A 57671-nucleotide genomic window follows, 5' to 3' on the forward strand; every position below is an offset into this window, starting at 1 on the left:
AACGAACCCAGGTCGCCGCCTTGACGGCTGGATGGGCAGCTGGAGTTGGCTTTGGCGATTTCTGCGAAATCGGCGCCGCCTTCGATTTGGGCCTTGAGTTCGTTGCACTTGTCTTCAGTGGAAACGAGGATGTGACGGGCGGTGGCTTTGGCCATGGGGAGTAACTCCTTGAGTAAAAAGGGTGAGCGTACCGGATTCAGGCGGTTATTTCCTGGCAAAGTTCCCGGTATTTGATCGGCCGGTCTCAGGGCAGCACGATATAGTCGTTGCGCTGCAGGATTGCCCGGTGTGGTGCCTGGACGAGGTGCAGATAGCGCCCGTCGACCAGATCGATGGGCAGGCAGTCATCGATATCCAGCACGCCGTCGGTGTGACCCTGGGACCAATGCCCCAGCATCTGTTGCTTGCCCATGCGGGTGGCTTCCTGTTTGTTGCGCGCGACCACCAGCAGGTAATGATGGGCCTCGCCAAAGGTGTTCGCTTCGTACCCACCAAGGTTGATGAAGTACAAGTGATGGGCGCCGGCCTGGGGCGCCAGGTGGCTGAGTTCGACCTTCCAGCCGTCGATGCCATCCACGGCCATCCAGGAATCGATATGCACGCCCTTGGGGCTGCCAAACCAACCGTCGCGCAATTGCGGGTAAGTGGCTTCCAGCGTATCCGCAGCGGCGAACACCACATCGTGAACTTCGATTTTCGCCCTGGGGTGCTTGCCCCCGAGCATCACGATAAACAGCATTGCGGGTCTTTCCTCGCGACTTGGCAAAGGGCAACCATACTTCGATTGAACCCTTTTGTCCGACCAATGCCACACTGTTAACCCGCGAACTCATCAGGAGGTTGTCATGCGTACTATTGATCTGGCCGGCGTTCCCGTCCCTGTCATCGGCCAGGGAACCTGGCGCATGGGCGAAAACCCGGACCAGCACCGCGCCGAAGTCGCGGCGTTGCAACTGGGGATCGACGAGGGCATGACCCTGATCGATACCGCCGAAATGTACGGCGAGGGCGGCGCCGAAACAGTGGTTGGCGAAGCTATTCGCGGTAAACGTGACCAGTTGTTCCTCGTGAGCAAAGTCTACCCGCACAATGCCAGCCACAAGGGTGTGCCGCGGGCCTGCGAAGCCAGCCTCCAGCGGCTGGGCACTGACTACATCGACCTGTACTTGCTGCACTGGCGTGGCCAATACCCGCTTGAAGAAACCGTTGAAGCCTTCGAGCGTCTGCGCGAAGCCGGCAAGATCGGTCGTTGGGGTGTCTCCAACTTCGACGTGGCAGACCTGCAGGAGCTTGCCTCCCCAGCCTGTGCAACCAATCAGGTGCTCTACAACATCGAAGAGCGCGGCATCGAGTTCGATCTGCTGCCCTGGTGGCAACAACATCACTTGCCCTTGATGGCGTACTGCCCGATCGCGCAAGGCGGTGAGTTACTGTCCAGCGCGACGCTCAAGCAGATCGCCCATCGTCATGAGGTCACACCGGCGCAGGTCGCTCTGGCCTGGGTGTTGCGCCAAGAGGGCGTGATCGCCATTCCCAAGGCTGTGTCGCCGGAGCACGTGCGACTGAACGCAGCCGCCGCCAAACTGGTGCTCGATGAGCATGATCTAGACGCCATCGACCGCGTCTTCGGCGCGCCCAAGCGCAAGCATCCGCTGGCGATGGTCTAAACCGCTGGCAGAAACGGCGCCGTCCGTGGCGCCCGTTCCTGCGTGGGGCCGGGTTAACCGGCTACCGGGCTGCGCCAGTCATCCGACCCGGACGTGCCGGACACTTCGTGGGTCCATACGATCTTGCGATAGGTGAAGTACACGTCCTCCAAGTGTGTGAAGTGGGCATTGCTCGGGTCCTGGCAGTTGGGCATGCGTGATTGGATGTCCACGATGGTTGCCCCTTCCAGTTCGATGGTGAAGTAGTGCTCCTGTGCTCCGGCAGATGTGCTGCGCATCCATTCCAGGCGGCACGTGACCTGCTCACCGCTGGTCAAGGCGCTGAACAGGAGTGGTGATGACTTATCGAAGACCTTACTGATCATCAGCGGTTTGTGAACCCTCTGGCCGGTTGGTTGACCGGACTGTGGGTCCCGCGGAACGACTACTTGGTGGGAAAAGGCCTGGACCAGGATCTGGTCTGCATGGCCCTGCTGGTAAGTGTTGCCTACAGAGTCCTGAGTAAATGTGCCTGCCGTAATCAAACCCTGTTTGACGCCGGTGATAGAGAGATACGCGGGTGTTGGCATGACGGGTTTCCTTGCCTGATTGAAAGGTCGTTCACACCGGCGACTGCGCCGGTTGGAGAAATGCCTATAACAAGAAACGTGCCTGAAAGTGTGGGAACCAATAAGTACTTGGTGTCCGTTGAGTGTCTGCGCGGCATGTAGAAAGTTATTGAGGGTTTGGAGGCGGTTTGTCGGGTATTAATTGCGCATAAGTGCGCATTTAATTGCTCATGCCGATAGGGCGCCTGGCAATTGATTTTCGCTGATATTCGATTCGATAGGCTGGTTTTATTGCGCAATATCCGGCATATGCCTTAGTTTACGTCGCCCGTAGGACAAGTCTTAAGTATGTGGTTATTGCTTGCTGAATGTTATTGGCATGGCTAAGGTTTGCGAACTTCGTGGCGAGTCGAGCGAAGCCAAGATGACATTCTAGTGCGAATTTTAAGTTTGCTTAGTTTGTTGTTCGTACCTTGATTAATTGCGTGCGGTCCTAAATGGGATACTCGGATAAACTCTGCGTTCATTATCTTGAACTTGCCAAACTACCCTGTTCGCAAACAAGTTTTGCTGGCGGTGATATACGGTATTCGAGTGAGTATGAAGCCCTGGAGTCTGAACTGGGAAAGATGCAGTCCATTCATGGCGCTGGCCAGTCGGACTACCGAACCTTCTTTGGCCATGGTATTTCTCCTTTTTTTGGCTCGTGAGCCTATTCAAGTACCGCTTCAAGATCGAAGAGGCACAGCCTGCGGTGGGTGTCTTCCTTGCGCTCGCGCACGGCATGGTTTTGCGGCATCAGGTCGCAGCAGCGATGCAAGAGTTGGGTGACTTGAAACGCCAGCTCCGGTTCCCAGCGCTCCAGGCCCGAGCGTTGCAGCTCGACATCCAAATGTTCGAGCAGGATCTTCGCCAGTTCATGCTTGCCCGCGTGGACACATAAACGCGCCTGGGCCAGGCGCCAGTAAAAGCGTGCTCGATCACTGCGGGCGGCGTGCAAGCCTTGCTTGAGTTGTTGCACGGCGGCCTTGAGTCCCTCTTTGCCCAGCCGAGGCAATACATCCTGCAAAGCGATCTCCCAGGGCTCGGCATCGGCCACCACACCGGGCACTTCAGGCGCTTGCAGGTGATGGGAAACATGCAGTGCGATCCAGTCGCGAGTACTGCTGTTGGCAAAAGGAGCGCCATCGTGAAAACGAAACGCGGGTAAGTCCGGCAAGCGTTGCAGCAACAGGGCAAAGCTCACTTCCAGTTCGGTCATGGCGTGCTTCGCCTGCTGAGCCTCCAGGCATTGCCAGATCATGTGCAGCCCGTCGAACCAGAACATGGCACCTGAGAAGCAAGCCTCAAGTTCAACCAGCAGATCGGCGTGATGCCCTTGGCAAAACCGCTCCTGATAGCGTTTGAGCGTGTCGCAGGGCGGCGCGTACAGCGCGGTGACGCGCTCATTGTTGGCGTCCGGATAGCGGACGATGGCCAGCCATGCCAGCGTTCGGCTCAGGTGCAAGGCCCGCAAGTCGGTAGCGTTGTGGCGCAACCACCAGGTACACAACGGACGGGCTTGTTCTTGCAAGGCACGCAACAATTTATGCGCGTCCTTTTCGTTGTTGACCGTCAGCTCGGTTTTCAACAACGGGGTGGTGGCCTGTTTGACGTGTGCAATCACGGCACTCACCCCTGTGACGGCGGGATGACCCTGCGCCGCAAGCTCCATCCGCTGGTCCAGTTGCCTGCGAATCGGTAGCAAGAGCGGCGCGCCCTCGCCCAAATGGGCAGTCCAGAGCTCATCAAGGCGCGAGAGTTGTTCCAGCAACGCTCGGAATAACGGCTGCTGGTCCTGAAGCGAAAGGCTTTGAACAAGCAGTGTCTCAAGGCGCAAGACCAACCAGCCGAACGCCGCGCTGCGGGTGCGCAGCTTTTGCGGGTGCACCGTGGACCAATGATGCTCACAGAGATGACGCAGCAACCCGAGCCCTGCCAGCAGACCGGCAAAGGATTCGCGCTGGTACAGCGCCCACGTCAGCCAGACAGCCAAGCGCAGATCTTTGGACTGCTCACGCAGCAGGCATTCGCTGATGTTCAGAGTCTTTTGCCAGAGCGACAGCGTATCCGTCGACATCAAGGGTTGCTGGCGTTGGCGGCTTCCCTGGCTATTCTCGGCGCGGGAGGGCTGTGGGCCTACAGCTATTCGGTCAACCACCAACGCTTGATGCAACTGGCTCAACTGAGCAAACCACAGCCGTCCGCCGTGCCAGGGTTGGACGTTACCCTGGCGCGGCTGCCGCTGTTAGATGCTCGCTTGGCCGCTACTCAGGTATTTCCCGCGTTGGCGGACGCTCGATTGGTCGAGCGCGGTGGGTTGTATCAAGGGGAGTTGAGTCGGCCGCTGCTGGTGAGTGCCTATGAAGATTCACTGCGTGAGCAGTTGCTGCCTCTGGTCTCCTCGATGCTGGAAGAACAGGTGCGAGCCAGTCTTGGCGACCGCGAGGAACTGCTGGATAGCCTGCGGGCATACCTGATGCTCAGTCTGCGTGAGCGTCGCGATAACGGTTGGCTGGCGCAGCGTGTAGCCGGTCATTGGTCGGTGCGTTATGCCGGTGATGCTGCGACGCAGAATCGGTTGAATGAACACCTTGCAAGATTACTGGGGCTGTCGTTCGAGACGTCCTCGGACGTTGAACTGGTTGCCGAGGCTCGCCAGGAGTTGCGTGGTGAATCCTTGGCAGGCGTGGTCTACCGGGTGCTGCGTGACCAGGCGAGAAGTCTTGAGCCTCTTCGCCTGGCCGAGGGGCGGGGGTTTGTCACTGCCGAGCAGCCCATACCCGGCTTCTACACCAAACGGTATGTGCAGTATTTTGAAAGGCAAGGCCCGCGCCTGGTTAACTCCATCGCTCAGGATAATTGGGTCATCGGGGAGGGCGCAGATCTGAGTGCACTGGATTTGCGGCGTTTGATGCTGGAGCTGGAGCAGCGCTATTTCAGTGAGTACGCTGATACGTGGAGTGAGGCCCTTGGCCAAGTCCGTCTGCAGGAAAGTAACAGCCTGAGGCAGCATGCGGACGGGCTTGCCAGCCTGGCGTCAGCGCAGTCGCCGTTGGTGCAACTGTTGCAACAGGTTCGGGAAAATACGCGCTTGCTCTTGGCCACTGATCGCCTTGAGGCCGTTACCCAACAGGTCTTGGATGTGGAGACTTCCGCTTCCAGTGTGTTGCTCAGCCAACTGCAGGGGCAGGCTGCACCTGACTCTGCCCGACGCGCGCTGCAGCGTCGTTTCGAACCTCTACATCAATTGCTGGATGCGGAACAAAACCCCGGCGTTGAGCTGACGCAGGCTTTACGGCTGCTCGATGGATGGCATCTGCAACTGGCGGCCCTGAACCGCGAAGGCGTGCCGGAGCAGGCGGTATTCACGATGGTCAGGCAGCGTATGGAAGGGCAACAGCCGTTGTTGGGTAGCCTGCGTGATGCTGCTGCGCGCTTGCCGCTGCCGCTCAAAGGCTGGTTTGAAGGCATTGCCGATGACAGCTGGCGACTACTGCTCGACGATGCCTATGTGTATATCAATCAGCGCTACCAAAGTGAGGTCTATGGCTTTTACGCCAAGGCGATCCAGCATCGGTATCCGTTCGATGCCACTGCCACCAGTGATGTCGCCCTAGGCGATTTCCAGGCGTTTTTCAAACCCCAGGGCGCCATGGCGAGCTTTTATGAAAGCTACCTGCGCTCCTTTGTCAGTGCCGAGGGCAGTCGCTATCGCCTACGGGGACTCGATGGCCGTAGCCTGGGGCTGTCGCGCTCACTGTTGGACCAACTGACCAGAGCCCAGATGATCCGCCAGGGCTTCTTCACTGAAGATCAGGGGGACTGGGCGGTGCGGTTCACGCTGGCTCCCTATAGCCTTGATCAGGCAGTCAGCCGTGCCGTCTTGAGCATTGGGGATCAACACCTTGAATACCGTCATGGTCCGATTGTGCCTATGGCGTTCCAGTGGCCGGGCGAGACGGATAATGGCCGTAGCAGCCTGGTACTGGAGAGGGGTGTGCAGCGCCCGTTGGGGATTGAAAAAAACGCGGGCCCCTGGTCGTTGTTTCGATTTTTCGAGCTGATGCAAAGTGAGCCAGCGATTGGTCAGGGCGCACAGCTGATCAAGGCCGAACTCGATGGCATGCGCGCCAACTTCCTGCTCAGCAGTCAGCGCAGCCTCGGTCCGTTCCAAATGGCGAACTGGCGCACATTCCGCTTGCCGGAGCAACTGTGAACCAGGCACATACCGCGGGATACAGTGCTGGGCGAACGGCCCGGGGCAAGGCGCGTTTGCGCAACGAGGACGCGTTTCTCGACTGCCCCCAGCGGGGGTGTTGGGCAGTAGCCGACGGTATGGGTGGTCATCAGGCTGGGGATGTGGCCAGCCGCTGGGTAATCAGCAGCCTGGCTTCGTTACCTGATCAGGGTAGCTTTGACGAACGGGTCGAGGCCGTGAGGCGGTGTTTGCGATCGCTCGACAGTGAAATGGGGCAAGCAATAAATCAAGCCGCCGAGGGCATCATGGGCAGCACCGTGGTGGTGCTACTGCGCGAGGGCAATCGCGCCGCGTGCATTTGGGTCGGGGATAGCCGTTGCTATCTGTGGCGGGGGCAGCGGTTGTACCAACTGTCGCGGGACCACTCGCTGTGGCAGCACCTGATGGACAAGCAGCAGTTGAGCCTGGAGCAGGCCCAGGCCCATCCGGATGCCAAGGCGTTGACCCGTGCCATTGGCGGCCGACAGCCACTGAGCCTGGCAGTGCTGGAACTCAGTATCCAGCCGGGGGATGTATTTTTGTTGTGCAGCGATGGTTTGTATCAGGGACTCAGCCACGGCGAACTGGGCAGTGCCCTGAGTGTGGGGACACCCTTGCAGGTCGTGGATCGCTTATTTACCAACGTGATGCGAGGGGCCGCGCGGGATGACCTGACGGCCGTGGTGGTTCAGCCATGAGTGCAGTCACCGGCCCACCGAACCTGCTTGCAGGACGCTATCACCTCGAACGCGAATTGGGCACAGGCGGGATGGGCGTGGTTTACCGCGCCCGTGATCTGCTGCACGAGGCGTTCGGCGAGCCCAACGCATGGGTGGCGCTGAAGCTGCTGGGCGATACGCTCGCCGAATCCCCCGACGGCCATGTATTGCTGTACAGCGAGTTCGCCCTGACCCGAAGCCTGCGCCACGATCATGTGGTCAGAACGTTTTCCTTCGAGGTTGACACCCCGCGCCAGGTTGCATTCTTCACCATGGAGTTGCTCACCGGTATGACCCTGGACCGGCTGCTCAAGGAGTGCCCTGATGGATTGCCTTGGAGGGAGCTGAAACCCATCGCAATGCAACTCTTGGATGCGCTGGCGTATGCCCACCAGCAGGGCGTTCTGCATGGCGATGTGAAGCCCGCCAATATCATGGTGGGCGAGCAGGGTGTGCAGTTGTTTGATTTTGGTTTGGGGCATGGCGAGGCACAGCAGGCCGCAGGTTTGCCTGGCTTGAGTCGCAGCCGCTTAAACGCCTGGACGCCGGCGTATGCGGCACCGGAATTGCTGGCGGGCGGGCGCCTGTCTGCCAAGGCCGATCTGTATGGCGCGGCCTGTGTGATCTATGAACTCGCCCAGGGAAACCGCCCCGGCAAGGGGCAGTTGAATAAGCCATTGCCGAGGCCACGACAACTGCCCCGCCAGTGCTGGTCCGCGTTGCGTTCTGCGTTGGAGGTGGACCCTGAACGACGCACCCTTTCGGCCGAAGAATTGTGCGAAGCGATAAATGGACGGCGACGCCACTGGTTTTTTTAGTGGGCGTATCAGCCGTTCAAATCGTGCAGTTGGCAGTATTCGACCCAACTCAGTCCGGCCATCTGCGCCACTTCCTTGTGCACTTCCAGGCGCAGGGCCTCGAAGTCCTCGGAGGAGTCGGTGGTCAGTTTGAGCGTCAACTCCCATGCAAAGAGACCCTGGCGTTCGGCTTCTGCCTCAAACGCTTCATGCAGCCGTTCGGCGCGGTACTGTGCCAAGGTTTCGCCCTTGGCCTGGGCGGCCAGCGGGTTCAGGGTGTTCAGTTCTGCGGCCACATCGGGGTGTTCGTTCAAGAATCGGTCCAGCGCGAGCTGGTGGTTATCGCCATGTGGTGACAAGGGTGTGCTCCAAATCAGATGGAATCAGGCTTCAGTTTTTGGCCCGAGACGAGCCATATGCGCATTAAGCGCAGACAACAGGTATTGAAGCAGATTCCAGGATCGGCTCAGGTCACAACATTCAACAATTAAAAAAAACCGGCGTTGCCTGCTATTCATTGCTGAAATTTCCGCCCTGAACATGGCAAAAGGCTTTCGCTCCCGGTGTCAGGACGTGTAGCGTTAGCCCCGGTATTTTGGGCACTGCCTTCCATGGGCAGAGGGCGATGGGCAGAGGGTGGGTCATGGCGCAAACGCTGTTCAAACTGTTCTTCACCCAGCGTCTGGCTGCCTTGGCCAGTACCGAGTCGTTGCGTGCGATCCGCGAAGGGCTGCTGTGGATCCTGCCGTGCCTGCTGGTGTCAGCGGGTTTTCTGATCCTGTCCGAATGTGCGCGGGTACTGGGGTTCGATCCGCAGGTGGTAGCGCTCCTCGCAGGGTTGCACAACCAGATCAGTTCAGTGATTCCGCTGCTGGTGGCGGCTTCCATCGGTTACATGCTGGCGATCCAGTACCGCCTGCCGCAGCTACCGGTGGCGTTTCTGTGCCTGGCCCATGTAGTGGTCGCGACCTTTATCCTGCGCGAATACCCCCGCGCGTCTGCCACGTTCGTCCTGTTTATCGCCATTGCCTCACCGCTGCTGAATGTGCCGGCCATGGCCTGGCTGTACCGCTACCGCTGGACCCGCCTGGTTAATGAAGACCTGGTAGGGCACAACCTGCGGGGTACGATCAATATGGTGGTGCCCGGTGCCATCACCGCTCTGGCGCTGGTGGTGGCGCTGTCTTTGTTGCTGCAGATTCCTTATGTGGCGCAGTTGCAGGGGCCCCAGGTGATTGAAGCCCTGGAGTCGCCCTATGGCAGCGGTTTGTTTGTCACGTTGATGAACTCGCTGTTGTGGTTTTTCGGGATCCACGGCGTGTACGCCATGCAACCGCTGTTCGACGTACTGGATCAGGCGGTGGTGCTCAACGGCGCCGCGCTGGCAGCAGGTGAGCCGATTAAATATGTACTCAACAGCGGCCTATTGGGCAGTTTTGCCTTTATCGGCGGCTCGGGCGGTGCATTGTGCTTGCTGGTGGCAATCCTGCTGTTTTCCAAGAGTCAGTCGATGCGCCTGCTGGCCGTGGCGAGCTTGCCGCTCTCGCTGTTCAACGTCAGTGAAGTCCTGCTGTTCGGCCTGCCGATCATCCTTAACCCACGCCTGTTCATTCCGTTTCTGGTAGTCCCTGCCCTGAACGCAATGGTGGCGTTGACCGTGGTGGAGTTGGGGTGGGTATCTCCGGCGGTGGCCAGCGTGCCGTTCACTTCCCCGGTATTGCTCAATGCCTACCTGAGCACCCACGGCGATCTGGCGGCAGTCGCGCTGCAAGTAACGCTATTAGCCCTGGGTACCCTGGTGTACGCGCCGTATGTACGTGCAATCCATCGCCAGGCCGCTGAAGGTGGCACGGTGTACTTGAAATCCCTCGACATGACCTTCCGAGGCCTCGAAGAGAAAGGCCGGCTGCGCGAGCTGGACCCGGTGCTGGCGTCCCACAGGACCTTCGCGCGCCAAGCCAATGAACTGAGCCACATCCAACAGATCAGCGACTACGAGTTCTACCTTGAATTCCAGCCGCAGGTCTCGACACGCACCGGCCTGTGTACTGGCTGCGAAGCGCTGATGCGCGCCCGCGATGCCCAGGGCACCGTGCATTCGCCGTGGGAATTCCTGCAATGGTTGGCGCAGGCGCGGCTGATGCCGGACGTGGACGTGTGGGTGGCGTCCCAGGCGATTCGTCAGTATCAGAAGTGGCAAAAGCTCGGTTTTGCGCTGCCCATGACCATCAATATTTCCAGCGCGACCCTGACCGACGCGGCCTATGGCGAACGCCTCGTGGAAATCCTCGCTCAGGCCCATGGACAGGTGTCGGTGGAAATCACCGAAGACGCGCTGATCAGCGACATCCCGGCCACGCGCCAGACCATCCGCAAATTGCAGGACATCGGCGCCAAGGTCTATATCGATGACTTCGGCACCGGGTTTTCGGCCCTGAGCTATCTGCACCAATTCCCGGTGGACTTCATCAAGATCGATCGCAGTTTCGTGGTGGCCCAACACGATCCCAAAGGCGCCCAAGTGCTGACCGGCATGCTGCGTTTCTGCGAAGCGCTGAACCTGGGCGTGGTGGTGGAGGGCGTGGAGACCGCCGAGCAGTTGGCCTTCCTGAACACCGGCCCTGAGTTGATTATCCAGGGCTGGTATTTCAGCAAGGCACTGCCGGGCGATCAGTTGGAAGGCTTTGTGCGCGAGCGTGAAGCCTTGGCGCAAGCCTAGTAGCCGCGCTGAGTCTGTTCGATGTCTTCGATCAGGCTGTCGATGCCCTCCAGGCGCGCGCGGTTATCGTGGTCCCAAGGATGAAAGCCGGGTTTGAAGTAGTGCAGCCAAGGCCGCAGCATCCGTGGGAAAACTCCCTTGGGCCCATACAGAAACTTCAGCATGCGCCAGAAGCCTTTGAGGTGCCCGCCGGCCTTACGGTCTGCGATCAAGAGGCGTACGTGGAAATCCAGTACGACCAGCCAGAAGAACACCGTGGTGGTCAGCATGGCGCCGGTGCGCAGCAGATAGCGCTTGGGGCCGGGCTTGATCACCGTATTCCACACGTCGAAGGCCACAGCCTTGTGTTCGGTTTCCTCCAGAGCGTGCCAGTACCACATCTGCTGGTAGCCCTTGAGTGAGTCGCCAAAGCGGGACGGATCGCTGAGCAGGATTTCCGCAAGCATCGCTGTGTAGTGCTCAAGGGCAATGGTGATTGCTAGGTTGAAGGCGGGCGGAAAGTGTTTTTTCTGCAGGTCCAGGACGAACTTGAGACGACGGTCCAGGGTGTGTGCCGGCAGCCCTGCCGCTTGCATCAGGTCGTTATAGGCCACGTGTTCGCGGCTGTGCATCGCCTCTTGGCCGATAAAACCCTGGATCTCTTTTTTCAGCGCAGGGTCCTCCACGCGCTGGCGGTAATGGCGCACGCTGTCCATGAAAAACAGCTCGCCCTGGGGAAACAGCAGGGACAGGGCATTGAAAAAATGCGTGATGAACGGGCCCTGTTCGTGCCAGTTGGTGATGCGCTCGGCGGGCAGGACAAAACGGACGTCGCGGCGGATAGGCAGCATAGTGCGTGCTCCTGTTCAGAGACGGGGTTCGTCATTGGTTTCAAATACTGGCCTGCGTTGCTTGGGCGCCATGCGTTTGCTGGCGAACACCACCAACGCTTGATAGGCCGCGGGCAGGCAACGGGCGAGCAGGTCGAGGAAATACGCATCGCGGCCGATCAGCACGCGGCGTTTGTTTTTGCGGATGCCTTGCAGGATCACTTTGGCGGCCTGGTCGGCATCGGTGATGAAGAGTTTTTCGAAATCGGCGCGGGCTTGCTGTTCGCTGTGGATCAGGAAGCCGGTCATGTTCGCGTCGATGCGGCTGCTGCGGCAGATGTCGGTCCGAATGCCACCGGGGTGAACGCAGGTGGCCGACACGCCGCAGCGTTGCAGATCCAGTTCCTGGCGCAGTGCTTCTGTGAAGCCGCGCACGGCGAATTTAGTGGCGTTGTAGCCGCTCATTCCCGGTTGGGCAAACAGGCCAAACACGCTGGAGGTGTTGATTACATGACCTTCGCCGCTGGCTTTGAGATAGGGCAGGAACGCCTTGGTGCCGTGGACTACTCCCCAGAAGTTGATGCCGACAATCCATTCCAGGTCGGCATAGTCCACGCCCTCCACGGTGCTGGAGAGGGCCACCCCGGCATTGTTGAACACTAGGTTGACCTGGCCGTGCTCAGCCATGCAGCGCGCGGCCCATTCTTCCATGGCCTGGCGATCGGACACGTCCAGCACCTGGGTGGTGATCATCACGGGTGACAGGGTGGAGGTCTTGATCAGCGTCAGGGTTTGCTCCAGGCCTGAGGCGTTTTTGTCCGCCAGTGCCAGATGGCAACCTTCCCGCGCGAGTGCCAGAGCCAACGCGCGACCCATGCCGGATGCCGCGCCAGTGATGGCCGCCACGCGACCGTTGAATGACTTCATGACAGGCTGCCTTCTGCGGTGGAATGGGCGGCCGCCGCGGGACGGGCGGGCGTATTGAGCGGTAACCGATCGACTTCATAGTCCTTGAGCGCAAACTGTCGCGTGACCTGCTTGAAGCGCCACGTGGAGCCGGGCCACAGGGTGGTGTTTTTGCCGGTGCGCGGGTCGAGGTACCAGCTCTGGCAACCGCCGGTGTTCCAGATGGTGCGCTTGAGTTGGTCCTGCAGTTGGCGGTTGTACGCTTGTTCCACCGCTGGCTTGACGTCCACTGTGGCGATGCGCTGGCGCTGCATCTGCTTGAGTGCGTCGAGGATGTAGGTCACCTGCGCCTCGATCATCAGAATCATCGAGTTATGCCCCAGACCGGTATTGGGCCCGACGATCAAAAACAGGTTGGGATAACCCGGTACCGTCGTGCCCTTGTAGGCATGGGCGCCGTCGTGCCAGGCGTCCATCAGGTCCACACCGTCGCGCCCGATGATGCAGTCGCGGGGCACGGGGTCGGTAGCTTGGAAGCCGGTGCCGAAGATCAGGCAATCGGCCGGGTGCTTGATGCCGTCGGCGGTGATCACGCCGTCGGCTTCGATGCGCAGCACGCGGTCGGTGACCACCTCGACATTGCTGCGCGACAGCGCCGGGTAGTAGTCATTGGAGATCAGCACGCGCTTGCAGCCGATGGTGTAGTCCGGCGTCAGGGTCTTGCGCAGGGACGGGCGGGCCACTTGCTTGTGCAGATGGCGTTGGGCGATTTTCTGCACCATCTTCATCAGCCTCGGGTGCAGGGCAAAGCCCACTACGCGACCTTCCAGCGCCCAGTAAAAGGCGCCGCGCACCAGGCGCTGGGTGAAAGGCAGGTGCTTGAACAGCCAGCGTTCGAGGGGCGAAATTGCCCGGTCAGGCTTGGGCATGATCCACGGTGGCGTGCGCTGGAACAGGTCCAGGTGGGCCACCTGCGGCGCAATCTGCGGCACGAACTGGATGGCACTGGCGCCGGTGCCGATCACCGCCACGCGTTTGCCTTTCAAGGAATAGTCATGGTCCCACTGCTGGGAGTGGAAGCGCTTGCCCTTGAAGTTCTCCAGGCCTGGAATCTCCGGCAGCGCCGGGCGCGACAGGCCGCCCATACCCGATACCAGCACCCGTGCGCTCACGTGCCGGCCATCGCTGAAGCTCAATTGCCAGCGTTGCTGCTGCTCATCGAATACTGCGCGTTCAAGGCCCTTGTTGAAACGCAGGTAAGGCGCCAGGCCGAAGCGCACAGCGCATTGCTCCAAGTAGGCGCGTATTTCCGCTTGGCGCGCGAACTGTCGCGTCCAGTTCGGGTTGGGCGCAAAGGAAAACGAATACACATGGGACTGCACATCGCAGGCGCAGCCTGGGTAGTGGTTGTCCCGCCAAGTACCGCCGAGGGTCTCGGCCTGTTCGGCGATAAAGAAGTCGGTGAATCCGGCCTCTTTGAGTTTGATGGCCATGCACAGGCCGGCGAAGCCTGAACCGATGATGGCGATGTCGATGGATTCACTGTGGGCATTCATAGGCTGTCCTTGATGGGCATCGGATGTGCTCCTGTTTTTGTTTTGTCTTTTAGATAAAACACCATTGCAAAGGAAAATTGAATTAATTATTTTAAAAAAGATTTTAAATAATCTACCTGAAAATATCGCCTACGCTAGGACCATGTTTGGTATGCACCACTTGTCCGACGGACGAGCACGGTCCGCATGAGGTCAAAGTCCAGGGGGCGGGCGATGGCTGAGGCCTTGACCAATTCCGGTCGGGTCGCCAGCAGCAGGGAAGCAGAGGACCGAGCTATGGCTGTGGAGTGGGTTGCCGCTGCGGCGGGCGCAAGTGCGGTGTTGTGGGGCTTCAGCGCCTGGATGACACGGCGCATTGAAGCCGCTGTCCCCATCAATGGGCGCTTGGTGGAGGTCGATGGCGAGCGCTTTCATTATGTAGAAGAGGGCAAAGGCCCACCCCTGGTGATGATTCACGGGCTGATGGGCAGCAGTCGCAACCTGACCTATGCCTTGTCCGGCCAGTTGCGTGAGCATTTTCGGGTGATCACCCTCGACCGTTCCGGGTCGGGTTATTCCACGCGTCATAAAGGCACGGCAGCGGACCTGCCGGCCCAGGCGCGGCAGGTCGTAGCGTTTATGCGAGCACTGGGCCTGGAAAAGCCCCTGGTGTTGGGGCATTCCCTGGGCGGAGCGATATCCCTGGCCCTGGCCCTCGACCACCCCGAGGCCGTATCCGGCCTGGTGCTGGTGGCGCCGCTGACCCATCCCCAACCCACCTTGCCGTTGGTGTTCTGGTCGCTGGCGGTGCGACCGGCCTGGTTACGGCGCTGGGTCGCCCATACCCTCACCGTGCCCATTGGCCTGTTGACCCGGCGTTCGGTGGTCAAGGGCGTATTCGCCCCGGACACCGCTCCCGAAGATTTCGCCACCCAGGGCGGCGGGCTTCTGGGCATGCGCCCCGACAACTTTTATGCAGCCTCCAGCGAGATCGCACAGGTCAACGACTTCCTGCCGGACATGGTCAAGCGCTACTCGCAACTGACGCTGCCCATCGGCCTGATCTATGGCGCGCGAGACAAGGTGCTGGACTTTCGCAAACACGGCCAGGCCCTCGCCGACAAAGTGCCAGGCCTCAAGCTGCAAGTGGTGGAGGGACGCGGCCATATGCTGCCAATCACCGCAACGGCGCGAGTGGTTGAAGCGGTGTTGCAGGTGGCCAAGCGCGCGCGTCCGGCGCAAACGGCCACAGTCCTGCATCCGCCCTTTGCCCTGGCGAACAAATAATCGTGGTCCTCATTGCGGGTTCGAACGGCGCAAATGCTTGCCCTAGAGACCTGACCAAACGGCTGAAAAAGAGACTGCTCGGTCACGTAAAAAAGGCTTCGAAAAAGTAGTTGACGACCTAACGATTCCGCGTTATTTATTTAAAAAAATATTTCAATGTTTGTTTTGAAATGATTTTTGAAATGCCTAAGAGCGAATAAAAATGAAAAAAACGTCTTTTATCGCATGGTTGATTTCCCGGAGCCTTCTGCGCTCCCTGAACCTGTTTTCCACCTCCCTGCCAAGGAGGCTGCCATGAACCAGACTCTGGCAGCGCCAAGCGTGTGGACCGATGGCAAGCGCCACCTGTGGTGGTTGGGCATCATGCCGTTGGCCACCCCCCTGTTGTCCGGCTCCCTTGCCATTTTCACCGGCGTCCAGCAGTTATGGTGGGTCGGCGTGCTGGTGATCTTCGGGCTGATCCCACTGATTGACGGCCTGCTCGGCGAAGACGTGAGCAACCCGCCCGAGTCGGCGGTCAGCCATCTGGAAACCCAACGCTACTACCGCTGGATCGTCTACACCGGCGTGCTGTTCGTCATCTCGTCAGTGATCATTACCGGCTGGCTGGCTGCCGGCGGCATCGAATGGATCATCCAAGGTGGTCTGTTGCACGCCACCGCTCACCTTGATCCTTCCAACTGGCTGGTCCACGCCGCCAGTTACATCACCGATCGCACGCAACTGCATGGCGCACCGAGCTGGTTCACCTACTTGGGCATGGCCATGTCGACCGGCGCCGCCACCGGCATTGCCATCAACACTGCCCATGAACTGGGGCACAAACCCAACGCCTTGGAAGTGTTCCTGGCCAAGGTCACATTGGCACCGACCTTCTACGGGCACTTCTACACCGAGCACAACCGTGGTCACCATGTGCGTGTCGCCACGCCAGAAGACCCCGCCAGCTCGCGCCTGGGCGAAAGTTTCTGGGCCTTCCTGCCGCGCTCGGTGTGGTTCAGTGCGCACTCCGCGTGGAACCTGGAGCGTGAACGCTTGCGCAAACTCGGCCTGCCGGCCTGGCACTGGAAGAACGGTGTACTCAGTGCCTGGATGTACAGCTTAGTGCTGTGGGGCGCGATGATTGCCTGGCTGGGGGCGGCGGTGATTCCCTTCTTGATTATCCAGGGCATCTACGGGTTCTCGTTGCTGGAAGTCGTGAACTATGTCGAACACTACGGCCTGAAACGCCAGAAGTTACCCAATGGTCGTTATGAACGCTGCTCGCCTCGGCACTCCTGGAACAGTAATCGGATTGTCACCAATATCTTTCTGTTCCAGCTGCAGCGGCACTCCGACCACCACGCCAACCCCACGCGCAGTTATCAGTCGCTGCGCCACTTTGATGAATCGCCGCAACTGCCCTATGGGTACGCGAGCATGATTGTCTGGGCCTATGTACCTTACTTATGGCGCCGGCGCATGGACCATCGGGTGCTTAATCATTACGCCGGGGATATCAGCCTGACCAATCTTCAGCCCTCACAACGTTTGAAGTATCTGGAGAAGTACAGCAACAGCGCCAAGCCGTTCTGACATGAAGTAATACCCAGTTGTGTACTCGGGGCCTTAAATGCCGCGCAGGATTTTATCGCCCCGAGGAAGTGGTTTGACCCGAACAACAATAATTAAAGGGAAGGACGTACACCATGCAATCACCTGCCAAGTTCACTACCCATATTCTATTGGCTGCACTGGGCCTGATCGTTTATCACCAGGCCCAGGCCGCCCGTATCGAACCGGCCGGCAGTGCGTTCACCGCCCAAGGCCCCATCAGTTTTTCCAAGGGGGCGCTGATCAGCGCCGACTGCACCATTAAGGTCGCGGGCAAAGTCGCGGCCGATGGTTCATCCGTGAATGTCGACAAAGTTGAGTTCGATGGCGGCCTCAAGTGCAGCCGGGTCGAAGCCACCAACTTGCCGTGGGTGCTGGTGGCCAAAGACACCAAAAGCGGTTCCATGTCGAATATCAGCGTGGATGTGCACGCCTTCGGACTGGGCGGCAAGTGCGGGCCTTCTACCGCTGATGGCACGTGGGACAACGCCACCGGAAAGTTGGAAGCGGCCAATGTACCCATTGGCGAAGACTGCAAGATCAAGACGGTGTCGATCAAGATGCCGCCCACCTTCAAAGTTGTTGAATAACGCCGTCCACGTTTAGAGCGGTAATTGAATTGAGATTTGGCTGGAAAGGGAAGTTCTGCAGTTTCACCGTGACCTCTCGTTCATGGCCATTACCCCCTGGCGAATGACTCGCCATTACATGTGAGGAAAAACAATGAAAAGTTTGAAAACCCTCGTTTGTGCAACTTCTTTTGCTCTGTGCTTTGGTGCCGTTTCGATGGCAAACGCCGCGACCATTGCACCTGCTGGTGCCGCTTTTACCACCTCGGGCTCTATCACTGTCAAGTCGCCGGCGTCCCTGAATATCCCGGTCACTTGCAACATTATCTTCACCGGTACCGTGGCGAGTGGTGGTGCTGGAGCTTCGATTACCGGCGCTACGGTCAGCGGTTCCAACCCGCTATGCGGCGTTCCGGTGTTGAGCAACCTGCCATGGCCGCTGACGGTCGCTGGTACTGGGCCTGACGCGTTCACCGGCACTGTTTCGGGTGTGAAATTCAAAATCGCCTCTGACTGCAGCGCTACGCCGGTGACCATCGCGGTCAACTGGAAGAACTCCACCAACACGCTGGGTATTTCTACGCCTCAAACCGTGGGCTCTTGCACAATTACCGCCCTTACCGCTGTTCCAAGTCCAGCGTTCACCGTTAGCCCATAAGTACCCTGAGTACTTGACGTGATGATCACGCGTTGAAACTGGCAAGTGCCTCGTAAGAGGCACTTGTTTGAAAAAGTTTGCAAGGGTGGAATACAACAATAAGGAGTGGCGCATGAGTATTAAGAGAACAGCCGCACGCAGTCTATTGGGCTTTAGCATTTCATCTGATCAGTGGCGCTACGCATAGGCGAAGTGACTCGCCAGACCCTGTGAGGAATAACAATGAAAAGCTTGAAAACGTTCGGTTGTGTAACTCTCTTTGCTCTTTGCGGTGGGGCCATATCGACGGCCAGTGCGGCCACTATTGCCCCTGCCGGTAGCGCATTTACCACGGCGGGCACTATTACTATAAAGTCTCCCCTTAGTCTTAATGTACCAGTGACTTGCAACTTCGCGATGGCCGGTTCGGTTGCATCTGATGGATCAGTTGCAGCGATTACCAGTGCCGTGTTCAGCGGTTCAAACCCCATATGCTCAATTCCTGTCGCGAGTAATTTTGTGTGGCGTTTGAAGCTGACAGGTAGCGGTCCCGACGTGTTCCCCGGAACGCTTGGTGCGTTGAAGTTAAAGGTTGCATCGGACTGCAGCAGTTCTCCAGTGAACATCAGTGTTATCTGGAAAAACTCTACTAACACCCTGAGCATCACAAGCCCTCAAACCGTGGGTGCTTGCACGATCACAGGTCTCACTGCTTCACCCAGTCCGGCGTTTACTGTTTCTCCGTAAATGGCCTGGGTGCTGGATGGGACGGTCATGAATTGCAGTGAGCAAGTGCCTGGCAAGAGGCACTTGTTGAAGTAAACCGGGTTCGGAAAAACCGATGTCGGTGCTTAACAACTATAAGGAGTCGGGCATGAATAATAAGAAAGCACACGCACGCACGTTAATAAACCTGGCCGTTATCGGCGGCCTGATGGTTATAACCGGCAGTGCGCAAGCCGGTGGGTTCTCTACTCCGACGTTCGGGGCGGAAGGCTGGGGCCGCGCGTTCGGTGGTGGTTCGATGTTTAAGGATGATCCGTCATCGGCTTACAACAACCCGGCGGCGATGGCGTTCATTGATCACAATATCTCGCAGTTCAACGTTGACTACGCGCGTATCAATATTCACTACAAAGGTACCGCCAAAGACTACGCAGGCAATCCGACCTCCACCACGACTGTTAACCCCGATACCTTTGAGTTCAATTCCGTGCCCCGCGATGGTGATGGAGGGCAGGGCGGTTTTACCGCCTGGGTGCCGACCGGATTCATGGTCATGCCGATCGGTGACCGTTTCGCTTTCGGTCTCAGCCAAGTGGTGCCCATGGGCGCACGTACCACCTGGGACAATGACTGGAAGGGCCGGGATTTTGCGGTTGACACGCGCATCGAAACCGTCGGGTTGACGGGGTCGCTTTCGTTCAAGGTCAACGATGAGTTTTCCATCGGCGGTGGCGCGATTGTTCAGCACACCAAAGGCTTCGTCAGCCAGAACGTTGACCTCTATGCCGCCGCTGCACTTGCTCCGAATTCGATCCCATTCCCGGCGGGCATTGGCTACTCGCTCATGCGAGTCAAAGTCGACAATACCTCGGTGGGCTGGTTTGCCGGCCTGGCCTGGAAGCCAACCCCACAAGACACTCTGGGTTTGAACTACCACGCCAAGATCAAGAACAAGCTTGAAGGCAAATACAACATCTACGCTGACGAAGGCTCCCAGGGCCTGATCGACGCCGGGTTGCCGGGCATTTTGTATCCAGGTCTCAACCTTCAAATGAACGGTAAAGCCTCCACCCAATTGGACGTTCCTGCCAGCGCAGCGATTGATTGGGTTCACCAGTTCAATGATCGTTTTACCCTCGGTGCCAGTGTCTTGTGGACCCAATGGTCGTCATTCAAAAACCTGACCCTGAAGTCTGAGGGGTCGACCATCGTTGCCATCCCTTACAACTACAAGGACGCCTGGATGGTGTCTCTCGGCGGCGACTATAAGCTCACCGATGATTTCACGTTGCGCGCCGGTGTTGCGACGGACCAGACACCTACCCGTAACTCCACCCGCGACCCGCGTATCCCGGATGGCGACCGGATCTTCACCTCGCTGGGCTTCGGTTACAAAATCAGAGCGATTCCAGGCCTGGGCATCGACGGCTCCTACTCCCACCAGTTCGTGGAAAAAGCCAAGTTGAAAACCCAGAACCAGGATCGTCTCGGGGGGGCAACCCTGGACGGCAAGGCCGAAGCCTATGGCGATGTCGTGAGCCTGGGGGTCACTTACAACTTCTGATCCTGTGTTACGCCGTGCCGGTGCGAAGCCCGCAGTCAGCGCATCTTTCTGCAGGTTTTTCACCGGTAATGCAATGAAGGGGTCGCCCACGCGACCCGTTCCGATTTCGTCCAATTCGCGTTGATTCGGCTGACAGGTTCAGTCGCTATTTTTTCGCTCAAGCATTAAATAAAAATTTCAAAACAAAATTTGAAATTAGCTTTCCAAGTTTGTAGTGTGGCTTTACGCCGCAGGTCAATTCGACCTTGCGCACGTAAACCACGCCCTGAATCGAGTAGAGGTATCCCCATGGTTATCTGGTTATTGGTGGGTTTCGCAGCCGCGATTGCCCTGGCGTATCGACAAGCTGCCGCGACCCTGTGGTTAGGGGCCGGCTTGATCTGGTTGGCACTGGGTTACGTGTTCAACGTGGTGGCAGGTTTTGGGGCCAGCGTCGCGGCGCTGCTGGTGATAGCGCCCGCGTTGCTGATGACGATCAAACCCCTGCGTCGCACCTTGCTCACCAGCAAGGCCCTTGGCCTCTTTCGCACGATCATGCCGGCAATGTCCGACACCGAGCGTGCGGCTATCGAGTCCGGTACCGTGTGGTGGGACGCCGAGTTGTTCAGCGGCAAACCCGATTGGCAGCGCCTGTTGCAAGCCGCGCCGGCCAGCCTCAGCGCCGAGGAGCAAGCCTTCCTCGACAATGAAGTGGAAACCTTGTGCGACATCGCCAACGACTGGGAAACCACCCAGGTCTGGCAGGACATGTCCCCCGAAGGCTGGCAGTACACCAAGGATGCCGGTTTCCTCGGCATGATCATTCCCAAGCAGTACGGCGGCAAAGGCTTCTCCCACTATGCCCATTCGCAAGTGGTGATGAAGCTGTCGACGCGCTGCTCGGCGGCGGCGATTTCGGTGATGGTGCCCAACTCCCTCGGCCCGGCCGAGCTGTTGTTGCACTACGGCACCGACGCCCAACGTAATTACTACCTGCCGCGCCTGGCTCGGGGTGAAGACATCCCGTGCTTTGCCCTGACCAGCCCGTATGCGGGCTCGGATGCCGGGGCCATTCCAGACCTGGGTATTGTCTGCAAGGGCATGCACGAGGGCGAAGAAGTGCTGGGTTTCAAAGTGACCTGGGACAAGCGCTATATCACCCTCGGCCCCATCGCCACCGTGCTCGGCCTGGCGTTTCGCGCTGAAGACCCGGACGGCTTGCTGGGCCCGAAAGGTTCGCTCGGCATCACCTGCGCACTGATCCCCACGTCCCACCCCGGCGTAAACAGCGGTCGCCGCCATTGGCCACTTAACGCCGTATTCCAGAACGGCCCAACCACCGGCAAGGACGTCTTCATCCCGTTGGAATGGGTGATCGGCGGCCGTGAGCAAGTCGGTAATGGCTGGCGCATGCTGATGGAGTGCCTAGCAGCAGGCCGTGCCATTTCGTTGCCGTCGGCCAACGTCGGCCTGGCCAAGGTTGCGGTGCGTGGCACTACGGCTTATGCCGCGATGCGCAAGCAGTTCGGCCTGCCCATCGGCAAGTTCGAAGGGGTGCAGGCACCTCTGGCGCGCATGGCCGGGCATTTGTATGCCTGCGATGCGGTGCGCAAGGTATCGGTAGCGTCCCTGGATGCCGGCGAGAAACCTTCGGTGATCTCCGCCATTGCGAAGTACCACGTCACCGAGCGTGCGCGAATCATCGTCAACGACGGCATGGACATCGTCGCCGGCAAGGGCATTTGCATGGGCCCGAATAACTTCCTGGCCCGTGCGTATCAGCAAAGCCCCATCGCCATCACGGTGGAAGGCGCGAATATCATGACGCGCTGCCTCATCATCTTTGGCCAGGGCCTGATCCGTTGCCATCCCTATGTGTTCCGTGAGATGGAAGCGGCGCGCAACCCGGACCGGCGTAAGGCGCTGGAAGACTTTGACAGCGCGATGTTCGGCCATGTGAGTTTCGTGCTGGCCAACACCGTACGTGCGGCGGTGCATTCGCTGACAGGCGGCCGTCTGATTTCCGCACCTGCCAAGACCGACCCCGCGCTGGCGTCCTACTACCGCCAGGCCAATCGTCTGTCGGTGGTGCTGGCGCTGATCTCGGACATTTCCATGGGTGTGCTGGGCGGTGCCCTCAAGCGCAAGGAAAGTATCACCGGGCGTCTGGGGGATATTCTGTCGCAGCTGTACATTTTGTCCTGCGTGCTCAAGCGTTTCGAGGATGACGGCCGGCCTCAGTCAGACCTGCCGCTGGTGCACTGGTCGGCTCAGGATGCGCTAGTGCGTGCTCATGAAGCCCTTGCCGAAGTGCTGGAAAACTACCCCTCCAAAGCCGCCGCCGCCGTGGTGCGCGGCCTGACGTTCCCGTTCGGCATTCCGCTGCGCAAACCGTCGGATCGCCTACTGGCCCAGGTGGCCGATGTGGTGCAGACACCGGGCGAGACCCGTGACCGGTTGTTGGCCAATTCCTACATTCCACGTCCGGAAATCGACAAGTTGGCGTATGGCGAGTTGGGCTTCCGTCTGCTGCCACAAGTGGAGCTGATCGACGCCCGGCTCAAGCCTGCCATCAAGCAAGGCGTGCTCGAACCGATGCCTATTTCCGCCACGGCTTTCACCACCTGGCGCGTCAAGGCCAGGGCGCTGGACTTGATCAGCGACGACGAAGACGCCTTGCTCGCGCGCTATGTGGAATACGCCGACCACGGTATCCAGGTGGATGACTTCCCGCAGGACTTTGGTTTGCTGGAGGCATTGCAGCAGCGCAAGCAGGCGTTGGAACCGGCCACCAAGCGGCGCAGCAGCCAAAGCGAAAACGCCTCGGTCAACTAGGACAAACGCGGCCAGTGTGGGAGGGCGCTTGCACCCGATAGCAATCCATCAGTCACCGACTCATTGGCTGAACCACCGCTATCGGGGGCATGCCCCTCCCACATGAACCGGGTTTACAAGGTCAGAATGTGTTGTGAGTGAATGCTGATATGAGTGACAGCTACCTATCGTTCGTCAATTCCCCCTGGGGCCGTCGCCTGGCCCAGGCAGTGGGCTTGCCCCAGCCCGTGCCGTTGCAACGCCATCGCAGCGGTCAGCCGGGCCTGGCTAACCCGGTGATTGTCGCCGGGGCAGGGCGCCTGGCCTCCCAGGTGCACCAGGTCTTCAGCGCCACCGACACGGTCGCGGCTACCCCGGCAACGCTCAAGGCGCCGTCCACGGTCAAGGCCCAGGGCGCGGTGTATGACGCCAGCGCGGTGGTCGACCTTAAACAGTTGGATGAGCTGTACGTATTCTTCCACGCCAACGCCAAGCGCCTGGGCCAACACGCACGGGTGGTGGTGCTCGGCACTGCACCGGAGCATTGCGCGGACTTGCCCCACGCCGTCGCCCAACGCGCCCTCGAAGGTCTGGTGCGTTCGCTGGCCAAGGAGCTGCGTCGGGCGATCACCGTCCAGTTGCTTTATGTTGCGCCAGGCGCCGAAGACGGGTTGGACAGCAGCCTGCGTTTCTTCCTGTCGCGGCGTTCGGCCTATGTGTCGGGGCAAGTGGTGCGATTGGAAAAACCGGTAGATGGCAACCCTAGTGTCAACTGGGACAAGCCTTTCGCTGGCCGACGTGCGCTGGTCACTGGCGCTTCCCGTGGCATCGGCTTGGCCATCGCCCAGGTCTTGGCACGTGAAGGTGCGCACGTGGTGTGTGTGGACGTGCCCCAGGCCCAGCAATCGTTGGAACAGGCCGCCGCCAGCGTCGATGGTTCAGCGTTGCCCTTGGACATCACCGCGCCGGATGCAGCCTCGTCGTTGCTGGCCCACGTCAGCCAATACGGCGCGTTCGATGTGGTGGTGCACAACGCCGGCATCACCCGCGACAAGACCATCGCAAAAATGCCCGAAGCGGCCTGGCGCGATGTGCTGGCGGTCAACCTCGAAGCACCGTTGCACCTGAGCACCGCATTGATGGAAAACCAGGGGCTTAATCCCGGTGGGCGCATTGTGTGTGTGTCATCGATTTCCGGTATTGCCGGCAACCTCGGCCAAAGCAACTACGCCACCTCCAAGGCTGGCGTGATCGGCCTGGTGCAAGGCCTCGCGACACGCGCCGCCACGCAGCAGGTGACGGTGAATGCCGTGGCGCCGGGGTTTATCGAGACCCAGATGACAGCAAAGATCCCCCTGATGATTCGCGAAGCAGGGCGGCGCATGAACTCTATGAGCCAGGGCGGGCAGCCCATCGATGTGGCCGAGACCATCGCCTGGTTGGCGCATCCCGCGTCGGGTGGCGTCAATGGCCAAGTCGTTCGTGTGTGCGGCCAAAGTCTGCTGGGAGCCTGAGCCATGGACTACGTGACCCAGATTATCGACCCGCCGCCCTCGCGCACCCAGTTGTTGCTGGATGGCGTGCGCGCCCTGCGTAAGCCCAAGTTCGACGGCGCGCCGGTACTGCCCAAGGAGCGGCTGGTGCGCTCGGCGGTGGGGTTATCCGCCGCTGGCATCGCCGCCTATGGCCGTGCCTGCGGGTTCCGGCGCGAGCAGGGTGTGCCGCTGTCCTATCCCCATGTGCTGGCGTTCCCGCTGCACTTGATGCTGTTGACCCGGCCAAGCTTCCCGTACCCGGCCAGCGGCATGGTGCACTTGGCCAATCGCATTCGTCAGCACCAGCGCCTGCACGAAGGTCAGGCCTTGCGCCTGGAGGTGTATGCCGAGCGCTGGGTCGCCCACCCCAAGGGCCAGGCGCTGAGCATCGCCACACGCGCTTACAGCGCCGGCACCCTGGCGTGGGAAAGCGACAGCCTCTACCTGCGCCGCGACGTAAAAGACCCGATTGGCGAGCCCTGGGGCGACGCGTTGCCATTGCAGGAACACGGCCTGCTGCGCACCCAGCGCTGGGTTTTACCCGCCGACCTGGGCCGGCGCTTCGCCAAGGTTTCGGGGGATTTCAACCCAATCCACACCTCGGTGATCGGCGCAAAACTCTTCGGTTTCCGCCGCGCCATCGCCCACGGCATGTGGACGCTTGGCCGCGCCTTGGCCGCCCAGCAACCGCCCGGTGGATTGGATCAGGCCGAAGCCCATTGCGACTTCAAGTTGCCGATCTTTTTGCCCGGCCAAGTTGCCCTGTGGCAACACCCTGTGACCGGCCCGCGTCGCGAATTCGAAGTGCGCAATTTCGCCGGCGACAAACCCCATATGCGCGGGCTATTTGTCTGGAATGAGAGCCATACATGAGTGACTACAGCTTCAATCCGGCCCCGACCCGCCGCGTGGCGATTATCGGCGGCAACCGTATCCCTTTTGCCCGTTCCAACACGGTGTATGCCCACGACAGCAACCAGGATTTGCTGGTAGCGGCGCTGCAAGGCTTGGTCGACCGTTACAACCTGCACGGCCAGCGCCTGGGCGAGTTTGCTGCCGGCGCGGTGATCAAGCATTCGCGGGATTTCAACCTCGCACGTGAGTCCCTGCTATCAACCACCTTGTCCCCCGAGACCCCGGCCTACGATCTGCAACAAGCCTGCGGCACGGGCCTGGAAGCGGCATTGCTGGTGGCGAATAAAATCGCCCTGGGCCAGATCGAAGTAGGCATTGCCGGTGGCGCCGATACCACCTCCGACGCGCCCATCGGCATCAACGAATCCTTGCGCCATACCTTGCTCGCAGCCAACCGCGCCAAGGGCTTGGGCGACAAGCTCAAGGCTCTGCTGAGGGCGCGGCCGTCGATGTTTTTCAAACCGCTGCTGCCACGCAACGGCGAGCCGCGCACCGGTTTGTCCATGGGCGAGCACTGCGAAGAAATGGCCAAGCGCTGGCAGATCAAGCGCCTGGCCCAAGATGAGCTGACCCTCACTAGTCACCAACGCCTGGATGCCGCGTACAAACGCGGTTTCTTCGAGGACCTGATCAGCCCCCACCGCGGCCTGACCCGTGACAACAATCTGCGGGCCGACGCCAGCCTGGAAAAACTCGCCGGTCTATCTCCAGCCTACGACCGCCAGAACGGCACGCTCACCGCGGGCAACTCCACGCCCCTGACCGATGGCGCCTCGGTGGTGCTGCTGGCCAGCGAAGAGTGGGCGGCCGCCAACGGCTGGCCGGTGCTGGCTTACCTACGCACCGGCGAAACCGCCGCGGTGAATTTTGTCGACGGCACCGAAGGTCTGCTGATGGCCCCGGCCTATGCCGTGCCGCGCATGCTCAAGCGCGAAGGCCTGAGCTTTGCCGACTTCGATTTTTTCGAAATCCATGAAGCCTTTGCCGCTCAGGTGTTGTGCACCCTCAAGGCCTGGGAAGACGCCGATTATTGCCGCGAACGCCTGGGACTCGACGCGCCGCTGGGCGTCATCGACCGCGCCAAAATGAACGTCAACGGCGGTTCCCTCGGCTGCGGTCATCCGTTTGCCGCCACCGGTGGCCGGCAATTGGCGGCGTTGGCCAAGGCCATCCACGAGCGCGGCGGCGGGCGCGGGTTGATCTCGATCTGTGCAGCGGGCGGGCTGGGCATTACCGCCATTGTCGAAAAGTAGCGCTACCCAAAATAACAATAAGGAGACTGCCATGAACGCTATCAGCCAGGAACACACCGAACGCGTGTGGTTGAACGCTTATCTGCCCGGCGTCCCGGCAGACATTGATGCCGCGATTGAGGAATACCCATCGCTGCGGGAAGTATTCCTGGAGCACCTGGAAAAATTCCGTGAGCGCGTGGCTTACGTCAGCATCGGCACCGAAATGACTTACGCCGACTGGCAGGTCCAAGGCATTGCGTTTGCCGCCTGGCTCCAGGGCCAGGGCGTACAGCCGGGCGACCGTGTGGCGCTGATGATGCCCAATTGCTTGCAGTACCCGATCTGCCTGCTCGGCACCATCCTGGCTGGCGCGGTGGTGGTCAACGTCAACCCGCTGTACACCGCCCACGAACTCAAACACTTGCTCAAGGACAGCGGCGCCGAGACGGTGGTGATCTTCGAAAACTTCGCCCACACCCTGGAGAAGGTTGTGGCTGGCAGCAGCGTCAAGCGCGTGGTAATCGCGGCCATCGGCGACTTGCTCGGCACCTTCAAGGGCGCGGCAATGAACTTCATCCTGCGCAGCGTGCAGAAGCAGGTACCCGCGTTCAAGCTGCCGGGGGCGGTACGTTTCAATCGGGTGTTGAAACAGGGGCGGGCCCTCAACCACTTTCCGGTGAGCATGGCCCTGGATGACCTGGCCTTCCTGCAATACACCGGCGGCACCACTGGCGACGCCAAAGGCGTGATGCTCAGCCACCGTAATATCATCGCCAACCTATTGCAGGCCAAGGCGTGGGTCGGCGACCAACTGGACCAACACAAGCAGGAAACCAACGTCACGTTGCTGCCGCTGTACCACATCTTTTCCCTGACGGTGAACTGCCTGATGTTCATGTGCCTGGGCGGGCGCAACATCCTCATCGCGAACCCTCGGGATGTGAAGCGGGTGCAGATGATCCTGCGCAAGGAGCGCTTCAACGGCATTGCCGGGGTCAACACACTGTTTAACGGCTTGCTGGAAAACAAGGAGTTCTGCGCTCGGGACTTTTCCGACCTGCGCATGGTGATCGCTGGCGGCATGGCCACGCACACGGCAGTGGCCAAGCGTTGGAAGGAAGTCACTGGGCTGCCGATCATCGAAGGTTATGGCCTGACCGAGTGCTCGCCGGTAGTGAGCATCAGCCCGATCAACATTGCGCGCATGCGCGAGATGGAGTTCACCGGTAGCATCGGTGTGCCGTTGCCGTCCACCTGGGTGCGCTTTATGCGTGAGGACGGTGAACTCGCCGACATTGGCGAGCAGGGCGAACTGCAAGTGCGTGGCCCGCAGGTGATGCAGGGCTACTGGAAACGCCCCGAGGCAACCGCCGAGGTGCTGGATGCGCAGGGCTGGTTGTCCACCGGCGATATTGGCGTGATGGACGAGCGCGGCTATATCCGCCTGGTGGACCGCAAGAAGGACATGATCCTGGTCTCGGGCTTCAACGTGTATCCGAATGAAATCGAAGACGTGGTGGCGATGCACCCTGGCGTAGGCGAAGTAGCGGCGATTGGCGTGGAGGACGGCGTCACGGGCGAGAAAGTGAAGATCATCGTGGTGCGCAAAGACCCGAACCTAACCCAGGAACAGATCCTCGCCCATTGCCGGGAATACCTGACGGGCTACAAGGTGCCCAGGTATGTGGAGTTTCGCACCACCGAGTTGCCTAAAACCACCGTGGGTAAAGTGCTGCGCCGAGCCTTGCGCTGATTTAAATGTGTGTAGGCGATCTAAATGTGTCAGTGATCTAAATGTGGGAGAGGGCTTGCTCCCGATGGCGGTGGCCCAGTTGGAACATCTTCGTCTGACACACCGCCATCGGGAGCAAGCCCCCTCTCACATGTTCAAACCGAGTTCACGTTGACCCAACGTTCTTCCTGGGCAGCCAAGCGAATCGCCGTCGCCAACCGCTCCACCTCCCACGCCGCTTCAAAGTCGGTGCCATCGGTCCCCTGGCCTGCGACGGCCATGATCAATTCTTGCACTTCCAGGGTCTTTAACTCGTTGTAGCCAAGTTGGTGTCCCGCTGCCGGGCTGAACGCCGCATAACCGGGCAGGGAAGGGCCGGCCAGCAAGCGTTGGAAGCCGTCCTGGCCGACACCGCACAGGCGAAGCTCATTCAAGCGCTCCTGATCGAACGCCAAGGTGCCTTTGGTGCCGCTGATCTCGAAGCTCAAGTGGTTCTTGTAGCCATGTTTGAGCCAACTGCTGCTCACCGTGCCGCGCGCGCCATTGGCGAAACGCAGCAGGGCGTGTACCTGGTCATCCACGGCGATAGGTTTGAGTTCGTTGCTGCCTTTGACAGCCGGGCGTTGAACGTGGACGGTCTGGGTATCGGCGCAGACGCTGACCACATCCCCGACCAGATAGCGCGCCATCGACAGCAAGTGGCTGCCCAAGTCCGCCAGGGCGCCGCCGGCGTGTTCCACTTCGCAGCGCCAGGACCAGGGTGATGTTGGGTCAGCCATAAAGTCTTCGCTGAACTCGCCCTGGAAGCTGATGAGGTCACCCAACTCGCCACTGGCGATCAATTGCCGCGCCAAGGTGATCATCGGGTTGTGTTGATAGTTGTAGCCCACCCGCGTTACCACCCCGGCGGCACTGGCGGCGCGGCGCATGGCGTCGGCCTGTTCCAGGCTCACGGCCAGGGGTTTTTCGCAATACACCGCTTTGCCGGCGGCAATCGCGGCCATCGCCATGGGGTAGTGCAGGTGGTTGGGGGTGGTGATGGCCACGATATCGACCTTGGGGTCGTTGATCAGCGCCTGCCAGTCGCCATGGGCGTGATCGAACCCCCAGGACGAGGCGCAGTGCTGGGCGCGTTCGGTGTCGGCATCGGCCAGGGCGGCCAGCTTCAGGGTGACTGGCAGTTCAAACACCGCCCGGGCATTGTTGAACGCCAAGGCGTGGGCGCGGCCCATGAAGCCTGTGCCGATCAAGCCGATTCCGAGTTCACGCATAGCCGTGGTCCTTTGGATTATTGTTTTCAGGATGTGCATTAATGGAATAAAAATTCCCATATTTCAATAGATGGAATAAAAATTCATTAACGCCTCGGTAATCACCTTGGCGAATGCAGCTATATTCACCAAGTGGCCAAAAGCCGCCAGTTAACAAAAGATAACGTAGCGCCGATTGTCAGACGATTCCAAAGCCCGATAGGATGGCCCCTGCTTCCTTCAGGCGCTCTAGATTGCAGGTTTCAGAGCCCGGGAAGGCAAGACCTAACAATAATAAATGGGAGAAAGGTCTATGAGTGAGCCTGTCATGGGTTGGGTTGTTTGCCGCCCACGCGCCGCACGCAGGGTTGCGTTGCTGGCCACAGCGCTCTCGTTGCTGGCCGGTGCTGCGTTGACGACACCGGTGCTGGCAGCCAGCGATACCCCCGCAACGCCAGCGTTTGCGATTGAGTCCCCCAAGGCCGCCAAAGGCCTGATGATCGACGTGGTGCATGCCGGCAAGCGCCTGGTAGCCGTCGGTGATCGCGGGCATATCCTCTATTCCGATGACCAGGGCTCTACCTGGACCCAAGCCAAAGTCCCCACCCGGCAATTGCTCACGGCAGTGTTTTTCGTCGACGACAAACATGGCTGGGCGGTAGGCCACGATGCGCAAATTCTCGCCAGCACCGACGGCGGCGCCACCTGGGCCCAGCAATACCAGGACCTCAAGCGTGAAGCGCCGCTGCTCGATGTGTGGTTCAAAGACGCCAATCACGGCTTGGCCGTCGGCGCTTACGGTGCATTGATCGAAACCACCGATGGCGGCAAGAGCTGGAACGACGTCAGCGACCGCCTCGACAACGAAGACCAGTTCCACCTCAACGCCATCGCCCAGATCAAAGACGCCGGCCTGTTTATCGTCGGCGAGCAGGGCAGCATGTTCCGCTCCAGTGACGACGGGCAGACCTGGGAAAAACTCGAAGGCCCTTATGAAGGTTCGCTGTTCGGTGTGATCAGCACCGCGCAACCGCAAACCCTGCTGGCCTTCGGGCTGCGCGGCAATCTGTACCGTTCCACCGATTTCGGCAGTACCTGGGAGCAGGTTGAGTTGAACGCCACCCGTGGCGCCTTGGAGTTTGGTTTGTCGGGCGCGACCTTGCTGGATGACGGCGCAATCGTGGTGGTCGGTAACGGTGGCAGCGTGGTGGTCAGCCACGACGATGGCCAGACCTTCAGCGTGTTCAACCGCCCTGACCGTATTTCACTGTCGTCGGTGACGGCGGCGGGCAATGGCAACTTGATTCTGGCCGGGCAGGGTGGCGTTCGCGTATCGACGCCGACTGGCGCTGAGCTCGTAAAACAATAAGAAGGCGGGGACAGAATGAGCAGTCATCACAACGATAAAGCGACCTTTCTTGAGCGCCTGATTTTCAACAATCGCCCGGCAGTGATCGTCATCTGCCTGCTGGTGAGCGTGTTCCTGTTCTGGCAGGCGACGCTGATTCGCCCGTCCACCAGCTTTGAAAAGATGATCCCCCTCAAGCACCCCTTCATCGAAAAGATGATGGAACACCGCAACGACTTGGCCAACCTGGGCAACACCGTGCGCATCTCGGTGGAGGCCAAGGACGGTGACATCTTCACGAAGGAGTACATGGAGACCCTGAGGCAGATCAACGACGAGGTGTTCTACATCTCCGGCGTCGACCGCTCGGGCCTCAAGTCGCTGTGGAGTCCTAGCGTGCGCTGGACCGAAGTGACCGAAGAGGGTTTCGCCGGCGGTGAGGTGATCCCCCAAAGCTACAACGGCTCGGCGCAAAGCCTCGATCAACTGCGCAATAACGTACTCAAGTCCGGCCAGGTCGGGCGCTTGGTCGCCAACGATTTCAAGTCGAGCATCGTGGATATCCCGCTGCTGGAGTCCTATCCGGACCCGCAGGATCAGGGCAAGTTGCTGGCCCTGGACTATCGCAAGTTCTCCCATGAACTCGAAGACAAGATCCGCGACAAGTTCGAAGCCCAGAACCCCAACGTCAAGATCCACATCGTGGGCTTTGCCAAGAAGGTCGGCGACCTGATCGACGGCCTGGTAATGGTGGTGCTGTTCTTCGGCATCGCATTCGTCATCACCCTGATTCTGCTGCTGTGGTTCACCAACTGCCTGCGCAGCACCATCGCGGTGTTGAGCACCACCCTGGTGGCGGTGGTCTGGCAACTGGGGTTGATGCACTTCTTCGGCTTCGGGCTGGACCCGTATTCGATGCTGGTGCCGTTCCTGATTTTCGCCATCGGTATTTCCCATGGCGTGCAGAAGATCAACGGTATCGCCCTGCAATCCAGCGAGGCCGACAACGCGTTGACGGCTGCACGGCGGACCTTTCGTCAACTGTTCCTGCCGGGGATGATCGCGATCCTGGCGGATGCGGTCGGGTTCATTACGCTGTTGATCATCGACATCGGCGTGATTCGTGAGCTGGCCATCGGCGCGTCCATCGGCGTGGCGGTGATCGTGTTCACCAACTTGATCCTGCTGCCGGTGGCGATTTCCTATGTCGGCATCAGCAAGCGCGCCATCGCTAAGAGCAAGAAAGACGCAAACCGCGAGCATCCGTTCTGGCGCCTGCTGTCCAAATTCGCCAGCGCCAAAGTCGCGCCAGTGTCGGTCCTGCTGGCCCTGGTCGCCTTTGGCGGCGGCCTCTGGTACAGCCAGAACCTCAAGATCGGCGACTTGGACCAAGGTGCACCGGAACTGCGCCCGGACTCGCGCTACAACAAAGACAACAACTTCATCATCAGCAATTACTCCACCAGCTCCGACGTGCTGGTGGTAATGGTCAAGACCAAGGCCGAAGGCTGCTCGCGGTATGAAGCCATGGCGCCCATCGATCAGTTGATGTGGAAGATGCAGAACACCGAGGGCGTGCAGTCGGCGATCTCGCTGGTGACCGTGTCCAAGCAGATGATTAAGGGCATGAACGAGGGCAACCTGAAATGGGAAACCCTGTCGCGTAACCCGGACGTGCTGAACAACTCCATTGCCCGCGCCGACGGCCTGTACAACAACAACTGCTCACTGGCGCCGGTGCTGGTGTTCCTCAACGACCACAAGGCCGAAACCCTCGACCGCGCCGTGCATGCGGTGCAGGACTTCGCCAAGGAAAACAACAAGGACGGCCTGGAATTCATCCTCGCCGCCGGTAACGCCGGGATCGAAGCTGCCACCAACGAGGTCATCAAGGAGTCGGAACTGACCATCCTGATCCTGGTGTACCTGTGTGTGGCGACCATGTGCATGATCACCTTCCGCTCGTGGGCCGCGACCCTGTGCATCGTGCTGCCACTGGTGCTCACCTCGGTACTGGGCAATGCGCTGATGGCGTTCATGGGCATCGGCGTCAAGGTCGCGACCTTGCCGGTGGTGGCGTTGGGCGTGGGGATTGGCGTGGACTACGGCATCTACATCTACAGCCGCCTGGAAAGTTTCCTGCGTGCCGGATTGCCGTTGCAGGAAGCCTATTACCAGACGCTCAAATCCACCGGTAAAGCCGTGTTGTTTACCGGCCTGTGCCTGGCCATCGGCGTGTGCACCTGGATCTTCTCGGCCATCAAGTTCCAGGCCGACATGGGCCTGATGCTCACCTTCATGCTGCTGTGGAACATGTTCGGTGCACTGTGGCTGCTGCCGGCACTGGCGCGCTTCCTGATCAAACCCGAGAAGCTGGCGGGGCAGAAGGGCAATTCGCTGTTTGCCCACTGAGCCCAAGGCGGTACACAACGTCCGGCGTCAGCGACGCCGGACGTTGAGGGTCAATTGATGGTTGGCGCGATAGCCAGGAAGAGCTGGTCCTGGGGCGGCGCGATCAATACGTACAGGATTCTTTCCACCGGGTCGGCCCCTGCCGCCTGCTCACTGCGCAATTTCGCCTGGACATGTTCCTTGAGCAGATCCTTTTGCGTGTATTTGCGCTGGCTTGCCAGTTTCAAGTGGGCTCGCGTGTAGCGCTCAGGCGGCGCGTCGGCGGTGGCGTAGTGAAAGTGGGCATACCACAGCACACTGGGCGGCTTTTGCGCTTTGTCGTACACCGCGTATTCGGTGAAGAAATCCCCACTGAGGGTTGGCCGCTGCGGGTCTGCCAGGCTGGTCAGGTTGATATCGATCTCCTTGTGTCGCCAGAGGTAATCGAGGCTTTCCAGGGTTGGCCACTGGCGTTTGTAGGCGTCGCTGCACAGTCGTGTGGCCATGCGCTGCATGTCCCTGGCGTTGGCGCGGTAGCGATCGATGGCGTCCTGCGCCCTGGGCTGGTCGCTGTGATCCCGTGCGATTTCATCCGCAAGTGCGTTGAGTCTATCGGCCTGTCCGGTGAGCAACTTATCCCAGTCGGCCGGGTTGACGTCTTGCCGGGTGAGGGCGGACTCCAGCTTCTTCTGTTGGGCACTGATCAGCCGTTCGATCTCGGGGCGTTGCCGCAGCACTTTTTCGCCCTGGTCTTTGAGCATTGCCAGGGTAGAGGCCGGCGCCGCCGGTTCGGGGGCGGCCATGGGTTGCTGGGGCGTTTCCACCCAACTGCCGGCATCATCCGCGTCGAAGGTGGTCAGGGGTTCACCGGTCAGGCTATTGGTAATGGTGAGCCGTTCGTGAGGGTGTAGACCATCGACAGGTTTCAGCTCGCCGATCCAGTACGTGCGCGTACGGGTTTTGAAGATACGTTTGGCCGGCTCTTTCGGCCTGAGCAACGTGGCGGCGGATGCTTCGACCTCCAGTGCTTCCTGGCTGCGCACCACACTTTCCAGTTCGTTTTCAGCCAGCATCCGCGCCCGACTCAGCCCGGCCAGCAGGCGTTCGGCCACGGGGTGTACGCGTTGCGGATTGATGAACGTGAGCGCCTCGATGGCCTGCTCGTAGCTGCGGTACTTGTCCAGGATTGTGCCGTACAGCAATCGTTGCTCATCCAGCGGATAACCGCTGCTGCTGCGCACTTCGGTATGTGACAGCAATGCCTGGCCCAGGCTCGAATTGTTTAGATGGTCGATGTACAGCGCCTCCAGCGGCGACGCCTCCAGCGCCGACGATTTCACCACCACCCACGAGAGCGGGATCAGCGCATGCATCTCCAGGTTCTGCGCAAAAAAGTGCTGGAACGTCGTAATTTTGGACAACGCTTGCGTGCGCAACACGCGTCCGGCCACGGAGTCCTGTTCCAGCAACTCAAGGGTGGTTTCCATCTCGCGCGAGCGGGCCGCCATGCGTTGAACGACGTCCGCCAGTTCAATCGAGCGGGTCACATGTTCGTTATACGCCCAGGGGCGACCTTCGCGCAGTTCCTCGCGCATCCGGCTGGCCAGGTGGCTCATGGGCTCGCCACGCTCAGTGAACATAAAGGTGTCGGCCCATTTCTGCAGGTGGAAATGCGTGCGCATTTGCTCGTCCCAAAGCGTTTTGAGCGTGATGGCCTGGTCCTGGACATGGGGGCCGGCACCCGCGTATTTCTGCAGGTCCTGACCTACCTTGTACAGCTCGATGCGCTTTGGCAGTACCTTGGCGTAACTCTGCTCGATTTTATCCAGGACCACCTCATAGTCGGTGCGCGCCTTCGAATAGGCCGCTATCTCCTGCTGATGCCGTGCTTCGATCGCGGGTCTCTGCGCATCGGTGGCTTTTTGCAGCAGGTTCCACACCAGTTTCAACGTAGTGGTCTGCTTGATCAGGACCGCGCGGTTATTGTTAAGGCGGGTCAACCAATCTCTGAACTCGGCCATGTCCGGGGAAATCTGCGCATTGAGCGTGTCCATCCGGTCCTTCAATTGCACCGCCTGGCGACGATTCTCCTCGCGCAGCGTTGCCAGGCGCTTGGGCCCGCCGCCCGCCAGCTTGAGCCCGCGGTCTAGGGTCCAGTGGCCCTTGCCATCGGTGCGCAGCTTGATGCCGGGGTGATCGGGTTTGTTCGGGTCAATGATGAATACGTCGTCCACGTCCGGGGTAATGTTGACGCGAAACAACAGGCCGCCCACCGTGGCGTGCCAGCGCTGGCCGATCTTGAACAACCCGCGATAAGGGCCGAGCGCGACGGGGTCCGGGGCGTGTTCAGGCCAGGGCACATTGACCTCCAGCAGTTTCCTTAACAAACGTGTCGCGGCCCTGTCGCTGGCCAGGGAGCGGTCGATATCCAACAGGGTGCGGCCGCCGCCGGGCGGTTCGGCAGGCAAGCCGATGATGCCCCGTTGCACCACGGCCGGGGTCGAGATGGCCTGGCCCTGCGGATGTTGCAATGGCAACCGTGGGATCTCCGCTTGCGCAGGGGGCTGCGCTACGTGGTCGGGTATCCCCAGGTGAATCAGAACCATGCTGGTGTTGAGCAGCAGGTCGACCCACGCCAGTTCACGGGCAATCGGGTCTTGGCTTTCCAGGGCTGGTATGTCCTGCTTGAGGCTCAGGGCCAACTGCATGAACCAGCCCACCGCTGCCAAGGGCCCACGCACCAGCATCAGCAAGGTGTTGAAGCCCAGTTGCACGCCTTCGAGAATCAGCGCCCAGCGGCTTTCGGCGTTGGACGTCGAGTCGCGGTCGGCTTGCTCCTGCAGTTGCCGCGCTTCGCTCTCGTACAGGTAGTCCATCAGTTGGTTGTTGCCCAGCGCCTGGAGGATTTGATCGCTGCTTTCATCACTCAGCGGGGCCAGCGTCGCGGGGCGTGGAATGGGCGGCAAGGGGTCGAACTCGGAACCTATGCCGCTGACACGCACGTAATGGGGCTCCCGGAATCCGCCGTTGCTGCACACCGCTCTGGCAGGGTCTTCCATCCAGGCCAGGACGCTGTCCTGCAGCTCGCCGGGCTCGGCGATGGCGGCCAGCAGACTGGCGCGGTCGGTGAATTCCAACAGCGAATCCCGATACGCCGGGCGATACAACAAGCGCGGGCCTGGCTGCCCGTTGCGCGGCTCGATGATGAACATATTTTGCACCCCGTCCGCCTTGGCGCCGGGCTTGCGTTGAAAGGCGAGCACACGCATGACCACTTCATCCATGCCCGCCCAGCGCTCGGTACTGTGGGTGCCCAGCACTGCTTCGACATAGCGCAGCCCTCGCGACGTAAGCCCGCCCTGGCCTTTGATCTTGTATTCCAGGGCCTGGGTTTTCAGGTCGATGGGACGCTGCACAAGGAACAGCCGCTTGCGCTCTTGCGCCTGGGCGTCCTCGCCCAGCAGTGACTGGTGAAGGTAAGCCGGGTAGTTGCGCCCGACATCGATGCGCTGCACCAGCGCGAGCAGGTACTCCGGGGTCAGGCTGCTGTCGACCGGCTGGCCATCCGCATGGCGCACCGTCATGCGGCCGGCAGGTTTACCTGAAAGGTTCTTGAGCGCCAGGTCGACCAGGCTCATTGACACGCGGTCGATGTAGCCACTTTGCAGGGTGCCCACCGGCACTTCGAAGGTCAGTTGCAGTGCGTCGGCCCGGTAGGCGCCCTGGGCAAGTTCCTTGCAGCTGCGTTCGCCGTGTTCGGTGGCGTTGCGGTCCAGGCACAGTTGGTGATCCAGATGGCTGGCGGCATAGCTGCGAATATCCTCGAGATCATCGAGGTAGTGTTTGCCTTGATTCAGACGCCGAAGGCTGGCCTGTTCGAGCAGGCACTGAGAAAACGCGAAACGATCGGCCGCCGAGGCGTTTTGCAGCCAGCCGGGCAGGGCCGCCTCGATCGCCGGCGCGGGATGGCTGGCGATGGCGGGGGAGTCGGTGAACAGGCTCGCCAGGTCGGTGATTGCCGCAAACTGCTGTTCCAACGCCTTGACGCTGGTGCCCGCCGGCAGGCGCAGATTGGCCAGGTTCTCCAGTTGTCGATCCAATACAAGGGCCGCCTGCACTTCGAAAATATCGCCATCGGGCTCGTACAGGCGCCAAGTGATGGTGTCGGCCATCTCCTCTGCCTGGATGCGTTTACCCCATGCCTCGCCGAATGCATCCAGGCTGGCGTAGGAATCGATCTGGCCGGACAAACCGCACAGCAGCACGCGCGTGCCGCTGACCACCAGAATATCGCTGGCCTGCTGCGTCAGTGATGTGCTGCCTTGTACAAGCTGGGTTTCCAGGGTGTAGGCGTGGATCGCATTGGCAGGCCATGGCTGCTCGGTCTTGGTTTCTCGGCTGGGATAGTCGGCCAGGGTGCTCAGTATCTGCAGTTGCTGGGTGTCGTCCCCCGATTGACGAACGGCGCTGGCCCTGAATGCGCCGCGCAGCACTTCGGCCAACCATTGCCAGCGACTGACGCCGGTATCGCTGTCCTGTTCCCAATACGCGGCCAGCGCCTCTTGGGCCCCGATAAACAGGATCAAGGGCAGTTCCCGTATCGCGTTTTCGAAGACGTTCAGGTCGTAGCTGCGCTCGCCATCGGCCTGAAACGTGAGTCGGCTGCCGGTGGCGTCGCTCAGGTAGGCGTCCAACCCGTAACTCAATGAAAGGTCGGGGAAATGGCCGTCGGCAAGGAATTGCAGCGCCACATCCAGCACCGGCCGCAGTGCCCGGCCGCCCCCCTCACGGGGGAGCGCCATGTACAGATCCGAAGGGGCGATGGACAGGGGCGGGTAGTGTTCTTTCAGGGTGCGGGCCAGCATTTCTGCAACTACCGACCGCAGGGCGGGGCGCGTTGAAAACTGCCCCTTTATCACGGTTTTCAGCAGGTTTTCCGCCGGGATCGGCGTGACGATTGGCATGAAAGGTATTCCTTTACGTTGGATAAGCGAATGCCCGCCTAACCTAACGCCAACGCCACGCCTGATGCGGTAGCCCGATAGTGCACACGTGCGCGAACGGCTCGGGCCGGTTTATTACGGGAACGATAAGAACCAGCGCTGCGCCAGCGCCTTGCCAATCAAGCCTCGGTGTACGTCGACCACTGCCTGCGGGCCCTGCGCCTTGGCGAGCAACGAGTAATAGCTTTGCTTGCGCTGTTCGCGGGTTTTCACGTGCGCGGCGGTGTAGTCGGCCCCTGCGGTGTCTGCGGTGGGGTAGTGAAAATGCGCATACCACACCGGGTAGCCTTTGGGATCATTGATCGCGTACTCCTGGATGAAGTCCTGGCGCTCACCCTTCAATCGGGTCCGCCCGCCCAACTTGGCCACGTTGACCTGGCGCTGGTTGAGCAGGTATTCCAGATTGCCGTGGGTGGGCGGCAGTTCCAGGCTCAGTTGGTGCCGCAATGTCTGGCCCAAGGCACTCAAGCGTTCACCGGCCTTACGCATGTCGCTGGCCAGTGCCTGGTCAGCGGTGGTCCTGGCACTCTCGGGCTGAGCGGCGATGGCCTGGTCCAACTCGGTGGCGAGTTTGTCATAGCGAGCCGCTTCGTAATCCAGGACCTCCTGGACCTCCTGGGGGTGCCTGCTGCTTTTTTTGTAATGCTCGGCCCTGCGCAGATGATCATCCAGCATGGCCAGCAACTTGCGCGCTTCACCCTTGACCTGGCTCAGACTGCGCGGTGGGACGGGCGCCTGGGGCGGCGTCTGCACCACATACTCGACCCATACATCGCCCTGCTGTGAATAGCTCTCGACCACTTGCCGGGTGTTCTCGTTGCGTACTTCGACCACTTCAACGTTGTGCACCCGCTGCACGTCGCCGATCAGCGTGCCCCTGCGCCGGGTCTTGATTACCCGTTTTGCCGATGTGGCCTCCGGGGCCTGAGTCGGCACAGGCCTGGGCGGCTGGCTGCTGGTGTGTGCAATCGGTCTGACCTCCCTGGACAGACGTTGTGTTACCTCGTCGTAGAGCCCGCGGACCAGGTTCAGCAACCGGCCGCTGAACGTCGCATCCAGGCCCTCGACGTCGACAATTTCCAAACCGAGCAACCCATCCAGCGCACGGCCGTAATGCTCCACCAGACTTTCCAACACACTCAGCCGATCACTGGACGACAGCACCAGGCCGTTGAGTTCGGCGTGGGTGCGTACCTGCTGCTGCAGCGGGCTGACAATGTTATCCATCGCCTTGAACAGCGGGTGCCCGAAATCCTTCACGCTCAGGTATTTCAAGGTGCGCAGTTGCAAGTCCTTGATGGACAGCGCGCTGATCTCGTTCACCCGATTGGCAGTCATCTCGTTGAATCGTTTGGCGCCGCTTGAGCCCATTGACTGCATGTGTTCAAGGTGGCGCGCCTGGCGTTCAAGCCAGCGGATACTGCGCTCATTGATGTCTGCCAGCTGGGACGTGAACTGGCGATAGCGGTTGCGTTCAAGCACGACTGCCACATTGAAACCAGGACCTTCACGCCGGAACTGCGGGTGGGCGCGGTACAGGTCTTCTCTGTCGAGCTCGGCAATGGCCACATGTTTACGAGCATTGAGAACGGCGTCGTGCAACAGGTCCAGGGTTTTTGTCAGCGATAAGGGAACGTTTAAGGCTTCACGCTCCTTGAGGCTGTCCAGGATCTGCTGCTGGTGCTGGCTTTGTTTCTCAAGGGCGGCATCGTACTGCTGACGCGCCTCTGCCAGTGGCTTGCCGCTTAAACCGGTCTGCCGGGCTTCTGCCTTGTCGACCTCGGGCTGAGTTTGCAAGTAGGCCTGAAGGTCATCCTCCAATGCCTTGACGCGGTTGGCCTTGCGCTCGCGCTCGGCAGCAATGCGCTTTGGCGGCATGCCACCGCGCAGGCGTAGCCGGGAGTCCACTGACCAGATGCCCTGGCCGTCGTCGCGCAGGTAAGGGCCAGGCCGTTGGGCATCGGTGGGGTCGGTAATTCGCACGCTGCCATCGTCCTCCAGGTTGACGCGGAACAGGTCGCTGTCGACCTGCGCATGCCAGCGGTTATCGATGAGGTACAAGCCCTTGCGCGGGCCATTCAAGACCGGCTGTGGCAGGTCAGCCGGCACCGGCACCTTGAGTGACGCGAGGTTGGCGCGCTGGCTTGGCGTAAGGCGATAACGGGCCTGGGCGTAGCTGAAATCCACGGCGGTGTGCAAGCCTTGTGGCTGCACGCCGGGCAATGCAACGGTGCCTTGGCGAATCCGTGCAGGTGCGGGCGCCGGCCATGTCTGCGGGCGTCGCTGCGGCACGCGTAGCGCCACGGCTGGGCGCGGGGCGGTGGGGGCCAGCGGGGATTCCAGCAGCAGTGTTGCGACAGTGAGCAACAGGTCGATCGCGCCTTGCTCGCGAGACGTGGCGGATGAACTGTCGAGCAATTGAATGTCCTGGCTGAGGCTGCTGTACAGCGCCAACAACCACCCCACTATCATTGATGGGCCTGACAGAAGTGGTTGAAGCAAGCTGCCGAACAACAAACTCCCGCCCTCCATCAGCACCTGCCAGCGACTTTCACTGTTGGACGTGGACTCGCGCTCGGCCTGTTCAATCAAGGCCCGGCTGTGGTCGCTGAACAGGTAAGTCATCAGCCGCCCGGTGACCAGGCACTGGTGCAGTTCGTCGTTGGCGCCGTCGCTGGCGAATGTCGCCGGTGGCGGCGTGCGGCGCGGCGCGAACTCATCGCCCTGGCCAAAACGCAGATAATGGGGCTCCTGAAAACCGCCGTGGTCGTAAATCGGTCGGGCGGTATCGGATAGCCAGGTCAGGACACTGGTTTGCAATTCACCCGGTTGCGCAATGGCCTGGAACAGCGCCGCTCGGCTGGAGAACTCCTGCAATGCCTGGGCATACAAGGGCCGGTAAAGCAGATGCGGGCCGCGTTCACTGTCCTGGAACTCGATCAAGTACATGGCGCTGACCTTGTCGGCCTTTGCACCGGGGCTGCGCAAAAAGGACAGGTGACGGATCACCACCGGCTTGCCGTCGACCTTCTGTTCGGCGCTGCTCCCTTGCATCAACGCCGCCACCATACGGGCGCCTTGTGGCGTGATGCCGGCTTCGCCCTTGAGGCTCAGTTCCAGCGCCAGCAAGCACAGTTGCATCGGCTGCTGAGCGGCGAACAGTGTTTCCCGCTCCCGCGCCTGAGGCGTGTCGCTCAACAGCGCTTGCTTGAGCAACTCGGGGTAGTGCTTGCCGATGTCGACGCGCTTGATCAATCCGTTGCCGCCAATCACCGTTTCGCGGGTCAACCAGGCCGGTAATGGTGTGCCCTGGCGATGGGCTATGGATAACTCGCCGCTGGGCAGGCCTGCCAGGTTCTTGAGCGCCAGTTCCGTCAGGCTCATGTGGACACGTTCGACAATACCCACGGTGCCTGGGTAGCCCGCGGCAACGACGAACGTCAGTTGCAGGTCATCAGGGTGGAGGGCCACTTGCCCGGCGGTGTCACCGGCAGCGCTCGCCTCATGGTCAAGTGCTTGCTGCAGGGCATGTACGGTGTAGGTGTGGATATCGTCGATGCCGGTGAGAAAAGAGCGCCCACCCGCCCGCTGTTTGGCGGTGGCCAGGGCCAGGCTGTATTGCCGGTATCGCTCGCGGTATCCGGGGGCCGCATCGCGCAAGGCATCCGGCAACCGAGCGCGCACGGCATCGAGGGTGCGGACGGCGCCGTCTTGCGCATCCAGGAAAAACTCGCCGGGGTCGGTGAGCCGCAGGTACAGCGCCTGCAGGGTTTCCTGGCGTTGTTCCAGGGGCAGTTTCAGAGCGGCCAGGCGTTCCATTTGCAGGTTAAACAGCGTCGTGGCCTGGTAATCAAAGATCGAGCCCTCGGGCTCGTAACGATTGCAGGTGATCGTCTCTGCCTCGTACTGGGCAGCGGCGCGCTCGCCCCAAGCAAGGGTGAAGGCATCCATGGACGAGAACGCCTCGACACGCCCGCCGGCGGAACACAGCAGCACCGGCGCCTTGCCGTTGATGGCGCGCGTCAGTAGCAACTGCTCTGACAACACGCGCGTGGTTTGGCCTGCGTTATCCAGTTGTGTCTCCAGGCTGTAGGCGTATACCGCGTGCTCACCATATCGCGCGATCCGCTGTTCGCGGTCCGGGGTGCCAATGAGTTGGTCAAGGGTCTGCCGCACGTCCGCATCCAGGTCGGTCTGACGCAAGGCGCTGGCTTGCAGGGTGGTCATGAGCATGTCGCTGAGCCAACGCCAGCGGCTGCCGCCCGTGCCCGAGGGCTCATTCCAGTAATGGGCCAATGCGTCCTGTGCGGCAATGGGCAGTGTCGAACACAGATCCTGGATCAGCGATTGGACCACCGTCATCTCCAGCTTTTCGCGGGTCAGGCCCGGCAGTTTCAGGCGTTTGGGCGGTACGTCCGAGAGGTAGTGATCGATACCGTACGCCTCACTGAGATCCAATGGCCCGATACCGGCGAGGTAATTGAAGATGACGTCCATCAATGGCTGAAACGTCCAGCCCTTAGTCGCTTGCGGGATTGCCAGGTGCGTAAGGGCCAGGTCAATGCTCAACGAGGGGTAGCGTTCGCGCAGGGCGTTGCCGAGCAGGGTCTGGACCAAGGGCATGAGGCTCGGGCGGGTGGCGAACTGGCGGCTGACGGCCTGGACGGTTAGGGGAGGAGACGATAACGGTTGCATAGGGATGAAAATCCTTTTCGTGCGGATGCGGGCTTCAATCGCAGTGGCCGGGGTGCTGGTCGGTGGGCCATGCGCCACGGATGTGGACCAAGAATGGCAAGTCGGCGCACGCGCTGGCGGTATCCGGATATCGTTGGGCAACGCGATGGGGGAAGGGCGTGAGGAATTGGCTTATCATCACGCTCTTTTCTTTGCGTGAACGATCCCGATGACTGCCGCTAGCCTCCTTACTGAACTTGCCAACACCGATATGCTCGAAGTCGATGGGTTGCACGCCTTTGATTTCACCCTCGACGATCAGGCGCTGGTGATCACCTGCATCGACGGACGCGCTGAAAAGCGCTGGTCTTTCAGCGTGGCGCAAGTACAGGCCGCGACCTTTGATGAAACGTTGCAAAGCTGGACCCTCACCGGTGACTCGGGCGAGCACCGTCTCGTGTGCATGAGTGCTTTCACCGGCAACAATAACGACGAGGAAGACGAGCATGATGATGCGTAAATTCTGGCCCCTGTTGATGGCGGGCAGTGTCGGTGCGATGTCGGTACAGGCCGCGCCGGCCGAGACCTATGAACTGTTGGTAGGCAGCTACACCGCCGGCAGCAGCGAAGGGATTTACCGCCTGCAATTCGACAGCCGCACAGGCCGGTTTCAGGGCCAGCCGGTGTTGGCGGCCAAGGCGGACAATCCGTCGTGGCTGACCCTTTCCAAGGACCAGACCCATCTGTTCGTGGTCAATGAAAACGGCCCAGGCCAGAAAGACCCGGTCGGCCGCGTGAGCAGCTATCGCATCGACCCGAAGAGTCAGCAACTGACCCTGATCAACCAGGTGCAGAGCCTGGGTAATGAGCCGACTCACTCCAGCATTGCCGCCGATGGACGTTACTTGTTTGTCGCCAACTATTCCGTGAAGGAGGATCCGGGCGGCAGCCTGGCGGTGCTGCCGGTGGATGCCGAGGGCAAGCTGTCGGCACCGGTGCAGTTGAGCGGACACCCCGCCAGCCGGGTCAACCCCGAGCGTCAGGCTTCCAACCATGTGCACTCGGTGGTGTCGGCGCCGGATGGCAAGTACGTGTTCGTGCAGGACCTGGGGGCAGATAAAGTGTTTGCTTACCGCTATGACCCCAAGGCCAACCACGAGCAACCACTGACGCCGGCTTCCCCGGCCTCGGTGCAACTGCCACCGGGCAGCGGGCCGCGTCACTTGCTGTTCAGCGCCGATGGCAAGCACGCCTGGCTGACGACCGAAATGAGCGCCCAGGTCGCGGTGTTTGACTACCACGACGGCACACTTACGCAGACCCAGTTGGTAGATTTCGCCGCCGGGCAACCGGTGTCGGACAAGGCCGGCGCAGCGTTGCACGCATCCAGCGACGGCAAATTCCTGTACTTGAGCAACCGCGGCACGGCCAATCAGCTGCTGGTATTCAGCATCGACCCGGCGACCGGGCACCTCAAGGAACTGCAGCGCCGTTCCGTAGAAGGCGACCATCCGCGCGAATTCAGCCTGGACCCGAGCGGCAGGTTCCTACTGTTCGCCAACCAGAAAAGCAATGAAATCGTGGTCGTCGAACGCGACCCCAAGACCGGCCTGCTGGGTAAAACCGTGCAGAAATTGCCGATCGATGCGCCCAGCGACCTCAAGTTCCTGGTGCGTCAATAAGCCACAGGCCCCGCAGTGCGGGGCCTGAGCCTTTGTATTAATTGCATTAATAGCGGCTAATGTTTCAAAGCATTTCTAAGGTTTAACCCTCGGGCGTAAGTTGGGTTCCAAGGCCTTCCCAGGCCACCCCACCAAACGAATACAAGGGCTACCGACATGAACTTCAATCTCTTCTCGATCATCGCCGCTTCCGCCGTTTCCGCCACCGTTGCCTTACCTGCCGCCGCCAGCGTGGAAGTCAGCGGCAAACAGTCCGGCACCACCGCGTACACCCAGAAATACCTGCAACAAAGTGCCAACTTCTATGCGGCGCTGGATCACAAAACCCAGCACTGAGCGACAGGTGTGTGAGATCTGATGTGGTAGGGCTCAGGATTTGGCCATCACCGCGATAAACAACGGTGATTCCAGAAAGCGTTGCAGCCAGGCCTGAAGCCGGTGATACGGCGTCCCTGCGAACCATTCCCGATCCACATGGGCAAACTGGCGCACAAACGGCGCCAGTGCCACATCGGCAAGGCTCAGGTGATCGGCCAGCAAGTAATCTCGCTGCGCCAGCAATCCTTCCAGCTTTTGCAAGAACATCTCACCCTCGGCCCGATAATGTTCCATCGGCTGCTCGGGGTAGCGTTCGGGGTACTTGTATCGATTCAAGTGCTGTTTGAACCCCAGATCATTCTCGGCGATCAGTGCCAGCGTGGCCGGGTTGCCCTGTAGCAACCAATCGTCAGGATCATGCTGCGCAAGGGCCCATTGCATGATCGCCAGGCTCTCGTCGATGACCACGCCATCCACCACCAGCACCGGCACCGTACCCTTGGGCGACAGCGCCAGCATCTCGGCCGGCTTGGCCTTGAGGCTCACCTCGACAATACGCATCGACACCCCCGAGTAGCGCAGCGCCAGACGAGCGCGCATGGCGTACGGACAGCGCCGAAACGAATACAGCAACACTTCGCTCACTTGACCTCCAGCGTGCTCAAACCATTGCCCTGGCGCATGACCTGGATCTGCACCGGGATGCGCTCGTGCATTTCCTGTACGTGGGAAATCACCGCCACCTTGCGGCCTTGGGCCTGCAAACCGTCCAGTGCATCCATCGCCAATTGCAATGACTCGGGGTCCAGGCTGCCGAAACCTTCATCGATAAACAGCGACTCGATCTTCAATGTGCTCGACGCCATCGATGCCAGGCCCAGGGCCAATGCCAGCGACACCAGGAACGTCTCGCCGCCGGACAGCGAATGCACCGAGCGAAGTTCATCACCCATTTCCGTGTCCATCACCAGCAACCCCAACATGCTGCCGCCGCGCTTGAGGCGATAGCGGCGCACCAGTTGGCGCAATTGCACGTTGGCGTGATGCACCAGCAGGTCGAGGTTGTAAGCCTGGGCGAGCTTGCGGAATTTGTCGCCGCTGGCCGAGCCGATCAGCGATTCGAGACGTGCCCAACGCTGCCATTCCTCATAGGCGTTGGCGGTGGTCAGCCCCAGCGCCGCGTTGGCTTCTTGGCGCCGCTGGTCTTCGGACTGGCGCGCGCGTAATTCAGCGACCTGTTTTTCGCCCTCGGCCAATTGCTGGTTGAGGGCGGCGAGGGTGCTGTCCAGTTGTTCGGCGTCGAGGTTGCCGTTGTGCAGGGCCTGGTGCTCGGCAAGGCGTTGTTCGCGCTCCAGCAGCAACACCTTGGCTTGTTCGACGGCCTTTTCGCTGGCCTGCAGATGCTGGCGCAGGGCGTTGACCTGAGCGTCGTCGAAGGCCAGCAGGCGGGTGAGGCCAGTGTCGTCGAGTTCCGGGTGCTGGGCACGCCACTCAGCCAGGCGCGTATCAAGGGCCTGTTGCTCGGCATGCAACGCTTGCGCACGCTCCTGTTGAGCCTTGAGATCGGCTGCCAGTTGGATCAGTTCGTTGTGCAGGACCTGCAACTGTTGGTTGGCGTCGGTTTCGCTCTGGCGCGATTGCACCACGGCCTGTTCCAGTTGCTGCTGCCACTGTTCAGCGCTGGCGTGCTCGCCCAGCAAGGTGCCGAGAGTTTCCTGGGCGGCCTGTTGTTGCGCTGCCAACTCGCTGACTTGTTGGTTCAGTGTCTCGAGCTGCGCCAGACGATGTTGCTGATGGGTGTGCTCTTTCTCGATGGCCTGCTGGCGTTCCTGCTGCTCGACCAGCTCATCGCGTTGTTGGCCCAGTTGTTCAAGGCGCTGACTGACCTGCTGGTCGAGCAGCATAAAGGTCGCGGCCGGTTCGCTGCGCAAGCCTTCAAGGGTCTCGGCCGGCAAGAGGCTGGCGAAGGCGTGTAGTTCTTCTTCAAGACGCTCGCGGTCGTTGGACAGTTCGCGCTGCTGATCCAGCATCAATTGGCGGGCCTGCTGGCTCGCATTCTGAGCGATCTGAAGTTGCTGCTGCAGGCGTCCGGCATTTTGTTGCAGGTTGAGCAGGGCGCTCTGGCGTTGCTCGTCCTGGGTGGTGCGTTCGGTCAGTTGGCTCAGTTGCTGGGTCAACCAACTGCTTCGCTTGGCCACGTCCTGGTTGAACAGCGAGGCGGACAATGGGTGCGCCTCAAGGCTGGGTGTGAGGCCCTGCTGCTGGTTTGCCAACTGCTCCTGCTGGTGCAGGAATTCCTTTTGCTGGGCGATCAAACCGCCCACTTCACCACGCAGTTCGTTGAGTTTTTCCTTGAGGGTATCGACGGTTTTCTGCGCGCTGGCCTCTTCGTTTTCATCATGGCGGCCGAGACTGTGCAGCAACGCTTCGGGCTGATGATACGGGTGCTCATGGCTGCCGCACACCGGGCACGGCTGGTCATCCTGCAACTGTGCGCGCAGTTCCTCGACGCTCGCACTGCGCGCCAGGCGCTGGCGTTCCAGCAGGTGTTTGGTCACCGTCAGGGTCTGTTCGGCCACGGCCAGTTCGGCCTTGGTTTGCAGGCCTGTCTGGTTCAACTGCTCCCGTTTCTGCGCAGCATCGGCGAGCTTTTGCGTGAGCGCAGCCGCTTGCTGGTCCAACTGCTGCTGGCTGTCCCACAGGCGTATCAGGTCTTCGAAGGCACGTTGTTGTTTGCGGTTGTCGTGCAACAGACTGGCCAGCAACTGCACCTGTTCGGCCACGGCGTGGGGTTCGGCGCCGGCTTCTTGATAGAGCAGGTCGAGGGCTTCGCGTTGCTGGGAAAATTTCTCTGCGGCCGTGGTGGCGCGCTGTTCCAGTTGAGGCAGTTCGGCCTGGCCTTTTTTCAGGCGGTTGCCGATCAGCATCAGCTGTTGCAGGCGGTCACGGTAGGCGTTCCAGGCATCGCTCAGAGGGGCGAGGGCGGCATTGCGCTCAAGTTCGGCCGACAAGCGCTGCAGCCGCTCGGCGACGTGGGTGTGTTTGTCTTGCAGGCCCTTGAGCAGGGCGTGGCCTTCGGTGCAGGCGTGTTCCTGCTGCTGTTTTTCCTCGGCGCGCTTGCTCAAATCCCGAGTCAAGTGAGCCAGGGTGCTTTGTGCTTCAAAGGCCTGGCGCAATAGCGGGACGGCGTCTGCCTGGTTTTTCAAGGCCTGGGCCAGGGCCGTTTGCGCGTTCGATTGTTGCTGTTGGGCTTGTTGCTGACGGCTATGCAGGGCGTTTTGCTGCTCGATATGCTGCTGAATCTGCACGGCCAATGGCTGAAGCAACGTGTCGAGTTCACTCAAGCGTGCGAAATGATGGCGTTGCGGTGCCAATTGCTCCAGGCGATTGAGGTCCTGGCGCTCTGAGCCCTGGTTAGCCCAATCTGTCTCTGCGCGTTGCAACTGCTCGGTGGCAGCGCGTTGGCGATCCTGCCACTCACGCAACTCCTTAAGCCAAGTGTGCTGCAACTCCAGTTGCTTGAGCTGGGCCTGCTGGGCCTTGAGCTGTTGCTGGGCGCCGGCCAGTTGCTGATCCAGTTCGGCGCGCGCTTCAGCGGCCAGGGGCACCACGCCGGTGGCCTGGTCCTGCAACTGTTTGTGCGCGTCCTTGGCCTCCTTGGCCTTTTCGAAGGCGCGACGGCCGAGTTGGGTGTACAACGCGGTATCGGTGAGCTTTTCCAGCAGTTCGCTGCGCTCGTTGTCGTTGGCCTTGAGAAAGGCGCTGAACTCACTTTGCGCCAGCAGCACGGCGCGGGTGAACTGCTCGAAATTCAGGCCCAGGGCCAGTTCCAGCTGGGTCTTGTATTCGGTTTTCTGGCTGGCCAGCAGTTGGTCGCTGTCCAGGTCAATCAGGCTTTGACGGCTGTTTTGCAGTTTGCCACTGGCTTTGTCGCGGGCACGATTGGCTTCCCAGCGCGCGCGATAGCGACGGCCGCTGACACCGACAAAATCCACTTCGGCATAACCGCCGCCGGTGCCGCGACGGATCAGAGTGCGCGGGTCGCCGATGGAAATATCGCTGTCGGCATCCGGCATTTTCGCCTGGCCGGTATCGCCCAGCCGTGGCACGGCGCCGAATAGCGCCAGGCACAGCGCATCGAGCAGGGTACTTTTACCGGCGCCGGTGGGGCCGGTGATTGCGAACAAGCCCGCGCTGGCCAGGGGCTCAGCGGTAAAGTCGATCTCGAATGGGCCGGCCAGGGAGGCGAGGTTCTTCAGGCGGATGGCGAGAATTTTCATGGCTGTTCCTCCTGCTGTTGCACTTCCTGGAGCAGCACGGCGAAGTCCTTCAAGGTCTGTTCATCCACTTCGCTGCCGTAGCTGTCCTGCCAGGCGCGGCTGAACAGCTCTTGCGGCGTGAGTTGGTCGAGTTCGATCAAGCGTTCTTCGTCAGTGGCATCGCTGCCGCGTTTGCCTGCGTATTCGGCGGCGATGCGCACCAGGCGCACGGCCTTGCCTTGCAGGGCGCTTTCGATTTGCTGGCGCAGGTCAGGCTGCGGCTCGTCAAGGCGCACACGTACTTCGAGCCAGGGGTGGCGCTGGGTTTCGGCGAGCAGGTCGACATCGGGCAAGTCCGCCAACGCTTTGAGGATGTCGGCCAGGGGCGCGGCCTCCAGCCGTTGCAGGTTGACCGAGCGCGGGATCAGGAGTGGTTCGACGCTGACCAGTCGTTCGCCCTGGAACGTCACGTCGAGAATCTGGTGTTTGTAGCCGATCTCGGAAAACGACAGCGGGATCGGGGAGCCACTGTAGCGAATGCGTTCTTCGCCGTTCACCTTTTGCGGCTTGTGCAAGTGGCCGAGGGCAACATAGCCGACACTTTTGTCGAACAGGTTGGCGGGCAGCGCCTCGGCATTGCCGATGATCAGGCTGCGCTCGGAGTCTTCCGACACTGAACCACCGGCCATATGGGCGTGGCTGATGGCAATCAGCGCCTGGCCTCTTTTGCGTTTGGCGTTGGCGGCGGCGATCAACCATTCATGTACCTGGCCGATACCGCGCAGGTAGTCGTCACCCAGGTGCGCGCCGGTCACTTCCGCCGGGCGCAAGAAGGGCAATGCCAGGCACCACGCGGCGATCTTGCCTTTGGCATCCGGCAGTGGAATCAGCAGGCGTTCGGCGTCCAATTGGCCGTCATCGAGCCACAGCACGCGCCCGAGGGCATGGGCGCGCAAACGGCGCATCAACGGTGCAGGCAACTCGATGCGCGAACCGGAATCGTGGTTGCCGGCGATCATCACAATGGTCAGCTTGGGGTTTTGCTCGTGGGCGCTGATGATGAAGTCATACAGCCGCTCCTGTGCCTTGAGCGGCGGGTTGACCGTGTCGAAGATATCGCCGGCGATCAGCAGCACATCGGGATGTTGGGCGCCGATCTGGCGCAGCAGCCATTCCAGGAAACAAGCGTGTTCGTAGTCGCGTTCCTGGCCGTGGAGGTTTTGGCCAAGGTGCCAGTCGGAGGTGTGGAACAAACGCAAGGCGAACTCCGTGAAAAAATAGAGATGTGAATGGCCGCCGTATACAGAGAATGGCGGTGAAAAGGAGGGGAGTTTACCTTACAGAGCAGTGAACCTACTCAGCCAACGACGCAACTTTGTCGACTGAGTGAGGTGTCTGGCGGGGGCGGGCAGCTTGCTGGCTGGCTTACGCCGGAGTGAAGGGGGAAAACGGCAAACTTTCATTCAGGACATCCTTGCCTGTTCGCGTTCCTACAATGTATTGCGCGGGAATCGCCGTCAGGAAGGTGGCCTCCCGGGTATGTACCGGATGACAAAGCGCGATAATCGTTGCCGTCTCATAGGTGTTGCCGTTGTGAATGATGCAGTATTTGCGGGTGGTTCCGACGTTCGACAACGGTATCTGTCGTTCTCGATCGCCCTTGTTGGTCAGTTCCCACGCCATGAGCTCACGGTCGGGGATTGAAATCTTGTAGAAATAGCTTTTCGCGAATGCGCCCTCCTGCGTTTGAGCGGTGGCCACCAGCCCGCCAGGGGTTTGTTCGCGCCACGTCATGCCCACGTCATGGCATGAAAGGCGCATGTTTCCTTTCATGAATTGTTGAGCGAGATATAGACGTGCCTGGTTGCCGTTCATGGTTGGGATAGGCGGTTTTGCGGTGAACCCTTGTTTACGAATCACGCTGTCCGCTGGGTTGCGGTCGTCACCTCGGTAAAAGTCCATCCAATAAATCCTCTGATTTCAAGCGCACGGCAGGTATTGCCGACCGCTGCAGAAGTTTGACTGGCGGGGAGGTATTTGCTGAATCGGACTAATCTGCTGGTTCAGAAAGCGTCAACTCCCGTGTAGGAAATTGACTGGCGTGTGGGCTCTCAATCGCGAGGGTTTTTTGCTGGGCAATGGCCTACTTGGGATAGAGCGGCGGCAGGCTGGTGGTGTCGGTCGTTGAGTCCAGCTCGCGTTCGGCGATTGGGATGGCTTTTATCGCGCGCCATAGGTCTTCGCCCAGCCAGTATTGGCCGCTCTCGCTGTACAGCGCGCCGTTGAGCCCATCCAACGCGTCCGACAACGGCACAAAGCGCGCCGCCATGTCGGCCAGGGTTTCCGGTTGTTGGCGTGCCCAGGCGTCGAGCGCCTGGCGGGTGGCCTGGGGGTCGTTGGCCTGGGTCGCGCGTTTGAGGTCGTCGAGCAACGTCCGCGGGCTCGGGCCGGTTTGTGCGGCGCGCAGTACCGCCGGTTGCCGGCGCGCACGCCACCACAGGCCGAAGCCCAGCAGCGTGGTGCAGGCCAGGATCAGCGTACTCAGTTGCCACAGCCACAAACGGCTGTCGTCCGGCGCGGTGATGATGGTCGGCGTGGCGGGGGTGTCCACCACCAGGCTGGGGTTGTTGGCCACTTGCAGCGTGCGGGCGGGCAGGCTGGTGCGTTCGAGGTGGTCTTCGTGGGTGTTCCACCACACCACTTCCACGGACGGTAGTTCCAGCGGGCCAACACGGTTGGGCACCAGGGCTTCGCGGTCTTCGCGGCTGCCGATCAGGCCACGGTCGCTGGTCTGGTTGCCGAGCACCGGTTGGTCGGGATAGCGGCGCAGGCCATTGATGTCGGTGCTGGGCAAGGCTGGCAGTTGGGCACTGGACAGGCCCTCGGCCTTGACCGTGAGGCTGCGGGTCAAAGAGTCGCCGACTTGCACATGTTCAGGTTCTGGGTTCCAGGCCTCGGTCAGCGTCAGGCTGCGCGCCGGCAACCAGGGCGCGTCGGCGGGATACAACTCGGGCTTGGGTTTGACCTGCAACGTCAGCGGCGCCGAGCTCACGTGGATCAGCTTGCCGGGCTTGGTGCCCTGAAGGGTGTTTTCCTGAGGCGGGCGCGATTCCACCAGCGTGGCGCTGAAGGTCTGCGTCGGCAGTTCCAGGGCGCCGCTGTGCTGTGGGTAGATCGCATAGCGGGTTTCGATCACGCCATGGCGGATGCTGTTGATGACTTTTTCGTACGTGCGCGACTCGCCCAGTTGTTCCACGCGGGCATCCGGAATCTGCAACGGCGTGAGGCTGCTGTCGTCATACAGCGACACCGAGTGGTAAACACGTACGGTCAGCAGCGCCTGGGCCTGCACGTACACGCTGGTCTGGTCGAGGTTGGCTTCGATAAAGACGGGTGCCAATTCGGCATTGCTGTTCTGGCTGGCGGTTTCCACCACTTGCAGGCTGATGGGTTGGGTCGTGTAGTCGCCCACTTGCAAGGGGGGGATCACCACCGTGCCGTTTTCCTTGGGCAGCAAGGTAATGATCCAGCGCGTGGTGGCGTGGTTATCGCCGCCCAGGGTGGTGAGCTGGTTGAGCTGGCGGGTGCCGCTGACTTCAAACTGCGCGTCCAGGGGCGAAAGGTCGGGCTTGCCGAATTGGGTGACGTCACTCGATTCCACCGTCAGTTCCACCGTTTCCCCGGAATTGAGGCGGCTGCGGTCAACGCTGGCGACCAGGTTCGCCGCCTGGGCGTGGCCTGCCGTCAACGCGAGCAGAAGCAGAAGGGTGGTGCGGCGGCTCATCGAGTCTTGTCCTGATGTTGTTGCTGTTCGTACCAGAATTTGCGTCGCAGCAGTTCGCCGGGGTTGTCCGGGATCTCCTGCAGCCATTGTTCCAGGGCTTGGCGACGTTCACCGTCGAGGCTTGCGTCGTTAGGGCGCAGCGGCGGGGTGGTGGTTTGCTCGTCGCCCAGTTCGCTGCCCGGCACTTCGTTGCCGCCGGTTTGCGGTGTGGCGCCAGTCTGGGTATCACCGGTGCCTGCTTCGCCTTGGCCCTGGGACGACTGCTCGCCGCCAGTGGCATTCTGCCCGCTGGCGCCCGGTTGCGCAGTTTGGCCGGGTTGGGTGGATTCGTCATCCTCGTTTTTTGCCGGCTGTTCTGGCTCGGGCTTTGCCTGTTCCTGCATCAGGGATTCCACCAGAGCCTTGTTTTTCAGGGCCGGTTGCAGGTCAGGTTGGGCTTCCAGGGCTTGTTCGTAGGCGTCGATAGCCGCTTCCAGTTCGCCGGATTTGGCCAACGCGTTACCGCGATTGTAGTGAGCGTAGGCGTCATTGCCTTCGGCAAACCGCTTGATGGCTTCGGCATAGTTGCCAGCTTCGTACAGGGCAACGCCTTGCCATTGCACGTCCTGAAAGTGTTCGGCGGCTTCGGCGGGGCGTTTTTTCTTCAGCAGGTATTGGCCTTGCTGGTCGGGACGCAGCCACAAATCCTGGAGTTCAAAGGCGTAGCTCGGCTGCGGCGCTGCCATTAGCAGCAAGGGCAGGCAGAACAACCAGCCACGGCGCCCGGCGCAAGCGGCGAGCAGCAGCAACGGGAGGAGCAGCCAGTAACCCTGGTCGGCCCAGGTGTCGAGGTGCAGCAACTGGCCGTCATTGCGCAGGGCTTGCGGCGGGTCGAGTACGCCGAGCTGGCGCAGGTCTTTATCGTCGAGGCGTGCGGCACGGTAACGCCCGCCCATTTCGCTGGCGAAGGCTTTGAGCGTGGGGCTGTCGAGGCGTGGTACCAGAATCGCACCGTGTTCGTCCTTGAGAAATTCGCCGCTTTCCTGGGTGACCGGCGTGCCTTCGCGGCTGCCGATGCCGAGGATCGACAGGGGTGGCGACTGGTTACTTTGCAGCAGCAGGCGAATGCCTTGGCGCTCCTGCTTGGACAGGGATGAACCGATCAGCAGCAGGCGCCCTTGGCCGAGACCGCTGTGCTTGAGCAGGTCGAGGGCTTTCTGTACTGCCAGGTCGGCGCGGTGGCCGGGTTCGGGCATGATCGAGGGGCGCAACGCTTCGAGCAGGTTGCGGCTGGTGCCCAGATCGTCCGAGAGTGGCACCAGGGTGTGTGCGCTGCCGGCATACACAACGATGGCGGTTTGCGCGTCAGTGCGCGCTTGCAACAAGTCATACAGCTTGCGGCGTGCCTGTTCCAGGCGGTTGGGCGGGCTGTCGGTGGCGAGCATTTCCGGGGTCAGTTCCAGCAGTACCACCAACGGGTCGGACGGCTTCTGACTGGTTTGTTCAACCCGTTGCCAACTGGGGCCAAGCAATGCCAGCACGGCCAACAGCCAGGCGATACCGAGCACCACCCACGGCGATTTACTTTCGCGGCCGTTGCCACCGCTGAGCAGCACGGCGTGGAAGGCCGGCGGCAGGATCATCTGCCAGCGCCCGGCGCGTTTTTGGCGGTGCCACAGTTGCCACAGCAACCAGCCGAGCAACGGCAACAGCAACAGCCACCAGGGGCGGAACCAGTGCGGCCAGAGGTCGATCATCGACGCCTCCGCAAACGCAGGCGTTTAAGGCGCTGGCGCCATTCAGGGCTTTGTTGCAGGAAGATCCCCTTGCTCGACAATTTGCTGAACCAGCGTTGCAGGGCGTTGTTCGGCCAGCGTTCCTGGATCACCAGCAACATGCTCAGGAGCAGCGCCAGGGCCAGCGGGCCGCTGTACAACGCCAGCGCCGGGCGGGCTTGGGTTGGTTGCTGTTCGACGGGCTCCAGTTGGTCGAGGGTTTCCTTGATGGTTTGCAGTTCTTCGCCGTCGCGGGCACGGAAATATTGCCCGCCGGTGGCGTTGGCAATGGCCTTGAGCGCCGGTTCGTCGAGGTCCAGGCTTGGGTTGACGCCGAGAATGCCCAGGGATCCGGTTTGCTCAGGGTCAGCGCCGATACCGATCGGGTAGATCTTCACGCCTTCTTCGGCAGCCAGGCGCGCGGCGGTCAGTGGATCGATCTGACCCGCGTTGTTGGCGCCGTCCGTGATCAGAATCAGCACACGGCTTTGCGCCGGGCGCTGGCGCAGTCGCTTGAGGGCCAGACCAATGGCATCGCCAATGGCGGTATTTTTGCCGGCGATGCCGATGCGCGCTTCATCCAGCCAGGTGCGCACGGTGCGGCGGTCAAACGTCAGCGGCGCTTGCAGGTAGGCTTGGCTGCCGAACAGGATCAGGCCGACACGGTCGCCGTCGCGATGCTCAAGGAAGTCACCGAGGAGGTTCTTGACCAGGGTTAAGCGGCTCACGTCCTCGTCCCGCCAATGCATGTCGGGGAAATCCATGGAACCGGACACGTCGACCGCCACCAGCAGGTCGCGACCACTGGCGGCAATCGGCAGTGGTTCGCCGAGCCACTCAGGACGTGCGGCGGCGGTCAACAGCAGCAGCCACAGCACCACAAAAGGGGCTTGTTGGCGCCAGCCCGGCAAGTTGACGCGGGCGCGGCGCTTGGCCAGGCCTTCGAGATCACTGAGGTAGCTGACTTTCAGTGCCGGCTCGCCGCTGTCGGCCACAGGCAGGATAAGCCGCATCAACCAGGGCAACGGCAACAGGACGAAGATCCACGGCCACGCGAACTCAAACATGTTTGCGAATCCAGGTGTCGACGGCTTGGGTCAGGCCGGCGATGGCCTTGTCGTCGAGTTTGCATTCGGGTTTATAGGCGCCTTCCACCAGTACCATCCAGCGGGTGAGGCCGGCAGCCGGGCAGCGGTTGTCGAGGAACGCCAGCCATTTGCGCCCATTGAGGGTGTGGCTCTGGCTGTAAGGGTAGTCGTTGCGGCACAGGCGCTTGAGCAGGCCATTGAGTTGTTGCAGCCAGGCACCGGCGGGCGCGCCGTCATAGGGTTTGGGCATGAGGGCCAGTTCTGCCAGTGCGGCGATGCGCAGCGGGTCCAAGGGTTGTTCGGCGCGTGCCACGGGGCGTCGCGCAGGGAGGAAGCGGCGCAAGGACCAAAGCCCCCAACCCAGCAACGGGATCACCAGCAGCAACAGCCACCAACCCGGTGCAGGCGGCCAGAAGCCGATGCTTGGCGGGGCGATCAGCGGTTGCAGTTGGTCAAGGCTGCTCATTGTTTTTTGGCCGGGCGTTGCGGGTTGAGGTATTCGCGCAGTTGCTCGACCATTTCGCTCTGGGTGCTCAAGGGCATCAGCAGTATTCGCAGTTTTTGCGCGAGCAGTTCCCAGCGGGCGATGCGTGCTTCAGCTTGGGCCTTGTAGGCCTGGCGCAAGTCGTAATTCAGCGTGTCCAGTTCCAGTTGCGCCCCTCTTTGCGCAAAACGCAGCAGCCCCGCGGCGGGCAGGGCGTGGTCCAGCGGGTCGGAAATCGGCAACAGCAGCAGGTCGCAATGGCGTGACAGTAGGCTCAACTGTTGCTCGGCGCCCTCAGTGAGGGCGCGTTCATCGCAGATCACAATCACCAGGCTGCCAGGGCGCAGCACTTCGCGGCCACGGCGCAGGGCCATGCCCAAGGCATCGGCTTCGGGGCGGCTTTCGGTGTCCAGGCTCTGGTTGACGCGCACCAGGCGGTTAAGCAGTTGCAGTAGGCTTTGCTTGCTGCGCCGGGGTTTGATTTCGTAGTGCTCATTGTCTCCAAACACTAGCCCGCCGACCCTGTCGTTATGCCCCAGCGCGGCCCAGCCGATCAGGCTCGCCGCCTGGGCCGCGAGCACGGATTTGAACATCTGGCCCGAGCCGAAAAACAGCCGGCAGCTTTGCTCGACCATGATAAAAATCGGTCGCTCGCGCTCTTCGTGGAACAGTTTGGTGTGTGGTTCCTGGGTGCGGGCAGTCACGCGCCAATCGATGGTGCGCACATCGTCGCCAGCCTGGTATACGCGCACCTGGTCGAAGTCGACTCCGCGCCCGCGCAGTTTGGAGTGATGCAAGCCGATCAGCGGGCTGCGCTGGCTCGGCGTGGAAAACAGCTGCACTTCGCGCACGCGGTGGCGCATCTCAATCAACTCGCTGAGCGTGACGCGGATTCCATCGCTGGCATTCATCGAGTTCAAGCGACGGCAACGACGTCGAGGATGCGTTGCACCACACGGTCCTGGTCGATGCCAGCCGCTTCGGCTTCGAACGACAGGATGATGCGATGGCGCAGTACGTCGAACAACACCGCCTGGATATCTTCCGGGCTCACGAAGTCCCGTCCGGCCA

General features: G+C 60.8%; 41 protein-coding genes and 2 pseudogenes (2 of these 43 running past the window's edge). 22 read left to right on the plus strand and 21 right to left on the minus strand.

All coding sequences use genetic code 11. The features are described from left to right. On the minus strand, positions 1 to 155 hold the 5' portion of the coding sequence (locus ACKZ62_RS12395; RefSeq protein WP_005788801.1) for a peptidylprolyl isomerase. The gene continues 127 nt to the left of window position 1, outside the view; 155 of the gene's 282 nt are visible here — the first part of the coding sequence; its start codon is at positions 153 to 155; its stop codon lies off the left edge, out of view. An 89-nt stretch (positions 156 to 244) separates the two neighbouring features. Further along, positions 245 to 739, minus strand: a complete 495-nt coding sequence (locus tag ACKZ62_RS12400) for a DUF1543 domain-containing protein (RefSeq protein ID WP_095184548.1) — start codon at positions 737 to 739, stop codon at positions 245 to 247. Positions 740 to 845: 106 nt separating this feature from the next. Between ACKZ62_RS12400 and ACKZ62_RS12405 the strand changes: the two genes are divergently transcribed. After that, a complete protein-coding gene (locus ACKZ62_RS12405; RefSeq protein WP_447096747.1) occupies positions 846 to 1667 on the plus strand; it encodes an aldo/keto reductase in 822 nt (273 codons plus the stop codon). Positions 1668 to 1720: 53 nt separating this feature from the next. Here ACKZ62_RS12405 and ACKZ62_RS12410 read toward each other — a convergent pair whose 3' ends face one another. Next, positions 1721 to 2236 (minus strand): Hcp family type VI secretion system effector, encoded by a 516-nt coding sequence (locus ACKZ62_RS12410; RefSeq protein WP_032886529.1) that lies wholly within the window; start codon positions 2234 to 2236, stop codon positions 1721 to 1723. Positions 2237 to 2712: 476 nt separating this feature from the next. Between ACKZ62_RS12410 and ACKZ62_RS12415 the strand changes: the two are divergent. Continuing rightward, positions 2713 to 2880: pseudogene (locus ACKZ62_RS12415) on the plus strand (type VI secretion system protein TssA); the annotation flags it as partial. Between the two features lie 47 nt (positions 2881 to 2927). On the opposite strand, the gene tssA reads toward ACKZ62_RS12415, so the two are convergent. Next, on the minus strand, positions 2928 to 4334 hold the full coding sequence (gene tssA / locus ACKZ62_RS12420; RefSeq protein ID WP_447096748.1) for a type VI secretion system protein TssA: 1407 nt from the start codon (positions 4332 to 4334) through the stop codon (positions 2928 to 2930). Between tssA and tssM the strand changes: the two are divergent. The 3 genes and pseudogenes from tssM to ACKZ62_RS12435 all read left to right on the plus strand — a co-directional run. Next, positions 4263 to 6473: pseudogene (tssM, locus tag ACKZ62_RS12425) on the plus strand (type VI secretion system membrane subunit TssM); the annotation flags it as partial. The gene tssA and the pseudogene tssM overlap by 72 nt on opposite strands. Then, a complete protein-coding gene (locus ACKZ62_RS12430; RefSeq protein WP_447096749.1) occupies positions 6470 to 7192 on the plus strand; it encodes a PP2C family protein-serine/threonine phosphatase in 723 nt (240 codons plus the stop codon). The pseudogene tssM and the gene ACKZ62_RS12430, both read left to right, overlap by 4 nt. Then, the gene (locus ACKZ62_RS12435; protein ID WP_447096750.1) at positions 7189 to 8031 is read left to right on the plus strand and encodes a serine/threonine-protein kinase; all 843 of its coding nucleotides are present in this window, start codon (positions 7189 to 7191) and stop codon (positions 8029 to 8031) included. Before ACKZ62_RS12430 ends, ACKZ62_RS12435 begins: the two co-directional genes overlap by 4 nt. 8 nt (positions 8032 to 8039) lie before the next feature. Here ACKZ62_RS12435 and ACKZ62_RS12440 read toward each other — a convergent pair whose 3' ends face one another. Further along, positions 8040 to 8369 carry a DUF6388 family protein gene (locus ACKZ62_RS12440; RefSeq protein ID WP_447096751.1) on the minus strand — a complete coding sequence of 110 codons (330 nt, stop codon included), beginning with the start codon at positions 8367 to 8369 and terminating at the stop codon, positions 8040 to 8042. A gap of 284 nt (positions 8370 to 8653) precedes the next feature. Here ACKZ62_RS12440 and ACKZ62_RS12445 point away from each other — a divergent pair, with 284 nt between their 5' ends. Continuing rightward, the gene (locus ACKZ62_RS12445; protein ID WP_095184563.1) at positions 8654 to 10729 is read left to right on the plus strand and encodes a PTS sugar transporter subunit IIC/EAL domain-containing protein; all 2076 of its coding nucleotides are present in this window, start codon (positions 8654 to 8656) and stop codon (positions 10727 to 10729) included. On the opposite strand, the gene ACKZ62_RS12450 is transcribed toward ACKZ62_RS12445, so the two are convergent. The 3 genes from ACKZ62_RS12450 to ACKZ62_RS12460 are packed head-to-tail and all read right to left on the minus strand — an operon-like array spanning position 10726 to position 14000. Continuing rightward, complete coding sequence (locus tag ACKZ62_RS12450; protein WP_099602284.1) at positions 10726 to 11559, minus strand: metal-dependent hydrolase; 834 nt, start codon at positions 11557 to 11559, stop codon at positions 10726 to 10728. The two genes, ACKZ62_RS12445 and ACKZ62_RS12450, sit on opposite strands and share 4 nt — an antisense overlap. Before the next feature lie 15 nt (positions 11560 to 11574). Continuing rightward, positions 11575 to 12465 (minus strand): SDR family NAD(P)-dependent oxidoreductase, encoded by an 891-nt coding sequence (locus tag ACKZ62_RS12455; protein WP_032886509.1) that lies wholly within the window; start codon positions 12463 to 12465, stop codon positions 11575 to 11577. After that, positions 12462 to 14000, minus strand: coding sequence for a flavin-containing monooxygenase (locus ACKZ62_RS12460; protein ID WP_095184565.1), 1539 nt, complete (start codon positions 13998 to 14000; stop codon positions 12462 to 12464). The genes ACKZ62_RS12455 and ACKZ62_RS12460 overlap by 4 nt, the downstream gene beginning before the upstream one ends. Positions 14001 to 14276: 276 nt before the next feature. Between ACKZ62_RS12460 and ACKZ62_RS12465 the strand changes: the two genes are divergently transcribed. The 11 genes from ACKZ62_RS12465 (at position 14277) to ACKZ62_RS12515 (ending at position 28586) form a co-directional block, all read left to right on the plus strand. Continuing rightward, on the plus strand, positions 14277 to 15266 hold the full coding sequence (locus ACKZ62_RS12465; RefSeq protein WP_447096752.1) for an alpha/beta fold hydrolase: 990 nt from the start codon (positions 14277 to 14279) through the stop codon (positions 15264 to 15266). A 294-nt stretch (positions 15267 to 15560) separates the two neighbouring features. After that, positions 15561 to 16841 carry an alkane 1-monooxygenase gene (locus ACKZ62_RS12470; protein ID WP_447096753.1) on the plus strand — a complete coding sequence of 427 codons (1281 nt, stop codon included), beginning with the start codon at positions 15561 to 15563 and terminating at the stop codon, positions 16839 to 16841. 113 nt (positions 16842 to 16954) lie between these two features. Further along, positions 16955 to 17449, plus strand: a complete 495-nt coding sequence (gene praA, locus ACKZ62_RS12475; protein WP_032886505.1) for an alkane oxidation protein activator PraA — start codon at positions 16955 to 16957, stop codon at positions 17447 to 17449. A gap of 133 nt (positions 17450 to 17582) precedes the next feature. Next, positions 17583 to 18086 (plus strand): alkane oxidation protein activator PraB, encoded by a 504-nt coding sequence (gene praB, locus ACKZ62_RS12480; protein ID WP_081797686.1) that lies wholly within the window; start codon positions 17583 to 17585, stop codon positions 18084 to 18086. A 222-nt stretch (positions 18087 to 18308) separates the two neighbouring features. Next, entirely contained in the window at positions 18309 to 18812 is a 504-nt protein-coding gene (gene praB, locus ACKZ62_RS12485) for an alkane oxidation protein activator PraB (protein ID WP_277419709.1), read from the plus strand. A 127-nt stretch (positions 18813 to 18939) separates the two neighbouring features. Next, positions 18940 to 20355, plus strand: coding sequence for an outer membrane protein transport protein (locus ACKZ62_RS12490; protein WP_099602287.1), 1416 nt, complete (start codon positions 18940 to 18942; stop codon positions 20353 to 20355). A gap of 288 nt (positions 20356 to 20643) precedes the next feature. After that, on the plus strand, positions 20644 to 23169 hold the full coding sequence (locus tag ACKZ62_RS12495) for an acyl-CoA dehydrogenase (protein WP_122756541.1): 2526 nt from the start codon (positions 20644 to 20646) through the stop codon (positions 23167 to 23169). A gap of 149 nt (positions 23170 to 23318) precedes the next feature. Continuing rightward, complete coding sequence (locus ACKZ62_RS12500; protein WP_095184571.1) at positions 23319 to 24662, plus strand: 3-oxoacyl-ACP reductase; 1344 nt, start codon at positions 23319 to 23321, stop codon at positions 24660 to 24662. Positions 24663 to 24665: 3 nt separating this feature from the next. Continuing rightward, entirely contained in the window at positions 24666 to 25556 is an 891-nt protein-coding gene (locus tag ACKZ62_RS12505; RefSeq protein WP_032886501.1) for a MaoC/PaaZ C-terminal domain-containing protein, read from the plus strand. Next, positions 25553 to 26851, plus strand: a complete 1299-nt coding sequence (locus tag ACKZ62_RS12510) for an acetyl-CoA C-acetyltransferase (protein ID WP_122765412.1) — start codon at positions 25553 to 25555, stop codon at positions 26849 to 26851. The genes ACKZ62_RS12505 and ACKZ62_RS12510 overlap by 4 nt, the downstream gene beginning before the upstream one ends. A gap of 31 nt (positions 26852 to 26882) precedes the next feature. Next, positions 26883 to 28586: an AMP-binding protein gene (locus ACKZ62_RS12515; RefSeq protein WP_099602292.1), complete on the plus strand. Its 1704-nt coding sequence runs from the start codon at positions 26883 to 26885 to the stop codon at positions 28584 to 28586. Between the two features lie 134 nt (positions 28587 to 28720). Here ACKZ62_RS12515 and ACKZ62_RS12520 read toward each other — a convergent pair whose 3' ends face one another. Next, positions 28721 to 29836 (minus strand): Gfo/Idh/MocA family protein, encoded by a 1116-nt coding sequence (locus ACKZ62_RS12520; RefSeq protein WP_095184575.1) that lies wholly within the window; start codon positions 29834 to 29836, stop codon positions 28721 to 28723. A gap of 307 nt (positions 29837 to 30143) precedes the next feature. Between ACKZ62_RS12520 and ACKZ62_RS12525 the strand changes: the two genes are divergently transcribed. Both ACKZ62_RS12525 and ACKZ62_RS12530 read left to right on the plus strand, forming a co-directional pair. Further along, the gene (locus ACKZ62_RS12525; RefSeq protein WP_181640667.1) at positions 30144 to 31184 is read left to right on the plus strand and encodes a WD40/YVTN/BNR-like repeat-containing protein; all 1041 of its coding nucleotides are present in this window, start codon (positions 30144 to 30146) and stop codon (positions 31182 to 31184) included. Positions 31185 to 31199: 15 nt separating this feature from the next. Beyond that, positions 31200 to 33575, plus strand: coding sequence for an efflux RND transporter permease subunit (locus ACKZ62_RS12530; RefSeq protein WP_032886494.1), 2376 nt, complete (start codon positions 31200 to 31202; stop codon positions 33573 to 33575). A 50-nt stretch (positions 33576 to 33625) separates the two neighbouring features. On the opposite strand, the gene ACKZ62_RS12535 is transcribed toward ACKZ62_RS12530, so the two are convergent. After that, the gene (locus tag ACKZ62_RS12535) at positions 33626 to 38518 is read right to left on the minus strand and encodes a dermonecrotic toxin domain-containing protein (protein WP_447096754.1); all 4893 of its coding nucleotides are present in this window, start codon (positions 38516 to 38518) and stop codon (positions 33626 to 33628) included. 114 nt (positions 38519 to 38632) lie between these two features. Further along, positions 38633 to 43252 (minus strand): hypothetical protein, encoded by a 4620-nt coding sequence (locus tag ACKZ62_RS12540; protein WP_447096755.1) that lies wholly within the window; start codon positions 43250 to 43252, stop codon positions 38633 to 38635. A 208-nt stretch (positions 43253 to 43460) separates the two neighbouring features. On the opposite strand from ACKZ62_RS12540, the gene ACKZ62_RS12545 reads away from it, so the two are divergent. From ACKZ62_RS12545 to ACKZ62_RS12555, 3 genes are all read left to right on the plus strand, one after another. Continuing rightward, a complete protein-coding gene (locus tag ACKZ62_RS12545; RefSeq protein ID WP_032887223.1) occupies positions 43461 to 43751 on the plus strand; it encodes a DUF5629 family protein in 291 nt (96 codons plus the stop codon). Further along, a complete protein-coding gene (locus tag ACKZ62_RS12550) occupies positions 43738 to 44913 on the plus strand; it encodes a lactonase family protein (RefSeq protein WP_447096756.1) in 1176 nt (391 codons plus the stop codon). The genes ACKZ62_RS12545 and ACKZ62_RS12550 overlap by 14 nt, the downstream gene beginning before the upstream one ends. A gap of 156 nt (positions 44914 to 45069) precedes the next feature. Then, the gene (locus tag ACKZ62_RS12555; protein WP_032887221.1) at positions 45070 to 45249 is read left to right on the plus strand and encodes a hypothetical protein; all 180 of its coding nucleotides are present in this window, start codon (positions 45070 to 45072) and stop codon (positions 45247 to 45249) included. Between the two features lie 33 nt (positions 45250 to 45282). Here the strand turns inward: ACKZ62_RS12555 and ACKZ62_RS12560 are convergent, their stop codons facing one another. The 10 genes from ACKZ62_RS12560 to ACKZ62_RS12605 all read right to left on the minus strand — a co-directional run. Beyond that, the gene (locus ACKZ62_RS12560; RefSeq protein ID WP_442117526.1) at positions 45283 to 45876 is read right to left on the minus strand and encodes a glutathione S-transferase; all 594 of its coding nucleotides are present in this window, start codon (positions 45874 to 45876) and stop codon (positions 45283 to 45285) included. Further along, a complete protein-coding gene (locus ACKZ62_RS12565) occupies positions 45873 to 49511 on the minus strand; it encodes an AAA family ATPase (protein WP_447096757.1) in 3639 nt (1212 codons plus the stop codon). Before ACKZ62_RS12565 ends, ACKZ62_RS12560 begins: the two co-directional genes overlap by 4 nt. Next, positions 49508 to 50749, minus strand: coding sequence for an exonuclease SbcCD subunit D C-terminal domain-containing protein (locus tag ACKZ62_RS12570; RefSeq protein WP_032887216.1), 1242 nt, complete (start codon positions 50747 to 50749; stop codon positions 49508 to 49510). Before ACKZ62_RS12570 ends, ACKZ62_RS12565 begins: the two co-directional genes overlap by 4 nt. A 166-nt stretch (positions 50750 to 50915) precedes the next feature. Then, entirely contained in the window at positions 50916 to 51452 is a 537-nt protein-coding gene (locus tag ACKZ62_RS12575; RefSeq protein WP_032887214.1) for a hypothetical protein, read from the minus strand. A 181-nt stretch (positions 51453 to 51633) separates the two neighbouring features. After that, entirely contained in the window at positions 51634 to 53274 is a 1641-nt protein-coding gene (locus ACKZ62_RS12580) for a BatD family protein (RefSeq protein WP_122680872.1), read from the minus strand. Next, a complete protein-coding gene (locus ACKZ62_RS12585; protein ID WP_032887211.1) occupies positions 53271 to 55010 on the minus strand; it encodes a tetratricopeptide repeat protein in 1740 nt (579 codons plus the stop codon). The genes ACKZ62_RS12580 and ACKZ62_RS12585 overlap by 4 nt, the downstream gene beginning before the upstream one ends. Continuing rightward, entirely contained in the window at positions 55007 to 56095 is a 1089-nt protein-coding gene (locus ACKZ62_RS12590; RefSeq protein WP_032887209.1) for a vWA domain-containing protein, read from the minus strand. Before ACKZ62_RS12590 ends, ACKZ62_RS12585 begins: the two co-directional genes overlap by 4 nt. Continuing rightward, positions 56088 to 56582, minus strand: a complete 495-nt coding sequence (locus ACKZ62_RS12595) for a DUF4381 domain-containing protein (protein WP_032887208.1) — start codon at positions 56580 to 56582, stop codon at positions 56088 to 56090. The genes ACKZ62_RS12590 and ACKZ62_RS12595 overlap by 8 nt, the downstream gene beginning before the upstream one ends. After that, on the minus strand, positions 56579 to 57511 hold the full coding sequence (locus ACKZ62_RS12600; protein ID WP_032887206.1) for a DUF58 domain-containing protein: 933 nt from the start codon (positions 57509 to 57511) through the stop codon (positions 56579 to 56581). The genes ACKZ62_RS12595 and ACKZ62_RS12600 overlap by 4 nt, the downstream gene beginning before the upstream one ends. 5 nt (positions 57512 to 57516) lie before the next feature. Next, positions 57517 to 57671: the end of an AAA family ATPase gene (locus tag ACKZ62_RS12605; RefSeq protein ID WP_017739127.1), read on the minus strand. The gene runs 805 nt beyond the window's last position; 155 of the gene's 960 nt are visible here — the last part of the coding sequence; its start codon lies beyond the right edge, outside the window — the gene reads right to left on this strand; its stop codon occupies positions 57517 to 57519.

This window comes from Pseudomonas sivasensis (assembly GCF_052938085.1).

Coding starts and splice junctions, on each gene's coding strand:
- ACKZ62_RS12400 (WP_095184548.1), bottom strand. CDS start 739: ATGCTGTTTATCGTGATGCTCGGGGGCAAGCACCCCAGGGCGAAAATC.
- ACKZ62_RS12405 (WP_447096747.1), top strand. CDS start 846: ATGCGTACTATTGATCTGGCCGGCGTTCCCGTCCCTGTCATCGGCCAG.
- ACKZ62_RS12410 (WP_032886529.1), bottom strand. CDS start 2,236: ATGCCAACACCCGCGTATCTCTCTATCACCGGCGTCAAACAGGGTTTG.
- tssA (WP_447096748.1), bottom strand. CDS start 4,334: ATGTCGACGGATACGCTGTCGCTCTGGCAAAAGACTCTGAACATCAGC.
- ACKZ62_RS12435 (WP_447096750.1), top strand. CDS start 7,189: ATGAGTGCAGTCACCGGCCCACCGAACCTGCTTGCAGGACGCTATCAC.
- ACKZ62_RS12445 (WP_095184563.1), top strand. CDS start 8,654: ATGGCGCAAACGCTGTTCAAACTGTTCTTCACCCAGCGTCTGGCTGCC.
- ACKZ62_RS12450 (WP_099602284.1), bottom strand. CDS start 11,559: ATGCTGCCTATCCGCCGCGACGTCCGTTTTGTCCTGCCCGCCGAGCGC.
- ACKZ62_RS12455 (WP_032886509.1), bottom strand. CDS start 12,465: ATGAAGTCATTCAACGGTCGCGTGGCGGCCATCACTGGCGCGGCATCC.
- ACKZ62_RS12460 (WP_095184565.1), bottom strand. CDS start 14,000: ATGAATGCCCACAGTGAATCCATCGACATCGCCATCATCGGTTCAGGC.
- ACKZ62_RS12465 (WP_447096752.1), top strand. CDS start 14,277: ATGGCTGTGGAGTGGGTTGCCGCTGCGGCGGGCGCAAGTGCGGTGTTG.
- ACKZ62_RS12470 (WP_447096753.1), top strand. CDS start 15,561: ATGAACCAGACTCTGGCAGCGCCAAGCGTGTGGACCGATGGCAAGCGC.
- praA (WP_032886505.1), top strand. CDS start 16,955: ATGCAATCACCTGCCAAGTTCACTACCCATATTCTATTGGCTGCACTG.
- praB (WP_081797686.1), top strand. CDS start 17,583: ATGAAAAGTTTGAAAACCCTCGTTTGTGCAACTTCTTTTGCTCTGTGC.
- praB (WP_277419709.1), top strand. CDS start 18,309: ATGAAAAGCTTGAAAACGTTCGGTTGTGTAACTCTCTTTGCTCTTTGC.
- ACKZ62_RS12490 (WP_099602287.1), top strand. CDS start 18,940: ATGAATAATAAGAAAGCACACGCACGCACGTTAATAAACCTGGCCGTT.
- ACKZ62_RS12495 (WP_122756541.1), top strand. CDS start 20,644: ATGGTTATCTGGTTATTGGTGGGTTTCGCAGCCGCGATTGCCCTGGCG.
- ACKZ62_RS12500 (WP_095184571.1), top strand. CDS start 23,319: ATGAGTGACAGCTACCTATCGTTCGTCAATTCCCCCTGGGGCCGTCGC.
- ACKZ62_RS12505 (WP_032886501.1), top strand. CDS start 24,666: ATGGACTACGTGACCCAGATTATCGACCCGCCGCCCTCGCGCACCCAG.
- ACKZ62_RS12510 (WP_122765412.1), top strand. CDS start 25,553: ATGAGTGACTACAGCTTCAATCCGGCCCCGACCCGCCGCGTGGCGATT.
- ACKZ62_RS12515 (WP_099602292.1), top strand. CDS start 26,883: ATGAACGCTATCAGCCAGGAACACACCGAACGCGTGTGGTTGAACGCT.
- ACKZ62_RS12520 (WP_095184575.1), bottom strand. CDS start 29,836: ATGCGTGAACTCGGAATCGGCTTGATCGGCACAGGCTTCATGGGCCGC.
- ACKZ62_RS12525 (WP_181640667.1), top strand. CDS start 30,144: ATGGGTTGGGTTGTTTGCCGCCCACGCGCCGCACGCAGGGTTGCGTTG.
- ACKZ62_RS12530 (WP_032886494.1), top strand. CDS start 31,200: ATGAGCAGTCATCACAACGATAAAGCGACCTTTCTTGAGCGCCTGATT.
- ACKZ62_RS12535 (WP_447096754.1), bottom strand. CDS start 38,518: ATGCCAATCGTCACGCCGATCCCGGCGGAAAACCTGCTGAAAACCGTG.
- ACKZ62_RS12540 (WP_447096755.1), bottom strand. CDS start 43,252: ATGCAACCGTTATCGTCTCCTCCCCTAACCGTCCAGGCCGTCAGCCGC.
- ACKZ62_RS12545 (WP_032887223.1), top strand. CDS start 43,461: ATGACTGCCGCTAGCCTCCTTACTGAACTTGCCAACACCGATATGCTC.
- ACKZ62_RS12550 (WP_447096756.1), top strand. CDS start 43,738: ATGATGATGCGTAAATTCTGGCCCCTGTTGATGGCGGGCAGTGTCGGT.
- ACKZ62_RS12555 (WP_032887221.1), top strand. CDS start 45,070: ATGAACTTCAATCTCTTCTCGATCATCGCCGCTTCCGCCGTTTCCGCC.
- ACKZ62_RS12565 (WP_447096757.1), bottom strand. CDS start 49,511: ATGAAAATTCTCGCCATCCGCCTGAAGAACCTCGCCTCCCTGGCCGGC.
- ACKZ62_RS12575 (WP_032887214.1), bottom strand. CDS start 51,452: ATGGACTTTTACCGAGGTGACGACCGCAACCCAGCGGACAGCGTGATT.
- ACKZ62_RS12580 (WP_122680872.1), bottom strand. CDS start 53,274: ATGAGCCGCCGCACCACCCTTCTGCTTCTGCTCGCGTTGACGGCAGGC.
- ACKZ62_RS12585 (WP_032887211.1), bottom strand. CDS start 55,010: ATGATCGACCTCTGGCCGCACTGGTTCCGCCCCTGGTGGCTGTTGCTG.
- ACKZ62_RS12590 (WP_032887209.1), bottom strand. CDS start 56,095: ATGTTTGAGTTCGCGTGGCCGTGGATCTTCGTCCTGTTGCCGTTGCCC.
- ACKZ62_RS12595 (WP_032887208.1), bottom strand. CDS start 56,582: ATGAGCAGCCTTGACCAACTGCAACCGCTGATCGCCCCGCCAAGCATC.
- ACKZ62_RS12600 (WP_032887206.1), bottom strand. CDS start 57,511: ATGAATGCCAGCGATGGAATCCGCGTCACGCTCAGCGAGTTGATTGAG.